Source organism: Streptomyces sp. NPDC048255, from assembly GCF_040652415.1.
Lineage (GTDB): Bacteria > Actinomycetota > Actinomycetes > Streptomycetales > Streptomycetaceae > Streptomyces.
In genome coordinates, this window is the sequence record NZ_JBEZMA010000023.1 from 1 (window position 1) to 53,725 (window position 53,725).

General features: G+C 68.8%; 56 protein-coding genes and 9 pseudogenes (1 of these 65 cut by a window edge). 38 read left to right on the forward strand and 27 right to left on the reverse strand.

The genetic code is table 11. The features are described from left to right. Positions 1 to 162: 162 nt before the first annotated feature. The 3 genes from AB0D94_RS19395 to AB0D94_RS19405 all read right to left on the reverse strand — a co-directional run bounded on the left by AB0D94_RS19395 (position 163) and on the right by AB0D94_RS19405 (position 3,215). On the reverse strand, positions 163 to 873 hold the full coding sequence (locus AB0D94_RS19395; RefSeq protein ID WP_362053053.1) for an MOSC N-terminal beta barrel domain-containing protein: 711 nt from the start codon (positions 871 to 873) through the stop codon (positions 163 to 165). Positions 874 to 1,344: 471 nt separating this feature from the next. Beyond that, entirely contained in the window at positions 1,345 to 2,085 is a 741-nt protein-coding gene (locus AB0D94_RS19400) for a response regulator transcription factor (RefSeq protein WP_362053056.1), read from the reverse strand. Then, a complete protein-coding gene (locus AB0D94_RS19405; protein ID WP_362053059.1) occupies positions 2,082 to 3,215 on the reverse strand; it encodes a histidine kinase in 1,134 nt (377 codons plus the stop codon). Before AB0D94_RS19405 ends, AB0D94_RS19400 begins: the two co-directional genes overlap by 4 nt. 285 nt (positions 3,216 to 3,500) lie before the next feature. Between AB0D94_RS19405 and AB0D94_RS19410 the strand changes: the two genes are divergently transcribed. From AB0D94_RS19410 to AB0D94_RS19420, 3 genes are all read left to right on the forward strand, one after another. Next, positions 3,501 to 3,917 (forward strand): DUF4190 domain-containing protein, encoded by a 417-nt coding sequence (locus AB0D94_RS19410; RefSeq protein ID WP_362053062.1) that lies wholly within the window; start codon positions 3,501 to 3,503, stop codon positions 3,915 to 3,917. A 67-nt stretch (positions 3,918 to 3,984) separates the two neighbouring features. Beyond that, on the forward strand, positions 3,985 to 5,502 hold the full coding sequence (locus tag AB0D94_RS19415) for an alpha/beta hydrolase (RefSeq protein ID WP_362053065.1): 1,518 nt from the start codon (positions 3,985 to 3,987) through the stop codon (positions 5,500 to 5,502). A gap of 115 nt (positions 5,503 to 5,617) precedes the next feature. Continuing rightward, positions 5,618 to 5,839: a hypothetical protein gene (locus AB0D94_RS19420; protein WP_362053068.1), complete on the forward strand. Its 222-nt coding sequence runs from the start codon at positions 5,618 to 5,620 to the stop codon at positions 5,837 to 5,839. 36 nt (positions 5,840 to 5,875) lie between these two features. On the opposite strand, the gene AB0D94_RS19425 is transcribed toward AB0D94_RS19420, so the two are convergent. Beyond that, positions 5,876 to 6,823, reverse strand: coding sequence for an AraC family transcriptional regulator (locus AB0D94_RS19425; RefSeq protein WP_362053071.1), 948 nt, complete (start codon positions 6,821 to 6,823; stop codon positions 5,876 to 5,878). A gap of 96 nt (positions 6,824 to 6,919) precedes the next feature. Between AB0D94_RS19425 and AB0D94_RS19430 the strand changes: the two genes are divergently transcribed. Continuing rightward, entirely contained in the window at positions 6,920 to 7,642 is a 723-nt protein-coding gene (locus tag AB0D94_RS19430) for an SDR family oxidoreductase (protein ID WP_362053074.1), read from the forward strand. Between the two features lie 428 nt (positions 7,643 to 8,070). On the opposite strand, the gene AB0D94_RS19435 is transcribed toward AB0D94_RS19430, so the two are convergent. Together AB0D94_RS19435 and AB0D94_RS19440 are read right to left on the reverse strand one after the other, a co-directional pair. After that, entirely contained in the window at positions 8,071 to 8,202 is a 132-nt protein-coding gene (locus AB0D94_RS19435) for a hypothetical protein (RefSeq protein WP_362053077.1), read from the reverse strand. 451 nt (positions 8,203 to 8,653) lie between these two features. Beyond that, positions 8,654 to 9,298: a dihydrofolate reductase family protein gene (locus tag AB0D94_RS19440; protein ID WP_362053080.1), complete on the reverse strand. Its 645-nt coding sequence runs from the start codon at positions 9,296 to 9,298 to the stop codon at positions 8,654 to 8,656. Positions 9,299 to 10,233: 935 nt separating this feature from the next. Here AB0D94_RS19440 and AB0D94_RS19445 point away from each other — a divergent pair. Further along, positions 10,234 to 10,614 carry a hypothetical protein gene (locus AB0D94_RS19445; protein ID WP_362053083.1) on the forward strand — a complete coding sequence of 127 codons (381 nt, stop codon included), beginning with the start codon at positions 10,234 to 10,236 and terminating at the stop codon, positions 10,612 to 10,614. A gap of 248 nt (positions 10,615 to 10,862) precedes the next feature. On the opposite strand, the gene AB0D94_RS19450 is transcribed toward AB0D94_RS19445, so the two are convergent. Next, complete coding sequence (locus AB0D94_RS19450; RefSeq protein ID WP_362053086.1) at positions 10,863 to 11,036, reverse strand: hypothetical protein; 174 nt, start codon at positions 11,034 to 11,036, stop codon at positions 10,863 to 10,865. 27 nt (positions 11,037 to 11,063) lie between these two features. After that, entirely contained in the window at positions 11,064 to 11,495 is a 432-nt protein-coding gene (locus AB0D94_RS19455; protein WP_362053089.1) for a hypothetical protein, read from the reverse strand. Between the two features lie 610 nt (positions 11,496 to 12,105). Between AB0D94_RS19455 and AB0D94_RS19460 the strand changes: the two genes are divergently transcribed. Beyond that, positions 12,106 to 13,545 carry a hypothetical protein gene (locus AB0D94_RS19460; RefSeq protein WP_362053092.1) on the forward strand — a complete coding sequence of 480 codons (1,440 nt, stop codon included), beginning with the start codon at positions 12,106 to 12,108 and terminating at the stop codon, positions 13,543 to 13,545. 136 nt (positions 13,546 to 13,681) lie between these two features. On the opposite strand, the gene AB0D94_RS19465 is transcribed toward AB0D94_RS19460, so the two are convergent. After that, on the reverse strand, positions 13,682 to 14,191 hold the full coding sequence (locus AB0D94_RS19465) for a hypothetical protein (RefSeq protein WP_362053095.1): 510 nt from the start codon (positions 14,189 to 14,191) through the stop codon (positions 13,682 to 13,684). 119 nt (positions 14,192 to 14,310) lie between these two features. On the opposite strand from AB0D94_RS19465, the pseudogene AB0D94_RS19470 reads away from it, so the two are divergent. After that, positions 14,311 to 14,586, forward strand: a pseudogene (locus tag AB0D94_RS19470) (TipAS antibiotic-recognition domain-containing protein); the annotation flags it as partial. A gap of 229 nt (positions 14,587 to 14,815) precedes the next feature. Here AB0D94_RS19470 and AB0D94_RS19475 read toward each other — a convergent pair. Then, positions 14,816 to 15,223: a hypothetical protein gene (locus AB0D94_RS19475; RefSeq protein ID WP_362053098.1), complete on the reverse strand. Its 408-nt coding sequence runs from the start codon at positions 15,221 to 15,223 to the stop codon at positions 14,816 to 14,818. 175 nt (positions 15,224 to 15,398) lie between these two features. Here AB0D94_RS19475 and AB0D94_RS19480 point away from each other — a divergent pair, with 175 nt between their 5' ends. The 3 genes from AB0D94_RS19480 (at position 15,399) to AB0D94_RS19490 (ending at position 16,808) form a co-directional block, all read left to right on the forward strand. Further along, on the forward strand, positions 15,399 to 15,599 hold the full coding sequence (locus AB0D94_RS19480; RefSeq protein WP_362053101.1) for a hypothetical protein: 201 nt from the start codon (positions 15,399 to 15,401) through the stop codon (positions 15,597 to 15,599). A gap of 503 nt (positions 15,600 to 16,102) precedes the next feature. After that, a complete protein-coding gene (locus AB0D94_RS19485) occupies positions 16,103 to 16,621 on the forward strand; it encodes a hypothetical protein (protein WP_362053104.1) in 519 nt (172 codons plus the stop codon). 34 nt (positions 16,622 to 16,655) lie between these two features. Further along, entirely contained in the window at positions 16,656 to 16,808 is a 153-nt protein-coding gene (locus AB0D94_RS19490; protein WP_362053107.1) for a hypothetical protein, read from the forward strand. 56 nt (positions 16,809 to 16,864) lie between these two features. On the opposite strand, the gene AB0D94_RS19495 is transcribed toward AB0D94_RS19490, so the two are convergent. After that, positions 16,865 to 17,356, reverse strand: coding sequence for an SRPBCC family protein (locus AB0D94_RS19495; RefSeq protein WP_362053110.1), 492 nt, complete (start codon positions 17,354 to 17,356; stop codon positions 16,865 to 16,867). A gap of 376 nt (positions 17,357 to 17,732) precedes the next feature. Here AB0D94_RS19495 and AB0D94_RS19500 point away from each other — a divergent pair, with 376 nt between their 5' ends. After that, entirely contained in the window at positions 17,733 to 19,064 is a 1,332-nt protein-coding gene (locus AB0D94_RS19500) for an FG-GAP-like repeat-containing protein (protein ID WP_362053113.1), read from the forward strand. A gap of 875 nt (positions 19,065 to 19,939) precedes the next feature. Here AB0D94_RS19500 and AB0D94_RS19505 read toward each other — a convergent pair. Further along, entirely contained in the window at positions 19,940 to 20,377 is a 438-nt protein-coding gene (locus tag AB0D94_RS19505; RefSeq protein ID WP_362053116.1) for a DUF5959 family protein, read from the reverse strand. A gap of 624 nt (positions 20,378 to 21,001) precedes the next feature. Between AB0D94_RS19505 and AB0D94_RS19510 the strand changes: the two genes are divergently transcribed. Next, positions 21,002 to 21,574: a snapalysin family zinc-dependent metalloprotease gene (locus tag AB0D94_RS19510; RefSeq protein ID WP_362053119.1), complete on the forward strand. Its 573-nt coding sequence runs from the start codon at positions 21,002 to 21,004 to the stop codon at positions 21,572 to 21,574. Positions 21,575 to 21,802: 228 nt separating this feature from the next. Here AB0D94_RS19510 and AB0D94_RS19515 read toward each other — a convergent pair whose 3' ends face one another. Both AB0D94_RS19515 and AB0D94_RS19520 read right to left on the reverse strand, forming a co-directional pair. Next, positions 21,803 to 22,237 (reverse strand): hypothetical protein, encoded by a 435-nt coding sequence (locus tag AB0D94_RS19515; RefSeq protein ID WP_362053122.1) that lies wholly within the window; start codon positions 22,235 to 22,237, stop codon positions 21,803 to 21,805. A 306-nt stretch (positions 22,238 to 22,543) separates the two neighbouring features. Then, positions 22,544 to 22,681: pseudogene (locus AB0D94_RS19520) on the reverse strand (IS5/IS1182 family transposase); the annotation flags it as partial. Positions 22,682 to 23,514: 833 nt separating this feature from the next. Between AB0D94_RS19520 and AB0D94_RS19525 the strand changes: the two are divergent. Further along, on the forward strand, positions 23,515 to 24,063 hold the full coding sequence (locus AB0D94_RS19525; protein WP_362053125.1) for a DUF1062 domain-containing protein: 549 nt from the start codon (positions 23,515 to 23,517) through the stop codon (positions 24,061 to 24,063). 621 nt (positions 24,064 to 24,684) lie between these two features. Then, positions 24,685 to 25,233, forward strand: a complete 549-nt coding sequence (locus AB0D94_RS19530; protein ID WP_362053128.1) for a GNAT family N-acetyltransferase — start codon at positions 24,685 to 24,687, stop codon at positions 25,231 to 25,233. Between the two features lie 201 nt (positions 25,234 to 25,434). Here AB0D94_RS19530 and AB0D94_RS19535 read toward each other — a convergent pair whose 3' ends face one another. Beyond that, a complete protein-coding gene (locus tag AB0D94_RS19535) occupies positions 25,435 to 25,806 on the reverse strand; it encodes a hypothetical protein (protein ID WP_362053131.1) in 372 nt (123 codons plus the stop codon). A 215-nt stretch (positions 25,807 to 26,021) separates the two neighbouring features. Between AB0D94_RS19535 and AB0D94_RS19540 the strand changes: the two are divergent. The 3 genes and pseudogenes from AB0D94_RS19540 to AB0D94_RS19550 form a co-directional block, all read left to right on the forward strand. After that, positions 26,022 to 26,144: pseudogene (locus AB0D94_RS19540) on the forward strand (MarR family transcriptional regulator); the annotation flags it as partial. A 181-nt stretch (positions 26,145 to 26,325) separates the two neighbouring features. Further along, complete coding sequence (locus AB0D94_RS19545; RefSeq protein WP_362053134.1) at positions 26,326 to 27,108, forward strand: hypothetical protein; 783 nt, start codon at positions 26,326 to 26,328, stop codon at positions 27,106 to 27,108. A 112-nt stretch (positions 27,109 to 27,220) separates the two neighbouring features. Beyond that, entirely contained in the window at positions 27,221 to 27,550 is a 330-nt protein-coding gene (locus AB0D94_RS19550; protein WP_362053137.1) for a hypothetical protein, read from the forward strand. Here the strand turns inward: AB0D94_RS19550 and AB0D94_RS19555 are convergent. Beyond that, a pseudogene (locus AB0D94_RS19555) lies at positions 27,514 to 27,744 on the reverse strand (hypothetical protein); the annotation flags it as partial. The gene AB0D94_RS19550 and the pseudogene AB0D94_RS19555 sit on opposite strands and share 37 nt — an antisense overlap. 165 nt (positions 27,745 to 27,909) lie before the next feature. Here AB0D94_RS19555 and AB0D94_RS19560 point away from each other — a divergent pair. Further along, positions 27,910 to 29,142 (forward strand): DUF4241 domain-containing protein, encoded by a 1,233-nt coding sequence (locus tag AB0D94_RS19560; RefSeq protein ID WP_362053140.1) that lies wholly within the window; start codon positions 27,910 to 27,912, stop codon positions 29,140 to 29,142. A 136-nt stretch (positions 29,143 to 29,278) separates the two neighbouring features. Here AB0D94_RS19560 and AB0D94_RS19565 read toward each other — a convergent pair whose 3' ends face one another. Further along, positions 29,279 to 29,821 carry a hypothetical protein gene (locus AB0D94_RS19565; protein WP_362053142.1) on the reverse strand — a complete coding sequence of 181 codons (543 nt, stop codon included), beginning with the start codon at positions 29,819 to 29,821 and terminating at the stop codon, positions 29,279 to 29,281. A 424-nt stretch (positions 29,822 to 30,245) separates the two neighbouring features. On the opposite strand from AB0D94_RS19565, the gene AB0D94_RS19570 reads away from it, so the two are divergent. The 10 genes and pseudogenes from AB0D94_RS19570 to AB0D94_RS19615 all read left to right on the forward strand — a co-directional run bounded on the left by AB0D94_RS19570 (position 30,246) and on the right by AB0D94_RS19615 (position 38,027). Further along, positions 30,246 to 30,899 (forward strand): hypothetical protein, encoded by a 654-nt coding sequence (locus AB0D94_RS19570; RefSeq protein ID WP_362053144.1) that lies wholly within the window; start codon positions 30,246 to 30,248, stop codon positions 30,897 to 30,899. A 401-nt stretch (positions 30,900 to 31,300) separates the two neighbouring features. After that, positions 31,301 to 31,518, forward strand: a pseudogene (locus AB0D94_RS19575) (hypothetical protein); the annotation flags it as partial. Positions 31,519 to 31,550: 32 nt separating this feature from the next. Then, positions 31,551 to 32,036, forward strand: coding sequence for a DUF2975 domain-containing protein (locus AB0D94_RS19580; RefSeq protein WP_362053147.1), 486 nt, complete (start codon positions 31,551 to 31,553; stop codon positions 32,034 to 32,036). Beyond that, entirely contained in the window at positions 32,036 to 32,257 is a 222-nt protein-coding gene (locus AB0D94_RS19585; protein ID WP_362053150.1) for a helix-turn-helix transcriptional regulator, read from the forward strand. Before AB0D94_RS19580 ends, AB0D94_RS19585 begins: the two co-directional genes overlap by 1 nt. Positions 32,258 to 32,837: 580 nt before the next feature. Further along, positions 32,838 to 34,334 carry an AMP-binding protein gene (locus AB0D94_RS19590; protein WP_362053153.1) on the forward strand — a complete coding sequence of 499 codons (1,497 nt, stop codon included), beginning with the start codon at positions 32,838 to 32,840 and terminating at the stop codon, positions 34,332 to 34,334. A gap of 336 nt (positions 34,335 to 34,670) precedes the next feature. Further along, positions 34,671 to 34,862, forward strand: coding sequence for a DUF3117 domain-containing protein (locus AB0D94_RS19595; protein ID WP_362053358.1), 192 nt, complete (start codon positions 34,671 to 34,673; stop codon positions 34,860 to 34,862). Positions 34,863 to 34,918: 56 nt separating this feature from the next. Beyond that, positions 34,919 to 35,638: a hypothetical protein gene (locus tag AB0D94_RS19600; protein WP_362053156.1), complete on the forward strand. Its 720-nt coding sequence runs from the start codon at positions 34,919 to 34,921 to the stop codon at positions 35,636 to 35,638. Between the two features lie 196 nt (positions 35,639 to 35,834). After that, positions 35,835 to 35,951: pseudogene (locus AB0D94_RS19605) on the forward strand (transposase); the annotation flags it as partial. Between the two features lie 206 nt (positions 35,952 to 36,157). Beyond that, positions 36,158 to 37,387 carry a cell filamentation protein Fic gene (locus AB0D94_RS19610; RefSeq protein ID WP_362053159.1) on the forward strand — a complete coding sequence of 410 codons (1,230 nt, stop codon included), beginning with the start codon at positions 36,158 to 36,160 and terminating at the stop codon, positions 37,385 to 37,387. Positions 37,388 to 37,700: 313 nt separating this feature from the next. Continuing rightward, the gene (locus AB0D94_RS19615) at positions 37,701 to 38,027 is read left to right on the forward strand and encodes a GYD domain-containing protein (RefSeq protein WP_362053162.1); all 327 of its coding nucleotides are present in this window, start codon (positions 37,701 to 37,703) and stop codon (positions 38,025 to 38,027) included. Between the two features lie 230 nt (positions 38,028 to 38,257). Here AB0D94_RS19615 and AB0D94_RS19620 read toward each other — a convergent pair whose 3' ends face one another. Further along, positions 38,258 to 38,881, reverse strand: coding sequence for an alpha/beta hydrolase (locus AB0D94_RS19620; RefSeq protein WP_362053165.1), 624 nt, complete (start codon positions 38,879 to 38,881; stop codon positions 38,258 to 38,260). Positions 38,882 to 39,320: 439 nt separating this feature from the next. Here AB0D94_RS19620 and AB0D94_RS19625 point away from each other — a divergent pair. Together AB0D94_RS19625 and AB0D94_RS19630 are read left to right on the forward strand one after the other, a co-directional pair. Then, positions 39,321 to 39,518, forward strand: a pseudogene (locus tag AB0D94_RS19625) (transposase); the annotation flags it as partial. A gap of 801 nt (positions 39,519 to 40,319) precedes the next feature. Then, positions 40,320 to 40,769, forward strand: coding sequence for an SRPBCC family protein (locus tag AB0D94_RS19630; protein WP_362053168.1), 450 nt, complete (start codon positions 40,320 to 40,322; stop codon positions 40,767 to 40,769). Between the two features lie 381 nt (positions 40,770 to 41,150). Here AB0D94_RS19630 and AB0D94_RS19635 read toward each other — a convergent pair. Further along, positions 41,151 to 41,802: pseudogene (locus AB0D94_RS19635) on the reverse strand (HSP18 transcriptional regulator). Between AB0D94_RS19635 and AB0D94_RS19640 the strand changes: the two are divergent. Continuing rightward, entirely contained in the window at positions 41,765 to 42,427 is a 663-nt protein-coding gene (locus tag AB0D94_RS19640) for a zinc-binding dehydrogenase (protein ID WP_362053171.1), read from the forward strand. The pseudogene AB0D94_RS19635 and the gene AB0D94_RS19640 overlap by 38 nt on opposite strands. A 51-nt stretch (positions 42,428 to 42,478) precedes the next feature. Here the strand turns inward: AB0D94_RS19640 and AB0D94_RS19645 are convergent, their stop codons facing one another. Together AB0D94_RS19645 and AB0D94_RS19650 are read right to left on the reverse strand one after the other, a co-directional pair. Then, positions 42,479 to 42,907, reverse strand: a complete 429-nt coding sequence (locus tag AB0D94_RS19645; protein WP_362053174.1) for a nucleoside deaminase — start codon at positions 42,905 to 42,907, stop codon at positions 42,479 to 42,481. Next, on the reverse strand, positions 42,904 to 43,767 hold the full coding sequence (locus tag AB0D94_RS19650; protein WP_362053177.1) for an LLM class flavin-dependent oxidoreductase: 864 nt from the start codon (positions 43,765 to 43,767) through the stop codon (positions 42,904 to 42,906). Before AB0D94_RS19650 ends, AB0D94_RS19645 begins: the two co-directional genes overlap by 4 nt. 94 nt (positions 43,768 to 43,861) lie before the next feature. Between AB0D94_RS19650 and AB0D94_RS19655 the strand changes: the two genes are divergently transcribed. Beyond that, positions 43,862 to 44,332 carry an Lrp/AsnC family transcriptional regulator gene (locus AB0D94_RS19655; RefSeq protein WP_362053180.1) on the forward strand — a complete coding sequence of 157 codons (471 nt, stop codon included), beginning with the start codon at positions 43,862 to 43,864 and terminating at the stop codon, positions 44,330 to 44,332. A 731-nt stretch (positions 44,333 to 45,063) separates the two neighbouring features. Continuing rightward, positions 45,064 to 45,534: a DIP1984 family protein gene (locus AB0D94_RS19660; protein WP_362053361.1), complete on the forward strand. Its 471-nt coding sequence runs from the start codon at positions 45,064 to 45,066 to the stop codon at positions 45,532 to 45,534. 428 nt (positions 45,535 to 45,962) lie between these two features. Here the strand turns inward: AB0D94_RS19660 and AB0D94_RS19665 are convergent, their stop codons facing one another. Continuing rightward, a complete protein-coding gene (locus tag AB0D94_RS19665) occupies positions 45,963 to 46,751 on the reverse strand; it encodes a hypothetical protein (protein WP_362053183.1) in 789 nt (262 codons plus the stop codon). A 289-nt stretch (positions 46,752 to 47,040) separates the two neighbouring features. Further along, on the reverse strand, positions 47,041 to 47,445 hold the full coding sequence (locus AB0D94_RS19670) for a type II toxin-antitoxin system PemK/MazF family toxin (protein ID WP_351408166.1): 405 nt from the start codon (positions 47,443 to 47,445) through the stop codon (positions 47,041 to 47,043). A 168-nt stretch (positions 47,446 to 47,613) separates the two neighbouring features. Between AB0D94_RS19670 and AB0D94_RS19675 the strand changes: the two are divergent. Continuing rightward, a pseudogene (locus AB0D94_RS19675) lies at positions 47,614 to 48,273 on the forward strand (IS701 family transposase); the annotation flags it as partial. Positions 48,274 to 48,991: 718 nt separating this feature from the next. Here AB0D94_RS19675 and AB0D94_RS19680 read toward each other — a convergent pair. Then, positions 48,992 to 49,186, reverse strand: a complete 195-nt coding sequence (locus tag AB0D94_RS19680) for a hypothetical protein (protein ID WP_362053186.1) — start codon at positions 49,184 to 49,186, stop codon at positions 48,992 to 48,994. Positions 49,187 to 49,294: 108 nt separating this feature from the next. Here AB0D94_RS19680 and AB0D94_RS19685 point away from each other — a divergent pair, with 108 nt between their 5' ends. Continuing rightward, on the forward strand, positions 49,295 to 49,603 hold the full coding sequence (locus tag AB0D94_RS19685) for a hypothetical protein (protein ID WP_362053189.1): 309 nt from the start codon (positions 49,295 to 49,297) through the stop codon (positions 49,601 to 49,603). A 210-nt stretch (positions 49,604 to 49,813) separates the two neighbouring features. Beyond that, entirely contained in the window at positions 49,814 to 50,020 is a 207-nt protein-coding gene (locus AB0D94_RS19690; protein WP_362053192.1) for a hypothetical protein, read from the forward strand. 493 nt (positions 50,021 to 50,513) lie between these two features. Here AB0D94_RS19690 and AB0D94_RS19695 read toward each other — a convergent pair whose 3' ends face one another. Beyond that, positions 50,514 to 51,323 (reverse strand): hypothetical protein, encoded by an 810-nt coding sequence (locus AB0D94_RS19695; RefSeq protein WP_362053195.1) that lies wholly within the window; start codon positions 51,321 to 51,323, stop codon positions 50,514 to 50,516. Between the two features lie 358 nt (positions 51,324 to 51,681). Continuing rightward, on the reverse strand, positions 51,682 to 52,254 hold the full coding sequence (locus AB0D94_RS19700; RefSeq protein WP_362053198.1) for a dihydrofolate reductase family protein: 573 nt from the start codon (positions 52,252 to 52,254) through the stop codon (positions 51,682 to 51,684). A gap of 144 nt (positions 52,255 to 52,398) precedes the next feature. Between AB0D94_RS19700 and AB0D94_RS19705 the strand changes: the two genes are divergently transcribed. Both AB0D94_RS19705 and AB0D94_RS19710 read left to right on the forward strand, forming a co-directional pair. Beyond that, entirely contained in the window at positions 52,399 to 52,674 is a 276-nt protein-coding gene (locus AB0D94_RS19705) for a helix-turn-helix domain-containing protein (protein ID WP_362053201.1), read from the forward strand. Continuing rightward, on the forward strand, positions 52,613 to 53,038 hold the full coding sequence (locus AB0D94_RS19710) for a TetR-like C-terminal domain-containing protein (protein WP_362053204.1): 426 nt from the start codon (positions 52,613 to 52,615) through the stop codon (positions 53,036 to 53,038). The genes AB0D94_RS19705 and AB0D94_RS19710 overlap by 62 nt, the downstream gene beginning before the upstream one ends. Positions 53,039 to 53,436: 398 nt before the next feature. Here the strand turns inward: AB0D94_RS19710 and AB0D94_RS19715 are convergent, their stop codons facing one another. Next, positions 53,437 to 53,725, reverse strand: partial view of an NAD-dependent epimerase/dehydratase family protein gene (locus tag AB0D94_RS19715; protein ID WP_362053207.1) — the 3' portion only. The gene runs 35 nt beyond the window's last position; 289 of the gene's 324 nt are visible here — the last part of the coding sequence; its start codon lies off the right edge, out of view; it ends in the stop codon at positions 53,437 to 53,439.

Below are 53,725 nucleotides of genomic sequence, written 5' to 3' on the forward strand. Positions count from 1 at the left end.
GCTCGTACTCGGCCGTACTCGCGCGGTCCGACAACGCGGCGAGGCGCCGTGCCAGGCGGCGCGGGCCCGCGAAGATCGCCCGGACAGGGCCTAGGGCTCCGCGAGGTCGTTGAGCCAGCGCCAAGCCCGGCTCGGCGTTCCGCGCCTCGGCCCCAGCCCTCGTCATATGAGGGCGACAGCGTCCCCGGAACTCACCGGGCCGGGTGTCACCACTGTGGCCAGGGCGTCCAGCCGGGCGTGATGGGCCTTTGCGATGGCTCGCAGTACCAGCGGGGAATGAGGCAGATCCTGCTGGGCCTCGTTGGTCATGACACACCGCTCGCTGGAGCGCACGAACTCCACGCACAGGGCAGCCCCGATCCACGCCTTGCATCCGAACCACTCGTCTTCGACGAATGGACGGGTACCCGGTGGGGTCCGTACCAGGAGGTTCGGCCGGAAGCGCCTCTCGTCGACCGGAACACTGGGAACGGCTGCGCGCACCCAGTCGAGGGTGGCTGTGGTCAGGATGCTGAGAGGGAGTTGGTCGAAGTGGGAGATCGCTTGCTCGCGGGCCAGTTCGACGTCGTGTCGGCCAAGGTATCGGCGAAGGTAGGTAGTCGGATCCGCAACGGTCGCGCCGTGCGCATCCAGCAGTTCGGGCTGCTCCGTCCCGTCCGGGTAGCGGGAGCGCAACTGCAGGAGGCCGGGCATCCGGCGGAATCTTCGGGTGTTCTTCCCCGAGCCGAACTTGCCCTCGCTGTCGCGCACCGCGAACAGGCGGTCTCCGACGAGACCGCGGGGGTCCACGTCTGCTTGCTCCAGTTGTTCGCCTCCCGTCGACTTGATCGGATACCGCCATATGCGCTCGACCGTTCCTATGATGTACGCCATTCTGTAGAGGCTACAAGAGCATTCCTGCCCGATTTCGGGCAGGAAGTGGGAAGTTGGCAAGTCAGGCGTAGGGTCGCCACTCATGATCACTGCATCCGCCCTAGCGCGCCATGGCGACCGTCCCCAGCTCTGACCACCGTCGACCAGACCGGCCACCGCCGCACTCCAGCCGTGCTCCTCGTCGAAGCGGGCCGGGGCACCGCGCGCACGGTGCTGACCCTCCTGTTCTTGGTGGGCCTAGGGCTGGTCGGCGTCCTCGTCATGGCGCTGGGCCTGCTCTGAAGAATCTTGCTTCCGGCAAGCGCGTCGACCCGCACGAGCCGACCGTCCAAGCGATCGACCGCTGGCGGCCACACAGTTGGTGATGTGGTTGGCGGCCCCCGTTTCCCTGCGGCTCGGAATGCCGGTCTCCCAGAGTGGCCAGGAAGGCAGCAGACCCGGGCAGGCCGGGTCAGACCACCTGGTGTTGCGTCAGCCCGTGACCCCGGGCACGACCAGGCCGGTTTCGTACGCGATCACCACCGCGTGGGTCCGGTTCTGCGCGCCGAGTTTGGTCAGCACGTTCCCGACGTGCGTCTTCACCGTCTCCAGGCTCACCCTGCACGACTCCGCGATGTCCGGGTTGGACCGGCCGGTGGCCATCAGGCGCAGCACCTCCTCCTCCCGGCTCGTCAGCGCCGCCCGCGGCAGCGCTTCGGCGGATCTCAGCGGGCGGGCGGTGACCATCTGGCGCAGGGCCGCCGGGAAGAGGATCGCCTCGCCCGCCGCGACCACCCGCACCGCCTCCGCGATCTTGGGGACGGGGAGCCGCTTGAGCACGAAGCCGCTGGCCCCGGCGCTGAGTGCGGCGGTGACGTAGTCGTCGTTCTCGAAGGTGGTGATCACCACGACCTTCGGCGGGTCGGCTGGCTCGGCGAGGAGCTGCCGGGTGGCCTCTATGCCGTTGCGGCGCGGCATCCGTACGTCCATCAGGACCACGTCCGGCCGCAACTGCCGCACCCGCTCGACTGCTTCGATGCCGTCGACGGCCTCCCCGACGACGACGATCCCGGGCTGCATTCCGAGCAGCGTGCGCAGACCGCTGCGGGTCACCTCGTCGTCGTCCGCGATCAGGAGGGTGGTGCAGCTGGAGGCGGCGGCGGTGTCAGCTGTGACGGCTGCGCTCGCGTCGGGGCCGGTCGCGACCGCTGCGCTCGCTTGTGAGCCGATCATGCGGGCAAGCGTACCGGTAGCCGGACCGCGAGCCGCCAGTGATCCGGTCCGTCCGGACCTGCCTCGATTTCGCCGTGCAGTAGCCGCACGCGCTCCAAGAGGCCGGGCAGGCCGTGGCCGGACGTCGGGAAGGCACCCGGGCTCATTCCGCTCCCGGCTCCGGTCCGGTTGACCACGCCGAGTTCCAACGAGTCCGGCGCGGTCGCCACCTTGACCCGGATCGGACCGCCCGCTCCGTGCCGCAGCGCGTTCGTCAGCCCTTCCTGCAGGATCCGGTACGCCGCCCGGGAGAGCGTCCCCTGCACCTTCGCATGGTCGCCCGACAGCTCCGGCTCCACCACCGCGCCCGCGTGCCGCAGCCGGTCGAGCAGCTCGGGCAGGTCGGCCAGGGTCCGGGCCGGCGCCGTCCCCGCCTTCTCCTCGCGCAGCATGCCCAGCACATAGTCCAGGTCCTCAAGTGCGGCCCGGGTCGACTCCTCGATGCTGCGCAGGGCGGCCCGCGCCGCCATCGGGTCGGCACAGAGCATCTCGCCCGCCACCGCTGCCTGGATCGTGGCGGCCGTCAGGGTGTGCCCGATCGAGTCGTGCAACTCGTGGGCCAGCCGGTTGCGTTCGGCCAGAGCCCGCTCCCGCTCGGCCGCCAGCGCGAGCCGCTCGGCCGGCGACGGACCCAGCAGCCGGGGCGCCAGCCACCGCAAGGCGTACGTCACCGCCAGGCACAGAGCCGCCGCCAGCAGCAGGCAGCAGAGCGCCGCTGCCCAGCTCTGCCAGCCGCTCTCCGCCCGCAGCGACCAGCCGTTCACACTCACCCCGGCCTCGGCGCCGGCCCAACCGCCGGGAAGGAGCAGGCCCGCGACGAACAGCAGGATGCTCAGCTGCGCCCCCGCCCACCCCAGCACCACATGCGACAGCAGCCAGAGCGGGGTCCGCAGGCGATCGGCGCCCGATGCCGTGGAAGGAGCCGCCCCGTCACCGGGCGGACGCGCACGCCGACGCTCGCCCACGGGATCCGGCAACGGAACCGCAAGCATCCGCCGGGCGCAAGCGATCAGCACCCGCCGCGTCGTACGGGCCAGCCCGATCACGCCGATCAGTACGGACCAGACCAGCACGGTCAGAACGAACTGCACTCCCAAGGAAGCGGATGGCCACGCCACCGCCGGTAGTGCGGCGAAAGGCAGCAGGGGCAGGCTCGCCAACGCGCCGCAATAGGCGAATAGCGCACCCGAATACGTGGAGCCGCGCAGCAGCGGCCGGATTCCTCTGAACATGGCCAGGTAAGTATGACCGGACGGCTCACCGGCGGCCTCCCCCGATCGGGGGAGCGAACTCTCCCGCCTTCCCGTGATGTGTCCGTGGGCCCCCCGAAACCAGAATCGGGGTCTCACCAGTTGACGGGACGGAAGGACGGGCTGATGAACCCTCAGGGGAACAAGACGCCGCTGAACCACACGGTGTCCGCTCAGGAGCAGGCCGAAGGGAGTCAGACGGCACCGAACGGAAGGGCACCGGGCCTGACAGCACCGAAGAACAGCCTGGCCACGGCCGCCATGACACTGGGCATCATCGGCCTGTGCACCTCGGTCGTCTTCATTGGCGGCCCGCTCGCCGTGATGGGCCTGATCCTGGGCATCGCCGCGCTGATGACGGCCAAGCGGACCGGTGTGGGCCAGGGCAAGGCCGTCACCGCCGTGGTGACGTCGTCCCTCGCGATCGTGGTGTCCGGGATGGTCGCCGTCTTCATGGTCTGGTACGCGAACAAGACGCAGGAGTGCTACCAGCCCGACAGCTTCCACCAGTACACGCAATGCGTCCGCGAGCACCTGAACTGAACGGCTTTCCCGTTCCCCTCACCGGTGAACCGGCTGCCCACTCTCCTCGACAAGGACGAGCATCATCGTGCGAAGCAGAAACACCCGCAAGGCCCCCCTACTCGCCGCCGGCCTCGCGGCGGCCGCCCTTTCGGCGCTGACGCCCGCAACGGCCTTCGCCGCGTCCACGGCATCCGACGCCTCCACTGCCAAGGACCCCCTGCGGCAGTACACGCAGCAGAAGCTCCAGTGGAAACGCTGCGACGCGAAGGGCCCCGCCACCTTCCAGTGCGCGACGCTCAAGGTGCCGCTGGACTACAGCGACCCCGGCGGCAAGACGATCGGCCTCGCGATATCCCGGCTGAAGGCGGGCAGCGCGAAGGCACGTCACGGCGTTCTGCTGCTCAACCCGGGCGGCCCCGGCGCACCGGGACTGCAGCTGCCTGCCGACCCGCTCATGAAGTTCCCCGCGGAAGTGAAGCGGCAGTACGACCTCGTCGGCTTCGACCTGAGGGGCGCCGGGCAGAGCTCTCCTGTCAGCTGCGGGCTGACCGCCGAGGAACAGGCCGACCAGCCCTACAAGGCGGAGACCTTCGCCAAGGACGCGGAGCGGGTCCGTACCGTCGCGGGGAAGTGCCGGGCCAGGGCCGGTGACATGCTGCCGCACCTCACCACCCGCAACAGCGCCCGTGACATGGACGTCATCCGCGCCGCGCTGGGTGAGAAGACGATCTCCTATCTGGGGATCTCCTACGGCACCTACCTCGGCGCTGTCTACATGCAACTGTTCCCCCAGCGGGCCGACCGGATCGTACTGGACAGCGCAACCGACCCGACCCGGATCTACCGGGAGATGTTCCAGGACATGGCGAAGGCGGCCGAGCAGGCTTTCACGCGCTGGACCTCATGGACCGCCAATCGGCACACGACCTACGGACTGGGCGACACTCCGGCCGAGGTCCGCAAGACCTACTGGGACCTGATCGAGCGGGCGAACCACAAGCCCATCTCCTTCGAGGGACAGACCCTCACCGGCGACGGCATCCGTGCCGACAACCGCACGTTCTTCCACGTCCAGAAGGCCGCCGAACGGATCGCCGGGCTGAAGAAGGCGGCCAAGGGCAAGAACCCGGCTCCTTCCGGCACACCCGGTCAGGTCCAGGAGCCCGACGACAACTACGTCTCCATCGCCTGGTCCTTCATGTGCGCCGACACCCGCACCTGGTCGCACGACCCTGAGGAGTACCGCCGCGAGGCGATCCGCGACACAGCCCGGTATCCGCTGTACGGCGACTTCGCGGCCACCATCACACCCTGTGCCTTCTGGCAGCAGGGCAGCGAGCCGCAGACCAGGATCGACAACACGGTCGGTGCGCTGATCACGCAGAACGAGTGGGACTCCCAGACGCCCCTCTTCGCCGGCCGGGCCATGCACCGGGCCCTGCGCGGCTCCCGGATGCTCACCGTCGCCGGCGGCGAAGGACACGGCGTCCTCTACGCGCCCGACGGCAATCCCTGCGCGGACAAGGCCGCAACGTTCTACCTGACCACGGGCAGGCTCCCCGCCAAGGACCTGACCTGCCAGGCCACGACCGGGCAGAGGTAGCAACCCCGCACGTTTCCCGTCCCAACACCTCCGAGCTGCCCGGGAACGCACTACCGTCTCTGACCCTGGGCGGTCCCGGGCGCGGCTGCGTCCACGGACGTGGTGTACGGGTTCGTTGACGAGACCGCTGGTGGTGGTCGCTCGCTCGGCTCAGTGGGCAAGGGCGGGTGACGGGCCGGGTCGGGGTGCTCGGGCCGCCGCCCGCGCCCCGGTCGAACACGCCTTTGCGAACCTGGAAGCCTGGCGGACCCTCACCAAGCTCCGCACCGAATCCGCCCGCGCCAACGCCCGCCTGCGCGCCCTGCTCGTCCTGACCGACCTCGAAGTCAACCGCTGACGAACGATCAAGAACCCAGACTCCCGCACAAGAGAATCAAACGGGCACCGACAGCGAAGCCGACGCCGTCCGCCGCTCCCGCCGATATGCCCCGGGCGGGACGCTGAAGTGCCGCTTGAAGGCCTTCGCGAACGCGAATTCCGAGGTGTAGCCAGTGTTCTCGGCCACGGCGCTCAGCGAGTCGACCGTCTCGCGCAGCATCCGCGCCGCGATGGCCATCCGCCACGTCGTCAGGTAGCTGAGCGGCGGCTCGCCGACCACCGTGGTGAATCGCCGCGCGAACGTGGCGCGCGACAGCCCGGCCCGGCTCCCCAGCGATTCGACGGTCCACGGATGCGCCGGGTCGTCGTGGATCGCTTTCAGCGCCGGCGCGATCAACGGGTCGTTCAGTGCCGAGGCCCAGCCCTGCGTCTGCTCCCTGGGCAACTCGGCGTACCAGGACCGCAGAATATAGAGAAGCAGCAGATCGACGAGCGTCGTGACCACTGAGTCCGAGCCCGGCTGAGGCTGGTGGACCTCGGCGCAGAGCTGGTCGACCGCCGAGCGCAGCGCCGGATGGCGACCGGGGCTGGCCGGGAGGTGGATGACCTCCGGGAGGTCGCCGAGCAGCGGATGCGGCCGGTCGATGTCGAGGTGGTAGGCCCCGCATACGAGCACGCTGCGAGCGCCGTCGCCCTCGACGGTGAAACTCCCGATCGGCGAGGAGGTGTCCACGCGGTCGGGTTCGAAGGCGACCAGCTCGCTGGTGACCGCGTCACAGATGGCGTGATCGGTGCCGCGCCGCAGGAACACGACGTCGCCGGGGCCCAGAGCTATCGGGTCGCCGCCGACCGGCAGGAGAAAGCAGTGTCCTTCGACGACGACGTGAAATCCGGCTCCCGCGATGGGCTGGAAGCGCACACCCCACGGCGCCTGCGCGTCGGTACGGACAACAGACGGACGCCCGGTGCGCAGGGCCGCAAGCGTGTCACTGAGTATGTCCATACGCTCACCCTAGCGTGCTGAGATCGAGACGATCAGACAAAGAATCGAGACTTCAGGCCATTCGTTGTCTCGGTCGTGACACGTAGCTTCCTCGCTATGAACAACACAGCAGACACCCAGCGTGTCGTCGTCATAGGTGGCACCTCCGGCATCGGATTCGCCGTTGCGCAGGCCGCAGCGAATCAGGGCTCGAACGTGGTCGTCGCCTCCAGCAGCCAGGACCGGGTCGACCTGGCGGTGAAGAAGCTCGGTGGCCCGGCCGAAGGCATCTTGCTGGACGTCGCCGACGAAGCCGCGCTCGCCGCCTTCTTCGACCGGATCCGCGAGTTCGACCACCTCGTCTACACGGCGGGCGAGTCCCTGCTGCTGAAGCCGCTCGCCGACCTCACGGCCGAGGAGTCCCGAGCGTTCTTCGAGCGCCGCTTCTGGGGTGCCCTGCTCGCCGCGAAGTACGCGACGCCGAAGCTCCGTCCCGGCGGCTCGATCACCTTCACCTCCGGCGCCTTCGCCACCCGGCCCGCCCCCGGAGCCTCGCTCGGCGCAAGCATCACAGCAGCCGTCGAGGGTCTGACACGAGCCCTGGCCCTGGAACTCGCCCCACTGCGGGTCAACGCGGTCCGCCTCGGCGCGATCCGCACCGAGCTTTGGGACAGCAGCGTGCCCGAGCCGGAGGCCTTCCTCCAAGCGCAAGGCAGCGGCCTTCCCGTGCAGCGCGTCGGCAGCCCCGAGGAGGCTGCGGCTGCCTACCTCTACCTCCTGAGCAACGGCTACGCGACCGGCACGGTGCTCACCCTCGACGGCGGAGCCGCACTGGCCTGACATCGGCTGCTGTCGGACCGACAAGCCCGGTCCGACAGCCTCGGGCGCCACCCCGGCATGTTCTGCCAGACCGGAGCCACACGGACAGGGACACAGCGGAATCACCGACACCGCTCTCCGCTCGCACCTACGCAGCCAGTGATCGTCACGAAATATGGGCCACAGCCCTTCAAGGCTGTGGCCCATATTTCGTGACGGCTTCGCAGGGGGTACGGTCAGGCGGGCTCACAAGGGGGATGCATAGATTCCGATCGACACCTGTACCGGCTCCGGCGCGATGTGACGCGGTCGGAGGACCACCCACTCTTCTCGACGTGACCGGGGTGGACGTTCTCACTCAGGCCGGCGGCATAGCCTGCTTCTGGATCCGCAAGAACGTCGCCGACCGTGTCGAGGTGCTTCATGGGAACCGCCTGGTCCTCTCCATTTCACGGTCCGACGTCCAGGTACTCGATGATCCGCACGGCCAGGACACCTACCGGGTCCGAACAGTCGACCGCCAGGACGCGCCGGTCGGTTGTGCTGCCCACCTGGTAGACGCTCTGCTGGTCGCTGAGCAAGCACTGGTCTCCACCAGTACATGGGGACCGGTGGGAGATCCGTAGGGGCCATTCCCTCGTCGCACTTTTGACCCGAGCGGACCTGGACCACATTTCCATGCGCCCTTCCTCAGGGCACGTCCGTACGCAGGCACAGAACGCCGGAGCCGGTGCCGGACCGGCCGCTGCTCTGTGACTGTCACGAAATGCACGCCACAGCCGACTTCAAAGAGCGCCATCAAAGCTGTAGAGGTAGCCCAGTACGGGGGATAGGCATCGGCTGCGCCGCGGCAGAGCCGAGACTTCTGCCGTCGGCGGACGGCCCGGTTCCGGAGCTCCCTGCCGAGGCGGGGGTGATCCGACCCGGCGTCCCCATGCCGCCCGGTTGGGTAGTTTCCGGGCCACCCTGACGAGATCAGTGGTGAGCGGTCGGTGGGGCACCTCGAAGCCGGCGGCGGCTGCGTGGTGCCGGTCATTTTCGCCAGAACAGGTGGTGCGTCACACCGCTCGGGCTGGGCACGACATCGAGGTGGAACCGGTCGAGCAGCTCATCGGGGGACTCCCAGAGCCGTACTCCGGACCCGAGCTTCACCGGTGAGACCGCCACGTGCATGGTGTCGACGAGGTCGGCGTCAAGGAACTCCCGGATGGTGGTGGCCCCGCCGCCGAGCCGGACGTCCTTGCCCTGCGCCGCCTCCCGTGCCAGTTCGAGGACGGCAGCCGGGTCGCCGTCGACGAAGTGGAACGTGGTGTCGGAGAGCGTGAACGAAGGACGCTTGTGGTGGGTCAGGACGAATACCGGGGTGTGGAACGGGGGCTCGTCACCCCACCAGCCCTGCCACTCATGGTTGAGCCAGGGCCCGCGCTGGGGCCCGAACTTGTTGCGGCCCATGATCTCGGCGCCGATGTTGCGGGCGTAGTCCCGCGTGAGGTAGTCGTCGAGGCCCCGGCTCCCCCCGGGGTCGGTGCGCATGGGCCAGCTCGCGGTTGCGCCGGCCCAGGAGAACAGCCTCTCGGGGTCGACATGACCGAATGGCCTCTCGAGGGTCTGGTCCTCACCGGCACCGATCCCGTCACTCGAGACGTTGAAGTTCTGGACTCTCAGCAGCTGGGCCATGTGCTCCTCCTGCGTTGTCGACAACGATGGTGAGACCGGCCGGGCCGGGAAAACTCATCGCTGCGTTCGTGACTGGTCAGAAACTGGGCTACCCAGAGTACCGATCTACGAGGTTTGCGCTATTTGGGCAGTCTCCCGTCGTGAGGGGGCGTCCCGGATCGATCAGGTTCGCCACCGCCCGCATGCCCCGGCTGCGAGCGCCTCTACGAGCTGATCGTGGGTCATGGCGGACCGGCCTGGGGAGGTGCGCGGCCGCGTCTTCTTTGTACAGCTCGGCCTTCGTCGGCGACTGAAGCGACTTGCCCTTCGAGGTGACGCGCCTTCGCGGGCTCAGCCCTCTTCTGCTGCGGACTCGGTGCGGCGGCAGCCTTCTCGTCAGAGGACTTGGGACCGTGCGCCCGCTCGATGCCGCCCGCCTGATGGCGAGCGACCCCAGCGGATCAGGCCAAGCCCGTTCTAGTCGCGTTGCTCAGCGTCACTGACGCCGGTCGCATTGTCAGAGGTGCCACTGGTACCTGGCCGACGACGGGCCAGCGTTGGCGGCCTCGTTGCCCAGCCAGTGAGAGGTCCCGCCTGATGCTGCCGGCGCTTCCGCGGCCATGGCGGCGCGACGGCGCGGACACTCGATGCCTGGGGGACATCGCGGACCGGCTGGCTCGGGAGGCGGTCACTTCGGGGCGAGGCTTGTACTGCTGGTGTTTCGCGCCCTGAGCACGGTGAAGAGACCTTCGCCTCAACGGGCGGCCGAGGTGCCTGGTGGAGTGGGGGAGGAGTTTTCCCGGGGTGCGGCGCTTTCTGGTCCGGGTGCGAGGATGCAGGTCATGGAGCGTGGTGGCGTATGGGATGCGGGGCCGGTGGGCAGGGCGGACACGGGGCGTGGGGAGCTGTTGGAGTTGGTGGAGCGGGCTGCGCGAGGGTTGCCGGGCGGGCGGGTCGTGAGAACTTCCATCGAGTGCGGGTTGTGTGGCTCGGAGGGGTTCGAGTGGGCGGAGTTCCAGGTGTGGGCGGGGGAGTGCTACTGCGTGGGCTGTCTCATCCCGATCGGGGTGCTGGACGGGGATGTCCATGACCGCATGTTCCCGGGGGCCGGTGCGTCCTGGTGGAGGCTCACATTTCCCGACAGCAGGTTCCCGCCCGACGGGCCGGCTGAGTTCTCCAGGTGCCCCGCGGGCCACATGGTGTTTCAGGCGGCCGTGGCGTTGACACTCTCCGAGGACGGCCTGGTGCGGGGTCTCTCGGCGGGTTTGAGGTGCCCGGAGGATGGGGGACTGCACCTGTTCATCGACAACGCGCAGGTCACACTGCTAGGAATTTGACTCACAGTCACCACATCGCTCCCGCACCCACAATCGGAGGCCGCAGGAGCACTCGGCGTGCAGCGCGTCCGTCTTCGGCGCGGTGGTGCAGGGGCCGGCGCCGTCGTAGACGCTCCAGTGGCAGACCTCGCAGCCGCCCCCGCCGGAGTTCGAGTCCAAGTACACCGGCTTCGGAACCGAACCGTCGGCGAGGAGTACGCCGGCGCGGCCTTCGGTCGGCACGAGGACGGCCGACGGGTGGCGCTTAGTCAGCCAGCCCCGTGACGGCCTGAGTTGCGGTAGTAGACGGCTTGCTGCGAGGTCTCCGTACGCGGGTGGCGCAGCACCAGGTACGGGCGGTAGTCGATCTCCCATCCCGCGTGAGGCGGCCTCCACGCGAAGTCCGTCTCCTCGTGGGTGTAGAAGAGCTTCGCCGGATACACCCTGACCTCTGCACACCCGACTGAGCGCTACTTCTTAGCGGGCCCCGCGCCGCCGACCACGCGGAAGCCCAGGGCGCTCAACGCAGCCTTGGAGACGGCGCGCAGGGTCGGCAGGTCCTCAGCCGGCATCGAGAATCCGTGGCTGCCGGCATGCTCGACGAATTCCGCCGGAAGTTCGAGGTTGTACCGCTCGACGTAAGCGGCGAGGTCCACTCGCCAGACGAAACGGCCGTCGGACAGCAGCGACGATCCGCCGGGCACGCGGAAAGCGCCCCCGATGACATCGATCGTCAACTCCATGATGTCGAAGACCGGATGTCCGGAGTCGAGGTACCGCTTCACCTCCGCCTTCGGATAGGGCGCATGGTCCCGCACCTTGTCCCCGATGAGCTCGCGGAACACGGCATCGTTCTCCGGGTCCATCTCCCGGTAGAAACCGATCATTTCCACGCGGGTCATCCTCCTTCCAGCATGGGGAGGAATACCCCCTCCAGTAGCCGCCCTTGTCGGTCTGTGGCGTTTGTCCTGGCCCCCAGTCTTTCGACGCCGACGCGGGCCGTCGGCGCGCGCACAGCGGTGCCGAGCTCGTTGGCGACGCGCTGGGCGATCCACTTTCCCAGGGCCGGGTAAACGGCGAGCGTACCCCCGCTGACCCCGCACAGCACTGAGGCCATGCGATACGAGGAGACAGTGAAGCTCACCGCCGCGAGAGCCCTGGTCCCGGTTGCCATCGTTCTTGCCTCACCGGTGCTGCTGATAGCCGGAGCGCCGGTCCGCCGCCGATAAGCCACCCGCGCGGACGGCGTGGCCCGGCCGGGCATTGACGACGGTCGGGTGCCGGCCGGCGCGGCGCGGCATTGGAGGCCGACTCCGGCGCCGAGGCGGTCGCGGGCCGCACGACGGCGGAGCCGGGCGCGCGGTGCACCGCCGGGCCCGGGCTGGGTCGGGCGACACCACAGTCAGCGAGGTCACGTTCTACGCGGAGCACTGGGAGATATAGGGGCGTAAGCCCTCGGCGGGTGGAGTATCCCCGGGTGCGGGCGGAGGGCGGGGCCGTGAGCCTGGGGCCATGAGCACGCGAAGGGTGGTGGTCCAGGCGCCGGACGAGCGCGGCCTGCGCGCGGTGGACATCGACGGCGTGCCCGCGGGCGCCGCCTGGTCGCGGCGCGATCTGCGCAGGCTGCTCCGCCGCGCGGGGCTGCCGCGCGACGTGGACCTGGAGGACCGGGCCTCCATAACCTGGCGCGGGGCGGACTCCGCCACCTGGCCCGACCGCGCGGCCCGCCGGCGCGGCACGATCGCACTGCTGGCTGCCGGGCTGGTCGCGTCCATGCTGCTCCTGGCCCGCGTCGGCACGGTCGACGCGTTGGGGGCGCTGACATTCTCGGGGCGTCTGACCGGCGTGCTGCTGGTGCTCTCGGGCGCAGTGCAGGGGGTCGCGGCGGTTGCGGTGCTCGACTACTGGGGGAAGCGGACGCTGACGTATGCGGGCCCGCTGGTGCTGGTGGGGGTCCTCATCGCGGTGGGGACGGAGGCCCTGCTGCTGATCGTGTGGTTCCAGGAGCGAGAGTGGACGCCGTACCTGCCCGTGTTCCTCGCCCTCTCGCTCTGGTCCCTGTGGGCGGGGTGGGTGGTCTGGCGGGAGCGGGCCTGGAAGGGGATTCCCCATCCCAAGAGCTTCACCGCGGGCGTGGTGGCCACCGCCCTGCTGGCGTCGGCGAACTTTGCATACTCGGCCTTGTACCAGCCCCAGGCCGCGCTCTTCCACTTCGTCGTGGAGGTGAAGTTCGGCACGCCGAGAACGGACCCGAAGCGGCCGCTCGTCTACCTGCCGGTGAAGTTCCGCGTGGCGAACGACGGGGCCGTTCCGGCCCACATCGTCAACAGCATCTACTGGATCAAGGGGAGGGAGTCCGTGTTCGACGCCGGGAAGACCGAGCTGGACACGGCGCAACAGCGGGTCGACGCCGAGTCCAGGACCAACACGGAGCCGCGTGTGCGGCCCACCGCGTACCGGACGATCGACACCGGCACGGTCGTCCAGCCGGGCGCCTGGATCGGGCCCGGGGCCGACTTCAACATGGAGCGGGTCGTCGCGATCCCCACGGACGCGCCGTTCGACCTCGTCATACCCCGCATGGCGGTCACCTTCCTGCGGGGGGACCGCGGAAAGATCGGCTACGAGTACGGGATCCCGATCTACTCGTGGAAACAGGAGCGGGACAGGTTCTTCGACTGCTCCGCCACCCCGTGCACTGACTACGTCATGTACCACGCGAGGGTGCGTCACAACAACAACATCATCAACGTGACCCGCAGACCCCGGTACCTCAGCTCCTACCTCCCCCTCGGTCCGGCGGGACTCCCCGTCTCGCAGATCTCCCCGCTCGATGCCCAGGGCCGCCTCTCGGCCGATACCGAGAGCTCGGGCCGGTACGGCGTCGACGAGTACTGGTCACCACGCACCGAGATCCCCTTCGCCACCCTGCTGGAACCCGCCCGTTCCTAGGCCGTCTCTGTCGGATCTTGACGGGCCCGCAAGATCCGAAAGGCATGGAAACCGTGCAGGGGCGGGGCGAGGGCGGCTCAAGGGCACGGGGGTCCGGTCGGCAGGGCCGAGCGGTCTGAGAGAGGGGGAGGAGGGCTCAGAGAGGGAGGAGACCGGGGAAGGCGCCGTGGCTGGCGTGCGGGGAGGTGAGGGCGAGCCAGCCGTGGCCCCGGGTCTCGGTGCCTGAGCCGACCAGGTCCGGTTCGACCGAGAGGTGGCCGCAGGCGGTGCGCGCGCCGGCGGTTCCCGCGTTGGGCGGGGCATCGTCGTACGCCGGGTCGAAGTAGGGGTCGTCGACCGCGAGGGTCTCCCAGGGGAGCGGGTCGCCCTCCCATTCGGGGTCGCTCTCGGCGGCGTACGGTCGGATCACGCAGCCCGCCTCGGCGACGAACCACACGTCGGAGCCGCCCGCGTCGTCGACGAAGAAGAGCTGCGCCTGGGCGCAGTGCCGGCTGACGCGCTCGACGGTCTCGACCATGTCCTCCCAGCCCTCCCCGAGGAGGAGGTCGTACGGGCCGAAGACGAGGCGACGCCAGCCGTCCAGCTCCGGGGTGACAAAGACGCGGCCCACGGTCTGGACGGCGCCGTCACCGCCGGGGACGGGCACCTGGATGTCCCGGCCCGCCGCCTCGACGCCCGTGGCGCACGTGATGGGTCGCCGGTGGTGCAGGTCCAGGGCGTCGAAGAGCCCTTCGTACGAGGCTCCCGGTTTCCGAGGACACGGAGCGCTGGCAGCGTGAGGTGACGGCGCAGATGATCCGTACGGCGGAGTTCATGGTGGCCGGCACGCCGGTATCCCACCCTGTGGTACAGGTCGAGGTGGACGCCGACTACCAGGGCATCTGCCGGTTCTGGACCCCGACCGCGGCCGCCTACAAGGGAGTGGGCCAGACCCATGTCGACGACCCGCAGATGCGGGCCAACTTCGACATGATCGCCGACGGTCTCGCCGTCTACCAGCGCGATGCGATGACCGTCTACGCCGATACCCGGCTGAGCTGACCGCACGCGCCCAAGGGCTGTTCGGCGGGTCATGAGCGCAGCCAGAGGCGAATGGCTGCTCCCGTCCCCGAATCCGGGACCTGGGGTCCGGTCCGCCCGCAAGGAGATGTGCCTGCTGGGCGGTGCTCGCAGTCGGTTGGGATACTGCGATCAGTGAAGTCCCGGGTACGCGGGTGACGAAGAGCCGTCGGGCCGCACCAGTTCATGGGCTTGGTCGCGGGGCGCGGTGTCACACGCTCCACGGCTCCAGGACACTCCACGTGCCCTCGACCGCCTCGAAGACCAACTCCGAGCCTTCGAAGACTTCCTGCCCACTCCCCGGTCGAAGGCTGCCGAAACGCTCAGCGCACAGGTCGACCTGCATCAGCCCGTCGAACCGGGTGAATTGCGGGGGATCGTAGAGCACCCCTCCAGGAGAGCCCTGGCTCTCGTCGATCCGAAATCGCTTCACGTCGACCAGGTCCAGGCACACCGGCTCCCACCGCAGGGCCTCGTCCACCACCCGAACGTCGATCACAAGTCTGACGGCCCGCCCCCGCGGTTTCCGTCCGAACTCCTGGTCAAGGATCACCCGGCGAACACAGGAATCACCGAACTCGTAGCGTGCCAGCAGTGCCGCGATCCCGTCATCGGTCAACGCGTACGGCCCAAGCCTTCGAGACGGTACCGGTGCTCTGAGATTCACTCTGCTCCCTTGTCGAGGTGCCCATAGTAGGAGGAACACCCAACCGAGACGGCGCGGCAGGCCGCGAACACTCAGCGCATCGCCACAGCAGAACCCGACGTAGGTCCGGGATGAGGTCGTTTCCCGCATGGCCGACACAGACGAAGCAGAATCCGACGTTGAGCACGCCGTCATCGCTCGGTATCGACTGGCCGATGGCGGCCTCGGCGAGCCAAGCCAACGGGACGTCGTCCACCAAGCCCGGCCCCTCCTGACCGAGGCGATCGCGCAAGCCGGCGTTGGCGAGTTCGACGGCAACGAGTACGGAGGAGGCGAGGTGGTCCTCTAGGCCTACGGACCGGATGCCGATGCACTCTTCGCTGTCATGGCACCCCATCCTGAACGGCATGCCGTTCAGGCCAGCACACGTTTGCGCTACGTCTCTGTCGATGACCCATCGGCTGCCGAGCACCGCGTCGAGCTCTGATCAGACGAGTCGCCAGCCCCCAGCCAGGCGGGCACCTGGGGAGTTGCGTGAACTTACCCCTGGGGAATTACGCGAACGTCCACACACTGAGGCGCCTTGTGCGACGGCCGAGGTGTGGCAGGAGCGCGTGGCAGACGGATCTCTTGGGTGACTGCGGTGTGGTGGGCTTCGGCGTACCCTGCCCCGGCACCGCGGCGGGGTCGGGGCCGCCAGCGGCCGACAGCTCGCCAGGGCACGCCTCCGGGCGGCCACCCGGCTCGGTGGAGGGCGCGGACGCCCCCGGTTGCTCGCCCCCGCTGGCCGGTGGCTCGGTCACGGGTGAGCATCGAACGGTCGGAGCCGAGGAGCCCACCGGAAGGACGCCCATGAAGAGCGGTTCGCTCACCGAGATCGATGCCCTGGTCCGCGACGGAAGGATCGTGATGTCGGGGGACGACAGCGCGGTCGTGGCGGCTGTGCAGGACGCGTTGAAGGCCGGCAGATCGGTGACGTTCTACCTCTCCCCCGGACAGGCCGAGGCGTTCAAGGCGTGGTACTGGAGCCCCAGGCGGATCAAGGACCGGGGCATGGAACCCGTATCGCGCGAGGAGAGGGAGAGGATCACCTCGGAGCTGGGGGTCAAGGACATCGGTCCCGCCCACTCCAACCGCATCGACTGCGAGTGCGGGGCCCAGTACGGCGCCTTCGAGTTCATCGGACAGGGCATCAAGGAGCACGGCAAGGAGTCTGTGGACGCCGTCCTGGCCTTGGAGTACGCCTACGTCCTGCGGGTGAATCCGGTGACGCCCGCGGTCTGCGCCGCCTGCGGCGCACGCATCCTGGTCGGCCACGAGTACGACATGACCAACAGGTACGGATGCTGCCGTTCCGAGAATCCGGTGTGAACAGCCGTGGTGCCTGCTCGCGGTCGGCCGGACTGTGCCCCTGCGGCCGGAGCAGGCCCGGGAGGTGGGCGAGTACCTGCGCGCGGCCGGCCCCGGTCATCCGTGGGAGGGCGTGCGGATTGCCTCGGCGTGGGGGAGCCGCGACGTCCTGGGCGCCGTGCTGATCCGTCCGGAGCTGGTGGCGTAGGTCAGCGCCGACCGGGCGGTGGACCGGGGCGGAGTCTTCCGGCCTCCCCGACCCGCTCAGTCCGTCGCTTCGCGGACGTCCTTTCCCTGCTCGGCGAACGCCTTGAAGTCCTGCATGTGCTGTTGCGACTGCTTGCGGAAGGCGCCGGGCATCAGAAGTCCCACCAGCTTCATCAGAAAGCCGCTGAACCGGTATTCGTTCTCGCTCTCCCAGAGCGTCGTTTCCGGGCTGGCTTCGGTCAGCCGGTCGCGCACGGCGCTCCACATGCCCTCGCCGACGATCTCGCGGTCGAAGTGAACGACGCTCGTTTTCGGGATCTCGCGCAGGTCTGCCGGTTCCCGGCGTGTGATGGTCTCGGTGCACTCGAGCTTCCGCTGGCCCATCTGCATCACGACCCGTGACATGGTGCCGAGCTGCCCGTGCTCCCCGCTCAGCGGCTCGTGCAGCACCAGGCCCCGCAGCCATTTCGGCAGGTGTGCCGGGTCGGCGAGCAGCTGGGCCACCCTCTCCCGCGGCAGGGCGATCTCGATGGAGACGGTGTATTTCATGGGGCGCATCATTCTTTCCTCCTAGGTGCGGGACAATGTGCATCAACTTCTACGAGTCCCAGGACAACCCCAAGACTGCCTCCATAGAGGTTTGATCACCTTGGGTGTGGCCGCTTCCCCCGTTGCTGCTGTGGCGTGGTGGACCGGTCTGCCCTTTACTTGTAGACATACAGAGAGTGGCCAGCGCTAGACCTGGGCACTGGTCAGTGTCCATCCACCTGGCCAGAGGGCGCATCCGATAGGCCAACCTGAGCGCCCACTCTGGTGTTCCGATCCAGCACTTCATCTATCAGATGCGTCAGCTCCGCGAGCACGTCGGCCCTTCCGGCTACTGCCGGATGGCCCAGATCGCGCATTTACCGCGGAAGGTGAGCTTATGCTGAAGCTTCGAACATGGGGCACGGCCGTGCTCGTGCTATTGGCAGCCGCCATAGCCCCCGTTTCAGACCGCACGCTGGCCGCCACTTCAGACGCTAACCTGTCCACTGCGGTCTACCTGTCTGATGGCTCTCGGTTCCCGGGGTGGTCGCAGTGGAGCGATCGGGATGGTGGCTGGATTGACGGAACTCCGTGGGTTGCCGGGGACTTCAATGGTGACAGGAGGGCCGATCTTGCCACTGTCTGGAACAACGGTGGTTCAAACACGATAACGGTGAGTCTGTCGACCGGTTCGGGCTTCAGGCGTAGTCACTGGGCCACGAACGCGGGTGGCTGGATGGATACGACCAAGTGGGCTGCCGGGGATTTCAACGGCGATGGGAAGAGCGACATTGCCGCATCTTGGAACAACGGTGGCAACCTGTCCACTGCGGTCTACCTGTCTGATGGCTCTCGGTTCCCGGGGTGGTCGCAGTGGAGCGATCGGGATGGTGGCTGGATTGACGGAACTCCGTGGGTTGCCGGGGACTTCAATGGTGACAGGAAGGCTGATCTTGCCACTGTCTGGAACAACGGTGGTTCGAACACGATAACGGTGAGTCTGTCGACCGGTTCGGGCTTCAGGCGTAGTCACTGGGCCACGAACGCGGGTGGCTGGATGGATACGACCAAGTGGGCTGCCGGGGATTTCAACGGCGACGGGAAGAACGACATCGCCGCATCCTGGGCTAACGGCGACACGTCTGGGCCTGGAGATTGCCAGAAGGCGGAAGAGCGGTACGCCGGCTATGTCGACAAGGTTCCCCGGACCGACGCCGAGGTCGTCAACGCCGAGCACGCGCTGCTCCACCTCGTGAACGTGGAGCGCTCGCAGCGTGGTCTGGCGCCGCTCTGCTTCAACGACCACCTCGCCCCCGCGGCACGGGCGCACTCCGAGAACTGGGCGACCGCCCCGGATCGAAGCTGCCCGTCCAATCGGAACTGGTCTGGATGCGGTCACTGGGACTCCCGAGCGGGATACGCCTGGCCAGAAGACCGCATCGCCAAGTCGGGCTACGGCGCGTATAGCGCGATGAGCGAGAACACCCAGAACGGCGGAGGGCGGAGCGACGGCACGAATGTCGTGCCTGCAGGATGGACCTGGGGCACCCCCATGGCCGCCGTCTATTGGTGGATGAATCACGACCCCCAGAACAACTACGCCAACAACGGGCATCGCAAAGCCATCCTCGACCCTCGATTCAAAGACGCAGGTCCCGGCGTCGGCCGCTACGCTGATCGCTTTGGCAACCGCGCTGCGACCTTCACCTTGATGTTCGGTGTCCGCTGATCCCAGCGCGCTCAACGCCAGATTGGCCATGGCGACCTCCGTAGGTCGTCATGGCCAACTTTCGCCATTCGAACCCGAGCACACGGTTTCATAGAACATGTGGGGACGGGAGTTTCTGATTGCAGTGGGGTCGGGTTCAGCCCGCGCCGATATGGCGGGCGCGGGTGAGGCCTGGTGCCCGGCTTTTCAGGGGCAGTACCGCCGGACCGCCCCGCGCAGACTGCCGGCCCCCGGCCGGTGACGGCAGGTCAGCGCGCGGTCGTGTCCGTTCCCGTGCCGAGCTCGCGCCGGCGGCGTGCGACGGCCGATCTTTCGCCAATTTTCCCCAAGTTGGGCAAGAGCTCGGGAACGCCGCAGGGGCCGCCGTGGTGGCGGCCCCTGCGGGTTGGGCAGGTGCGGGCGGTGGCCCGTTCAACTCGATCCCGGACTCGGAGAGTGCTTGCTCGAACGCGTCGCGGACATCGCGGGCATCCGCATTGCGAGGCCAACCAGCGAGCTCACACAGGGTCGGGGTGTCCAGCCCAGCCGCGAGTGCCTCAGCAGCGATCATCGGCAGGTCCTCTGGACGGATCTCATCCGCCTGATAACGGCACGCCACCTCACCCAGAGTCGTGAGACCGCTCTGCGTTGGGGTTTCCGGTTCCGTTGTCGTTCCTGCTGTTCCCATGACTCCTAGCTTGTCGTCCATCGTCCGGCTTCGGCGGATGGGCGGGCAGTGAAGGGCCTCCGCCGGGGTCTCGTCCCCTCTTGTGGTGTGCGGGTCGGGTGTAGGACTCGCCGGTGGCGAGGCTCCGCCCCACTTCGTAGCGGGTGGACGCTTGCGGGGCAAGGGGCAAGGGGCAAGGGGCAGGGGGCACGGGGCGAAGGAGGCGTCCTCAGTTGCGTCGCATGGGCCACGCCTGCCGGACTCTGTCCAGGCGGGCGCGATGGTCTTCGAGCCAACCGTCAGCCAACTCAATGGTGACCTGGACGGTCGCCAGGGACATCGAGCGGTCGGCGACCGAAACCGTGGCGCGTTCGAGGCCCTCTTCGAGGGCAACGTGCAGTTCGGTTGCTCTCTTGTTCTCCCTCCAGGAGGCGCTTTCCCCACCGGCCAGAGTGCTGAGGGCCGCCTCCCAGTCCGTGAGGTCCTGAGGGAAGATCCAGGTCTTGAGGCTTCCCTTGACGAAGCTGGTTCCGACGCTGATCTCGCCGACCAGGATGTCGGGGTCGTGCTGAGATGCGCGGACTTCTTGGCCCGATACGCGAACAACAACGCTGTTGCCCTCGATCCCCGCCAAGTGGATCAAGTCAATCGGGCCTTGCGCTTCCATGCCAACTCCCACCCCTCAGGTTCGCGACCCTGGAAAGCTACTTCACTGTCCGCCCGATCCCGACGGCCCGTCCGAGTTCAATTGCCAGACACGGCCCAGTGGTGTCTCCTCGACGCCGCCGCCCGACGCCGTCTGCGCCCGCGTGCCGGGTCGGGGTCTCTCCGGCGGCGGCCCGCTCCCGCTCCACCACCACGCCCGCCGCCGCGGCCCCCGGACAGCCGGCCCCGGCTGGAGCCGCGGTCCCGCTCACCGGGTAGCAGGCCACGCCTGCCCGCGGTGCGGGGGTGGTTCTACGGGCTGAGTCCTGTGCCGGCGGGCGTCTGGTGCTGGCAGGCAGTCCGGAAGCCGCATGGCTGCGCCGCCGCGGCCGTCCGCGGCCGGATCTCCGAACGCGGCCGCGCGAGCCCCCTGGATGGTGCCGCCCGCTGACCGGGCATCGGCTGGAGTGCCTGCCGGAATTGGCTGGCAGGTGCATGACGGTTTGGTGGGGTGCGGGGCTACCTTCTTAGGGCTCCGGAGGGGCGGCCGCCCGAACGTGCGGGCCACAGGCGGGCGGTGGCGGCGTCTCCAGTGCCCCGGCTCCGCCGAGGGGCCGGGTCCCCCCACGCATGAAGGAAGACGACCATGTCTCTGGGCACCTGGCTGAAAGTCGGCACCTCCGCCGCCGCGCTGGTCCTCGCGGCGGCAACCGCGGCGACCGCGGCACCCGCGCCCATACCGGACGCCACCGCAGCGGTAGTGACGCTCCGCTACGACGACAGTCGGGCCGGCGGCTGGGAAGCGGCCATCGCAGCCGGGGTCGCTTCCTGGAACGCGAACGTCAGTAACGTTCGGCTGGTGGAGGCCGCGCCCGGGGTCCGGGCCGAGATCGTCATCGTGGCCACGACCGGCTGGCCGCAGGCCACCCTCGGTCCGGTCCGTCCTGGGCGACAGGTACGAGTCGAACTCGGCGCGCAGGCTGTGAGCCAGGGGTACGACAAGACGCGCATCGCTGCGCACGAGCTGGGCCACAGCCTGGGCCTCCCGGACACCAAGCCGGGGCCGTGCTCCCAGCTGATGTCCGGGTCCAGCGCCGGGACGGCCTGCACCAACGCCGTGCCCAATGCGACCGAGCGGTCCCGCGTGCAGAACGCGTACGCGAACGGGCTCGCGGCAACCGTGCCGACCGATGGCCGGGTACTCATCGACGCCCCCTGACCGGCGGGTCGGCGGATGGGCCGGTGCGGGGGCCTGGCCTGGCCGGGACTCCCGGAGGGCGGCCGTGCTGGTCCACTGCCGCCGACCGTTGCAGTACCGGTGACCTGGTGAGATGGGGCGTTGGAGATCGTGTGAACACGCCTTTTGCGCGTGGTGGTTGTCGCTGCCATGGGGCGGTACATCACCACGGTCTCCACTGCCACGGAAGCGGTGCTTCTTGGACGAGTGTCAGAAGTACAGGACTTCCGCGCCCGCGGCGCAGGTGCCCACGTAGACGTTGCCGTCGCCTCCCCGGTACAACAGGCATTCTTTGAGCTCGATACGACGCACGTTCCCCGCGAAGGTGTACTCGCCGATCCCCACGACCGCCTGGTTGCCGCGGGTGTTCCAGACCTGTTCGTCGCGGGTGCCGCCGTCCGAGTACACCGCGTGGATCTTGAGCGCCGCGCCCTTGCCGTCGCCTGCCGTGTCCTTGAGCTCGCCGCTCAGGTGGACCCGGCCGTCGGCCGCCTTCCCGTAGTATCCGTGCGCCCAGGCGCCGCCGATGTCACCGCCGGTGCCGGTGACATCAAAACCGGAGCCGGCAGAGGCCGGTCCCGCGAGCAGCAAGAGCGCGGCCGGGACCGCGGCAAGGGTCAGGGCGGCCTTCGTCGTGAGCTTCATCGTTCCTCCGTCGTATGGTCCACGTTGCACGGGACGGCGGGAAATGTAGCGCGGGCGGCGGAGCCTTCTCGGCCCACCACGGGTTGATCTTCGGGCCCACCGCAGGGGGTAGCCGGCCTACCCCCTGCGGTGTACCCGGCCCAGCCCATGGGGTGACCAGTTCTCCTTCCAGGTCCACCTCGACGGGCAGATGCTTGTGATCGCCTCCCACGCCGCGTTGCGGCGGGACACCGGCCGCTGGCCGAACACGTCGTGCGCACGCCGCGCCGCCTCGTCCGACCGGAGCCGCTTCGACTGTGAGCCACCGGTCCAGATGAGGACGGCGGCGAGGTGTAGTGGGGCCTGGCAGGCGATCGCGAGTTTGTCGCATCTCATGGCCAGGCCACGCCACTGCTTGAGGCGCTTGATGCATCGCTCCACGCTGTTCCGCTGCTTGTAGGTCTCGCGCCAAATGAACCTTCGTGCTCAAACCACCGCGGGATCGTCCGATGGCGTGAGGCGACGAAGGGCGGGGGAGCCTTCCGTGTGCTCAATGTCCTTGGTTACGCTGTGAGTTGTTCGTACCTCGAAGTGGGGGGCAAGGATCCCGTCCTGTCAGCAGGGCGGGGGCCCCGGTTGAAAGGGGTACGGGCATGAGTGATGACCAGCGGTCATCTCGTCGGGATCAGGCTGCCGAGATCGCGAAGCGGATTGCAGTGGCACTGAGCGCACGCGCTCTGTGGGCAGTGATCGTGGAGCTGATGCGAGGCGAACGCTGATCCTGGGGGAGGGGCGGGGTGCGAGCCCCCCTACGCAGCCCGCCCATTCTCCGCCGCGGTCTCCGAAGCCGCATCTGGCCCCAGGGCCTGAACGGCGCATCATGCGACTGGTTCGAGCAGAGGCCGTTGCGCCCGCCACGGTACGGGGAGATCTGACGAACGACGAGTAGGCCCGGCTGAAGCCGCATTCGCCCAAGTCGGGCCAGCAGGGCGGGCGTTGGAAGGGTGCGCTGTCGTTCGTGATCGCACCGGGGCAGCGGGGCGACGCATGCCAGCTCATTCCAGCTGGCTCTGGCTTCGTCCGTGATCCGCCGGACAGAGTCTCGCGGTGCGACGCTCGAAAACCAGTGGAGCAGCGTCGCTGTGCGCCATTACCGTGCTGCCGAACCAAGTCGTCTAGACAAGGACGTCCCGTTGTACACCCTGTGAGTTCTCCCGAGCGCTGATTCGTCGCGCGTCGCGCCATGTGCGCCGCGCTGCTTTTTGCTGCGGACTTCTCACTGAAACCGGTGTACTCCTGTGCTCGAAAACTGGGTGGTCGTGCCCACCTGCCTGCCGCTCGTTCTCCGCCGTTGCCATGCGTGCGCGTCCGATCGCTTCAGGTCAAGCGGTAAATTTCGCGTCAACGCAAACCACAAGCTCATCGACGCCTGGCTCCTCGCGCTCTGTACCGCTTGCGGGGAAACGGCAAAGCTCACGGTCTTGGAGCGGATGAATGTGCGTTCCGTACGACCTGAGCTGCTGGACCGGCTGCATGACAACGACCCTGGCCTGGCAGCTGAGCTGCTCCAGGATCCGGTCGTGCTGCGCCGTAGTCGCATCGCCCTCGACTGGGAAGGTGCCTGGCGCCTCGACACGGGCGGATCGGATCACCTGGACCGCGAGGTGATCGACATCTCGGTGCGCTTCGCGGCACGGATCCCTGTCCGGCCGGAGCGACTGATCGCTGAAGGTTGCGGTCTTTCGCGGGCGGAGGTCGAGAGACTGATCACGGAGGGGAAACTCGTTTCGGCAGTCCGGCTGAGCGGCAAGCTCTCCGGCGACTTCACCTTCACGCTCAAGCGCTGAGCCCTCCCTGAGACCAGGGGGCCTGTCCGGCAAGATCCGCCGGACAGGCCCAAGGTGGCGAAGCCGAGCCCGCAGAGCGCGGCGAGGCGATGGGACGGGGGCCGGGCCGGCAGGCTTGCGAGAGTCTCTTTCCCCTGGCGCCGGTTGGACCGTAACCACCCCCGCGCAGACCGGGAGCGACCGGGAGCGGATGCGCCCCTGGGTGTCAGGGTGGGTTGCCGGGTCATTACGGTGGAGGCCGATATCGCCCCCTGCCGCCGCCCGACAAGGATCGTCATGGACTCGACGGAGTACGACTGCCAGCGGATAACGTGCGGATTCGCGCCGGCCAACTACGAGCACGACCCTGACTGCATGTACCGGGAAGGCCCCTACTGCCTTCCACCCGGAGAAGAGAGCTCGCCGGACCAGCCGCCCCACTGCTGCTAGCCGTGTCCGCAAAGTCGCTGGTGTCGTCGAACGCTGCTTCAACCGGCTCAAGCAGAACCAGGCCCTCGCCACCCGCTACGAAGGACGAGCCCGCCACTACAAAGCCCTGGCATCCCTCGGCTGCCTGCGGCTATGGCTCCCCAACTGCTCTCTCTCGGATCGCCCTCACGGGCGTGCGATAGCTTGCCGACCATGACTGGACTTGAACACATCGCCTGGCCACCCGCCCCGATAGGGACCGAACGGCTCGTCCTCCGCGAGTCCGAGGCCCGAGACCGGGCGGCGTTCATCGAGCTGTTCGCATCGCCGGAGGTGGGCACCTACATCGGTGGCGCTCGACAGCGTGATGACCTCGAACGCGCAGTGCCTGAGGTGCCCGGGCGGCGCCCTGGCCTTTTCGTGATCGATCTCGACGGAGCGATGATCGGCATGATCACACTCGATAGGCGCGCTGCAGAGCGTCCCGGTCACCTCCGTCCGGATGCCGGGGAGACCGAGCTCGGTTACATGTTCTTGCCGGATGCGTGGGGATGCGGGTACGCCGCCGAGGCGTGTGCAGCGGCACTCGACTGGTTCGCCGACGCGCTTCCCGGCGAGCCGGTGGTGCTCTGCACCCAGAACGCCAACGGCCGCGCGATGCGCCTCGCGGCGAAACTGGGGTTCACCGAGGTGGAGCGGTTCGAGGAGTACGGCGCCGAGCAGTGGTTCGGTGTGTGGTCCTCGGTCACGCCGTCCGGTTGAGCCAGGTCGTTCCTTCGGATCCCGTCTGCTTGGGCCCCAAGCGAGCGACTCCGGCAGCAGGCCTGCCTCGTGCGCTGTATGCCCCAGATGAAGCAGTGGCGAGGCCTTGCCACTCGCTACGACGAGAACGCCACCGTCTACCTGGCGGAGCCACCTCGTCAGCACCTTCACCTGGTCAGCGAGGTGATCCGAAGAACTGCCCTAGACCCATCCCTCGTCGAGGTAGACCGTCCAGGTGTCTCCCACTGCTCTGTTCAGTTCAACCAGGGCTGCGACGCCCGCAATGGCTGCCGGCGCGTCGGACAGCCTCAACGGAGAGTCCGGGACACCGCGCCGGGTGTAGGTCGGGGACTCGCCGTTGGAGCCGAAGACGTGCAGCGACAGGGAGTCACGGTCGAACCATGACGGGCGGTGTTCCTCCGCCCAGGCGGCCGCCGCGTCGACGCGGTCCACATGCGCCAGCAAGTGCTCCGGGGCGGGACCGCAGCTGAACTGCACGAGGAAGCCCTCGGCGTCGACAGCCCACCAGTCCCATATGAATCCAGGTCGAGGGTGCCGCAGGATCGTCGCCATCCCGCCACCGTATCCAGGCCGGCACAAGGCTGGTGAAGATGCTCCGCAGGTAACGGCCTAAGCCGTGCGAGCGGCTTGCAATGACTGTCGGCGACGTGCTGATGCGCTCGCACGATCGCGGAGTCGACCGCGACCGCCCAGTAGAGATCGCCCAGGGGATGTCTCTTCGGTCGGGATGGCGCTGTGGCGCTGCTGGGGATTGCGGGGAGGTGGGGCGCGGGCTGGTCACGGAGCTGCGCGCGGAGGTCCACAAAGGCATCAGTGACGAGGAATACGTGGCCGCGCTCAAGGTGCTGCGCACGATGATCGCCAACGTCGAGGGAGACGGGGACTCCTAGCTGTTCGTTGCCGCCTGCTCAGCGGCGGGTCCAGGTGAGGATGGCCGCGAGGTGGAGCGCGGCTGCAACGTTCGATCCAGCTGACCCCTCGCCCTGTTGACAGGGAGGCCCGCCAGGCCAGGCAGCCAAGGCGGCGCGGAGAACTAGAGGTCACCAGTGCGCTTGTGGCTAGGCTGCGTGGATGACGGAGCACCGGGGTTTCGGCGTGATGCTGGCGTGGTTGCTGAACCACAGGGAGCTCGGTGCGCCGGAGCTGGCAGACCGGGCCGGGTTGACCACAGACGAGGTACGAGCGGTGCTGGCGGGGGAGACCCCCGGTGAGAGGCTGCTCCGACGGCTCGCGACTGCGCTGGGTTTCCGCGCCGTAGATCTGTTCATCCTCGCGGGGCTGGCGGTCCCGGACGACATGGCGCCGTTGGACGTCACGGCCGAGCGATGGGTGCCGTACGCCGTGATGGATGCGGTGCACCTGCCGGCGGCGGGACGGCGTGAACTCCTGCAGCTCATCCGCGCGCTGCCGCAGGAGGAACGGCGTTCGCGCTTCGCCCCGAAGCGGCTCGCACCCCTCACCGAAGTTCCGGGTGATTGGGTCATCCGCATGTTCCGGTACCGCAATCTGGACTGGTCGGGCATGGCGAAGACGCCGGCGGTCGTTACGCCCACATACCTGTCGGCTTCCACTTACGGTGTGATCGGTGCTGGTCGCAAGGAACTGACGCCCCGCTTGGTGACGGACTTCGCCGCCCTGCTGGGAATCGGCGCCCGCGAACTGGCCGCACTGACGGGCGTCTTTCTGCGTGAGGTGCCACCGCCTCCGGCCCCAGAGGCTGTGGACGCCGCGGCGCTGCTGTGGGAGCCGCGACGGTTGTCCGGCACCCAGGCACGGCACGTTTCCGAGCTGGCGCGCTCCATGCGTGGGAACTGCCGCGGCGGCGGGTACTTCATCGACCTGCCTGGATCGTGACGTCCGTTGGCACTGTCGTTTTCCGGTGAAGGTTGGTTGTCGTCCGTGTAAGAACTCCTAACGGAATGGCCGCATAGCTCCTGTGGGTGAGCGCGGTTGGTACTGTCCGACCGTGACTTTGACTGACCTAAGGGACGGCTTTCGCGATGATGGCCAGCGGCAGTGCGTCCAAGCAGTGGTTCACAGCCGCCTCGCGGATGACCGGGAGCCGCAGGAGTGTCGCTACCTGATGCGCTTCTGGTGGCAGCTGCGCATGTCCTACCAGGAAGTTTCGCTTGAGGAACTGCGCCTGAACGTCGGCAGGCAGAAGCTGGACGCCCTCATGGAACTGATCAGCGCCATCCGGTCGTCCCACGACGAGATCGATGCGTGGCTTGCTGCTGCAGAGAAGACGTTCCCGGTGGTTCAGGACCGCGGCTTCAGCTTGGACAGGGACGGTTGAGGCATGAGCTTCGTCAGGCGCCGCCAGCAGATGATGCAGCAGGCGAGCTTGAGGAAGGCTTCGTGGATGTCGTCGCGGACCTCCCACCGGATCCGCAGGCGGCGGAACCAGTGCAGGTGGGCGAACGTGCGCTCCACGACCCGGCGGCGAGCGCCGAGCCCGGAACCGTGCTCGGTCCCGCGACGGGCGATCACGACCGACCTCGCCGCCGACTGGGGAGACGGACCGGCTGATCGGCAAGACGGTCTGGGCCGAGTTGGCCCATCGGACGAGTGCGCGGACGTAGACGCCGACACCCCCTGTCGGTGGCAGCCGTTATCTTGCGCTCGGCAGGATCGGGCGCGAGCGGGCGGTGGCACATGGAGCGGGGATCGGGGACGGTCGTCGAGGTGGAGTACGCGGAGGGCTGGAATCCGGCGTCCCGTACCCCCGGGCGGGCGCTGTCCGCCGGGGAGGCGCGGGCGCGGGACGCCGAGGGGCTGCCGTACGCGGTGATGCACTGCGTGCCCGGGAGCGAGGTGCCGGCCGAGGTGCGGCTGGTGTCGTGGGGCGCGGGCTTCGTCGAGGTGTGGGCGTACGACGAACAGGGCCGCCGGACACTCGAATCGGAACTGAGGGTGCTGGTCGACGAGGAGCGGCTGCTGAACCGGCGCGCGATCAGCTGGCGCTACCCGGATCCGGTGACGGCGGAATTCGCCCAGGACTGCCCTCGTACCGTGGTGGAGGTCTTCCCCGACGGTAGGGGACGGATCTCGCACCAGCCCGAGGGCATACGAGGCTCCTCGCTGGAGGCCGTCCTCACGGTGCCGGAAGAGCGGCTGTGGTCGGCCCGGCCAGGGTTCGGGGAGTGGCGGCCGCTTCCGGGCGGCGAGCACCTGCCGGACTGGGTGCGGGTGCACTTGGACACCGCCGGGACGCCCGAGGCTTCCGTGCCGTGGCGTCGGGAGTCATCCCGCATGTTCTCGTCCGTCGACTTCGATGCGCTCTTCCGTCCCGGTACGCGCATGTCCGGTCCCTACGGCGACGAGATGACCGCCGTGGAGCCGAGGCGGACCGGCACCCTGCGAGTGCCGAGCGGCCTGCTGGCCGTCGACTGCCCCCTCGACCATAACGGGCCGCACTTCAGCATTGCCGTCCCGCCGGGGGAGCACGTGCTCGACGAGGCGCGGGCCGCCTTCCTCGACGGCTGCGAGTCGTCCACGGCGGTCCGGCTGCGCGTCGGGGAAGCCCCGGCCGTGTCCTGGGAGATGGCCCTCAGGCCGTGCGACGACACCAGGCTGCTCGGGGAGGGCGTGGCGTACGGGTTCGGTACGGATGGCGCGATGGGCGCCTTCGCCGATGCCGGGGCGTGGGGCCCGCTCCAGCGGCTCTCCCGGCAGGTGATGGAGGACAACGACCTGGAGGCGTGGAAGTACAGCGCCGACTCCGCCTACTTCCTCCGCACCCGCGAGCCCGGCTCCGGCGCCGAGCTGGTGGCGTTCGCGGTGGGCTCGGACGGGGTCCATCCCGTTTGGGTGGGGCGGTCGGCAGACGGGGACGTGGTCGGTGTGGTGGTGCTGGTCGAAGGAATGCCCGACCTCGTGGCGCCCTGAGCCCCCGGTCCTGCTGGGACCCGGGATGCGTCTATGGAGGTTAAGCGGGCCGGTCCGATCCCGCGATCGGACGGGCCGCTCGCCATTGCCTCGGAGACCTGCATCGCGACCTCGACCCGCGAGGCCCGCCCGGCGGTCAGGGGCGCCAGCGGGGCGCCTCGTCGTTCGGGGTGTCGGGGCTGGCGAAGTGGAACGGCACGCCGAGGTGGGCGGCCAGGTCGGCGCCCGCGCGGGTGGCGGCGGCCGCCGAGGGGTGGAGCGGGCCCGCATCGGCACAGTCCAGGGCGCGTTGGGCAGTGCTCCAGTAGATCGTGGCCAGGCACTTCTCCCCGGCGGGGTCGTCCGTGACGGCCAGCAGGTTGACGAACCAGCCGTGGACGGTGTCCCCGTCCCAGACGGCCTCGATCGCCACCACGCGGGCCCGGATGCCGCGGGCGACGGCGGCGAGCGAGTCCAGGTCGAGGGGGGAGTCGGGCGTACGGGCGACGCGGTCGCCGAAGTGCTCGTAGCGCAGGTGGACGATCTTCTGCGCGTGGTTCAGGTCGACGCCCTGGGCGCGGCCGGCCTCCCACACGAGCCGGACCGCCTGCAAGCTGTTGTCCTGCAGGACGTATCCGTCGGCCTGGGCACGGATACCGGCCGGGAGTCCCTCCCACCGGCTGTCGATGTCCTGGTCCACGGTGTCCGCCCCTCGGTTCGTCCTGGTGTCGTTGCGTCATGATCGGCGCGGCGGGGCCCCGCCGTCGACGGGATTTCGGTGGACCTACCGCCGGGCCCGCCATGGCGGGCCGTGCATGTGGAGGCTTCTCGTGGAGGTCCGGGGTCGTGAGGGCGGACAGATCGCCGGCGACCTGGCCGACCCCACCTTGCTGTCTGGCAGCGGCCCGGCCCTGTTTCGGCAGGCGGGCGTGGCTTCGTGCGGGGGCCGGTCTGTTGGGCTGGTCGGTCGTGATGGGTTTGGCGATCGGGTGATGGTGTTGTCGGTTCCGTGTCCGTGGGGTGTGGGTGTCGTTGCGGGGGCAGGCGGTGGTCGGCGGGCGCCGGGTTTCGTTCCTGGCCGTGTGCTGGTGGGCCGCGTACCTTCACAGGAGAGGAGCCCTTACATGAAGACGCGAGCGTTGTGGCAGCGGATGGCCGGCCTCGCCACGGTCATGGGCCTGGGCGTGGTGGTGCCGTTCGCGGTAGGCGTGACACCTGCTCATGCCCAGGCGCAACTGAGGATCACGAAGACGCACGAGGGCGACTTCCCCCGAGGTGGGCAGGGCGTCTATCGCATCACCGTCAGCAACCCGGGCTCGGAATCCACCCGCCGCATCTTTGTCACCGACGAGCTTCCGCTGGGACTCAGAGCTGACAGCGTGCAGGCCGGGGCCCCGTTCGATTGCAGCATCGTGGGCAACATGACCGTGCTGACGTGCAGCACCGACGGCTTGGGTGCTGGTCAGACTGCGACGATCCTCCTGACGGTCAACGTTGCCGAGGACGCTCCCTGCAGCGTCACCAACAGGGTCCAGGTGGGCGAGGACGGTACTCTGCCGAACCCCCTCCCTATTGAAACGGACAGCGACGTCACCACGGTCACCGGCGGCGAATGCGGCAACGGCAACGGCGGGAACGGGGGTGGTTCGGGGTCGATCCTGCCGATCAACCTCAACGGTCTCATCCCGATGTTCAACAACATCGGCATCAACAACAACATCAAGAGCCCCAACGCCAGCAATCACACCCGCCAGGACTTCGCTCTGAACAACCCCTGACCGCAGTCCGGCCAGGGTTCCGCATGACCGTCCGACGGCGGACCGACGACGGCCGGCATGCCGCTACCGAGCCCGGGCGCGTCCTGCTGGGAGCGTTGCCCGGGCCGTCCCTTCACAGGTGACGGCCCGTGTCGCATAAGCCGCGTGATCGAGTGACCCTCAACATGCCGTCAGCGCCCAAAGGCCGCCTGTGAGACCGGCGCCGGCGAGGGCGACAGAGAGCGGGTCGACAACGTCCGTCCAACCGGCGGGCGAGGTGCCTCCAGCACGAACACCTCGCCGGGCCAGTGCCCCACCCGCACGCTGCGGTCCCCGTACAGGCCCGCCGACATGAAGCAGGTGAGCGGCCCGGCCCGGCCTGACGCAGGACAACACAGACGGCTGGGGACCACCCCCACCGCGAGGCATACAAGCGGCGCAACATCGTCGAGCGGTGCATCAACAAGCTCGAGCAGTGGCGCGGACTGGCCACTCGATACGACAAGACGCATCTACCTCGCCGGGACTCCATCTCGCCGCCGTCTTCGTCTGGCCGGTCAGACGATCCGAAGGAAACGGCTTAGAGCGCACAGTCACTGTCTCCGTTCCCGCCCTTGTCTTGCCTATCGAATCTCGATAGATTTCCATCGGGATTCGATGGAAGGTTGGGTCATGGGAAAGCTGACGGTGGGTGCGTTGCGCGCCGTGCTCGTGGTGGTGCTCGTCGGCACCGTGTTCGTGCAGGCATTGATGGTGTGGGCGTTGGCCACCGACCCGGAGGACGGGTCGCTCCCGCTGGGCCCGCTGCGCGTGATCACGATCCTGGGTATGGTGGCGGCCCAGGTCGCCCTGGTCTGCGTATGGCGGCTGGTGACGATGGTGCGACGCGGAACCGTGTTCTCCCATGCGGCCTTCCGGTACGTGGACGGCGTGATCGGCGCGATCGTGGCGGCCGCCCTCCTGTGGTTCGCGGTCACGGCCATCAACGCGCCGGGCCAGCGCGACGACCCGGGCGTCACCGTCATCATGGGCGGGGTCGGCGTGGCCATCCTGGGGGTCGCGCTCATCGTGCTCGTGCTGCGGATGCTGCTCGCCCAGGCCGTCGCGCGCGACGCAGAAGCGGCGCAGATGCAGGCTGAATTGGACGAGGTGATCTGATGCCGATCGCCGTCGACATCGACGTAATGCTGGCCAGGCGGAAGATGTCCGTGGGCGAGCTCGCGGACCGCGTAGGTATCACGCCCGCCAATCTGGCCGTACTCAAGAACGGCCGCGCCAAAGCCGTACGCTTCGCAACACTCGCCGCGCTCTGCGAGGTGCTCAAGTGCCAGCCGGGCGACCTGCTGCGCTGGGAGGCCGAGGACACCGTGGGCGAGTGAACCGCGCCTGCGATACGTCATTGCCGATTCCGCCCGCCGTTGACCAACTCCGGGAGCACCGCGCGAGCCTTGCTCCAGGCGGCCCTGGGCCTGCTGGAGCGATGGCGGAGATGCCCGACCCTCGCAATCCGCGCGGCGTACGGAACCCTCTGGTCGTCCTGCTCGCCCTGCACCCCGATCGCCTCCGGGGTGCAGGGCGAGCCGCGTCCCTCCGGCGCGGTGGTCGTGCCCGGGCCCCGGCGGCCGTGCGTGCACGATCCGGGTGGACGACCCCGTGCTGCTCCTGGCGGACGACGCGACGGGGATGGACCGCCCCTCTGGCTGGGCCGAAGAGGCCGACGCCGATGCGCGGGCTGAGCTGGAGGACGGGCCGGTCGGGACGAGGGTGAGTGGTTGACCGTGTCGGGAGCGGCGCCGCTAAAAGTTTTCGGTGTAATTGGATTGGTCTGTCGGGTCAGATTCGGTTGTCGGTGAGGCGGCCGTCGAAGGCGATGGCCTGCAGGACCCCCTTCCATCGGTTGGTCCAGCGTTTACGGCTCGGTGCCGGAGGGGTCGTCCGGCGCGGAGAGGCGGGTTGCAGATGGTGGCCGCACGCTATGTCACTGAGCTGATCGGTGCGTTCGAGCAGTATGCGGGACGGCCCGCGATCGGGGCCGGCCCTGCCGTCATGAGGTTCTCCGAGGTGCTGGAGGCCGTGTACCGGCTGACCAGGGTATTCGCGGAGGACGGGGTCGGGCGGGGCTCGGGGCTCGCTTGTGTGACGGGCGGGAACCGGGCCGAGGTGCTGCTGGTGCGGCTCGCCGCGCATGTGCTGGGTGCCCGGCTGACGCTGGTCGTTGTCGGGCCGGCCACGTACGGGCTGGACTTCATCTTGCGGGACTGCCGCCCGGAGCTGGTAGTGCACGACGTTCCGGTTCCCTGCACCGGGTCGCCCCTGCTCGACTTGGACGAGGCGGGCCGACGGGCTGCCGGTCGGGACACCACCCCAGTGGCCGTGCGGGCCCGGGAGGACGACGTGGCGCGGGTGACCTATACCGGCGGGACCACCGGGCTCCCCAAGGGGGTCGCCTCCACCTTCGGCGCGATGGCCGCGCGCAACGAGGTACGCCCCCGCAGGTGGGCGGAGCTGGCCTACCTGTCGGTCACCTCGCTGGCACAGCGGTCCGGAGGGCGCTGCCTGGAGCAGTTGCGGTCCGGAGGCCGTGTAGAGATCCTCGACCCATTCGGGCCACCGGAGTTCGCGGCCGCCTGCCTGCGGCTGGGGCAGGTTTCGACGTACCTGACGCCGTCGATGCTGTACCGGCTGCTGGGCGACCCCGCGACCGCCGGGGGAGTGCCCGGGCTGCACGTGATCTCGTACGGCAATTCACCTGTCCACCCCGAACGGCTGCGCCAGGCCGTGACCCGCTGGGGCGGGCGCTGGCAACAGGGCTACGGCATGAACGAGACCGGGGTGATCTGCCGCCTCTCCCCGACCGACCACGATGCGGCGGTGGCCGGCCGGCCGGAACTTCTGTCCTCCGTCGGCCGGCCGGTCGCGGGAGTGGAGGTGCAGGTGCGGGACGAGCACGGCGTAGCGGTGCACGCAGGGGCCACCGGCGAGGTGTGGGCGCGATCCAAGGCGATGATGGCCAGATACTGGAACCAGCCAGCGCTGACGGCCCAGGCGATGCGGGCGGGCTGGCTGCGGACCGGAGACCTCGGGCACCTCGGCAAGGACGGGTACCTCTACCTCGACGGCCGCAGCAAAGACGTCGTGGTGGTCGACGGCGTCAACATCTATTGCGTACCGGTCGAGGCGGCGCTCACCCGCCACCCGGCCGTGGCCGAGGCCGTGGTCGTCGGCCGGGACAGCGGCCTCACCGGTGAGGAGGTCTGCGCCTTCCTCGTGCCCGTTACGGGGTATGCGCCCGACGACGCGGTGGCTGGCGAGGCCTGCGCCCTGGTAGAGGAGGCGCTGGCCCCGGCGCACCGGCCCACCGCGGTGTTCTGGGTTCTGGAGATCCCGCTGACCGCCCTCGGGAAGCCGGACAAGCGGCGCCTGCGGGAACAGGCGGTGACAGACAGACGAGCCTGAAGTCTCCGAGCGCGGCGACACGGTTGAAGAGCGTGCTCGGCCCGGTGATCGTGAACCTCAGCTGGTAGTCAATTGATCAGCCCGCACTTCGAACTCGACTTGTCCTTCGAGTGATTCGGCTCCCCAAAGGGTGACGGAGATCTTGACCGTGTCCGTGCTGCCCGGACTGCTGACGCTGTCCAGGATGTCGCAGAGGATTCCCACCTCGACGGGATAGCTGGAGTCGGGGTGAAGGTCCTCGCCGCCGAAGCGGGGCCGGGGACGTGCGTAGTCCAGGCCGAGGGCAACGGGATGCGGGCACTGTCCCTCAATGACGTTGCGTCCCCTGAGGACAGGATTGGGCCGCGGACGGGCGACGGTCCGCTCGAGGCCAGCAAGGAGGGGCAGGTCAACGTCATGCGCATCCCGCTCGAAGGCGGCGGTCGGCTCGTAGGCGAACTGTCCCCGGATGAGGCTGCTGCGCTGGCTGACGCGCTCAACACACCGGCGGAAGAAACCACACCGGCGGAAGAAACCGAGCAGCCGTAACAACGACCACCCCAGCCTCAGACTGCCGGTGCCGGCCCGCCGACGACCTATCGGAAGTGGCGACGCACGAGTTCTTCGGTCTGAGCGGCGTATTGATCGAGGAGGCGTTCGCCGACTCGGACGAGGGAGCCCGCTGCGGGGACCCCATGGATTGGCTGATACCTGACGGCCCGCTGTCGGTGGGCATCAGACCGCACCGGGTCGACATGGCCGAGCCTTGGTGCGGCTGCCACCCGCCCCTGCTCTACCTGAAGCTGCGGCGCGAGGACGACACGGTGGTGTGGACCTGGAAGGCCGGGGACGAGGACGGCCCCGAACTGCCGGAGTACCGCTTCGACGCCGCGCAGTACGACACCGAGTTACAGCGCGCCGGGCAGGATCCCAGCTGGGAGTGGCCGGCTCAGACGGTCGCCCGGCTGCTGCGCGGCACACTGCGGGCTGAGAAGGCGTGGCTGGACCACTGGTCGTGCGAGCTCGGCAATGTGTGGACCGATCCCGACAGCCCGGGCCAGGTGCTCGTCTGCTTCCTCCGCGATGAGTATTCCGGCAAGAACAGCGTGCGACGGGTAGAGGAGTTCGGTGCGAGGCTGACCGTGACCGACGAGGACCCCGCCCGGCAGGCCGAGCGGCTCGCCCGGGCCTTCCTGCAGGGTGACCCCCGGGCAGCAGACGGCGTACAGGTGACCTACCCGCCGGCCGAAGCCCTCTCCGACTGGCTGGACGGATATGGGCACTACCACGACGAAGGCCCACTGCCGTGGAAGCAGTTCGAGTAACTGCAGCTGCCCTGAGCATCCTGCTGCCCGTGAGGCAAGCAGGACTTCCAACACAGAGGGGACCCACGGCATCTGGGGAGGCGTCAGCCTGCACCCCAAAGAGATCGTCTCAACTGGCCTGATCACTAGGCTGGCTGTTGTGATGACGTGGGTGGAGCGCCTGGTTCCGGATGGGTTGTGGGGGTTGTTTTAGCAGGTGGTCCTGGCTGCTCCGGTGCGTCCGCAAGGCGGTGGCCGACGGCGGCACGGTGATCGCGAGGTGCTGGCGGCGATCATGGTCGTGGCCACGACGGGCTGTACCTGGCGGCAGCTAGCACGGGAAATCTACTTTGGGGCGCCGGTTGAGCGTGGCAGGCTTGCGCGGTGATCATCGAGTTGGCTCCTCGCTTCCTGACGTGGGACGACGTGGACCCCGCCCGTCATGGGTTCGACGACGCGTCCGTAGCGCGGACGGTGCGCTCGCTCGGCCCGGCCCGGTGTGTGCCCATTCGTCCGGACGTCCCTTTCGGGGACCCCGCGATGAGCACCTGGAGTCGTGGCGAGGCCGAGTCCTGGGCCGATGCCATGTCGTACGCCCTTGTCCAGCAGTACGGGCGTTGGACGGTCGGTTGGCGCTGGTCGCACGACGAGGGGGATTTCGACGGCGGGCCGATAGGAAACTGGTGCTGTCCGCGGGACTCGATCACGACGCCGGAAGAGACGCTGGCCCGTGTCGGGTCGGCCCTGCGTGAGTGGCGCGAGTGGCTGGAGTACCTCGCCGGCTGGTTCGAGGCGTACCCCCTGGACCTGACCGACATCGAGGACCAGCGGATCCTGTGGGAGCGCGCGGCGAGGAATCTGATCCTGCAGGTCGTCGACCGTACCGGGTGCGGCAGCGGCTGGCACGGCCACTGCCGCCAAGTGCTCACCTGGTTCCTCGATCGCTGGGGAGTCGCGCCCGACGTGGCTCGGGGCCTGGTCGACGAGGCGGTCGGTGGACGGTTCCACAGCTGGACCGGTCCTGACACGGTGGTGGTCGACGACGTCGCGGAGCAGCTTGCGCTCTCTCTGCAGCCGGCCGACGGCCGTACCCGCGCAGACGCGCCGACTCAAGACCACTTGCAGCGCTGGCTCGCAGTACGCGAATCGGTGCCGTGGCACGAGATCCCGGACAGCGGTACGGACGGACCGGTGGTGCCCCTTCGCGACGGCGCGGCGGAGGACATCCGGGCCTTCGACGGCGCCATCGACCCTACCCGAGCCGGAGGCCTTCTCAGCGCCCTAGAACTGCTCCGAGCCGACGCGGCACGCGGAGCGCGGCTCGATTTCGCACTGCTCAGCAGCTGGCAGCAGCGCCTCCTGGGCACCCCGCAGCCGCCACTGTTCCGCAACTCGCCCGCCTTCGCCAAGGGAAGCCGGGAGCGCTACGGCATCGGACCGGACACACGTGCCCGCTTCGAAACGTGCCTGGCGGAGAGCGCATCCGACATCGGCCGACCTCTCGGCCTGACCGCCCGCGCCGCCCGCGCCTATCTCGACATCTGCTTCTTCCACCCCTTCGACGTCGGCAACGCCCGCTCCGCCTTCCTCACCCTCGTCTTCGTCCTCGCCCTCGAGGGCGTCGCACTCGACGGAGTCAGCCTCCTGCGCCGCGTCACCTTCCAGGCCGACGATCCCCAGGACCCACTGATCCTCGTCCGCTACATCAACATCCATCTTGTGGAGACCAGGCGCCGCACCGCCGACTCCGTCGGCTCAGCATCGAAGTGAGCGGCTCAGTTGGCGAAAGCCGCCAACTCTGGGGTTCTGGCCGCCCTTCCGTGACGACTACGCCTGGAGTCGGTGGCGGCACAGGCGACACCGTTGGGCGGACGATCAACAGACTCAAGTACTCCCGTGTGGCCACCACTGCAGTACGACAGATGCGAGCGAACGAAGCCTTCGTACCGGTTGGGGCGGCCTGCTCACGCCTTGGCTCTGGTCCGTGGCGGCATCATCCCCGGCTGTTTGGGGGAACCGCGAACCACTCCGGCCCTTTTCCACCCGGCGCGGGCATCCATCGGTGAAACGAAAGGGAGACACGATGCCGCTCTATCTATCGAGGTTCAGCTACACGCCGGAGACCTGGGCGAGGCTGATCGGCCACCCCGAGGACCGCGCAAAGGCCGCTCAGGCGTACATCGAATCCGTCGGTGGAAGGCTCCACGGCTTCTGGTACGCCTTCGGCAGGCACGACGGCTACAACCTCTGGGAAGCCCCGGACAACGTGTCCATGGCCGCGGTTGCGCTGGCGATCAGCGGGGGTGGCGCGCTCAGCTCCTTTGAGACGACCGTTCTCCTGAGCGTCCATGAAACGCTGGATGCGCTGCGCAAGGCGGAGCACGTCCAGTATCGGGCTCCTGGCGAGTAGCGGCTGGCAAGCGGGCCTGCTGCCTCATGTTGCCCGCAACGCGGCCGATCTGACCCGACGGACCAAGCGCCTCATGTGCTCCTCCAACCTCCAGCTTGTCCGCTCATAGGGCCACGATGGAGGACACGCCGGCTGTGGCTGCCTGGACTGGGGCGCAGACCGCCTTTGACGTAGTCGTCACGGAAGAGCGGTCAGAACCAACTCTGGTTCTGACCGTTCTTCCGGGACCTCTACGCCTGGTGAGGGACCTCGGTCCGGACGAGCCCGAAGCCGTTGCCAGCACCGTCGATTGCCCTGGTCGCGGGCAAGCCGGCAACGAAGTCTTGCGCGGCGTGGAGGACCGTGGAGAGGGCCTGCAGCGAGCCGTGGACGTCTTGGGGTATCTCCAGGGCGTGGTCCGCGCCGGAAAGTTCCAGTACTGCGTGTCCGCCGGCGCGGGCTGCATCTATGTCCCAGTGCGGGTCACGGGTGCCTCCCACTATCAGGGACGGAGTCGTCGAGGTCTTCACTGCGTCGGCCACTGAGGGGACGTCCAGCATCGGCGTGAGCCAGATACCGGGAAGCCCCAGGACTGCGGCGGTGGGCAGGAATAGAGTTCCCAGGCACTTGGCGAGCACCACGACCTGTTCCGCGTGTTCCTCCTCCAGTGCCGCCATGGCTCGTTCAGTGATATATGCCTGCTGCTGTTCGGCATCGGCCGGCGGCTCCCACCACAGTTCCTGCACCGTCCAGCCGCGCGCGTGCAGTGCTCGGACGAGAAAGTGCAGCAATGGCCTGGCGGGGGTGTAGGTAAGCCCGGGAAGGACAAGGGCCACCCGCTCCGGATCGCCGGTGTAACGCGTGTCGAGGACCATGGCCAGGTCCTACCCCGGCCTGATGAGTGCCACGACTTCGGCATGCAAGCTCACATGCGGGTCCTCATAAAGGCGTAGTCATCACGGAAGCGCGGTCAGAACACTTTAGTTGGCCAGTCAGCGGTCTGGTTGGCCGGTGTGCGCGTTGAAGTCGGGCGCAGAGTAGTTGCCATCGCGCGCTCAGTGGCGAACCTTGCGAGTGCGACGTAACGTCCCCGGCAGACCTGTGTGCTGGCACCCTGGGTACCGCCTTCGCTCTGCCCACTCCTGTTGTGGGACCGGTGAGTCGGCCGCCTCAGCGCTCACGCCGCACTGCTCACCCGCCAGGGAACGCCGCGATCGGCGAGAGCCTCCGCCTTCGGCGTGAAGCCGCAAGACCGCCCGCGGCGGTATCTGTGAGCACGGTGTGACCCGAGTGGTTCAAGAGGAGTGGGAACGGTTGCGGCCGTTCCTGCCAGTCAGGAATGGCGTTGCGGCAGGTGGCGGAATCATCGGCAGGTGATCGACGGGATTCTGCACCCGGTGAGGACAGGAATACAGTGGCGTGACCTGCCCGAACGGTTCGGACGAGATCGACTGGGGCATCTCGGTCGACTCCACCATCGTCCGCGCGCATCAGCACGCGGCCGGCGCCCGCACCGCCGCCCGCCCCTGATTCAAAGGGGGCCGGAACCGCCAGAACACCAGGACGAGACCTCGTCGCCCGCCTGCTGGAGGCGGCCGCGTCCTCGGGGTGCAGTCGGTCCATCCGCAGTCGTCATGGGACATCAACCTGTTCAGCGTGGGCCGTGCCGGGGTGAGGGTCACTCTCGTCCAGTGGGGGCGGATGGGGCGCTGGGCAGACGCCCTGGTGCCCGCCTTCAAGAAGGCGCCGGCGACGGCCCTGGCCAGGCTCGGCCGCTGCCGAGATCACCGGTAGGTGTGGTGGCACAGGGAGGCCCTGGCCGTACGACTGGCCGCGGGGCCGGGTGAGGGCGCCTGGTCGGGCTGCAGGCCCAGCGCGGTCAGGACGTCTACGGATTGACCTGCAGAGTCCCGGGCCTGGGCGGCCAGGTTCCGGAGAGGGACTTCTGCTGGGCCTGTTGAAGCGCGGTACGGCCGGGGAGACAGCGCGGTCTCTATGGGGGACGACGTATGGCGAGTCGTAGGAGCATGACTCGTCGCCGTGGCCTTGGACGACGGTGACCGCAATACGTGTGTGCCATTGCGGGGTCGCGTTACGCCTGTTTGGTCCCTGTGCCAGCCCTTCAGGATTTCGCCCAGGCCGCGACTGGTGGGGCTGCCTGGCTCGGGAAGTGGGCTCGTTCGGGGAATGGCTATCTGGTTGCCGGGGCAGGCGCGTGCTGAGTGGGCACGGATGCGGGTGCCCCCGCGGAAGTCGGACAGGCCCGAGACCGCCCGGCTCCCGCCTCACCACTCCAGATCAAAGGAGACAGTCATGTCGCAGGTCAAGGAGTCCATCGAGGTCGACGTCCCGGTCCGTACGGCGTATGACCAGTGGACGCAGTTCGAGTCGTTCCCGGAATTCATGGACGGGGTGGAGCGGATCGAGCAGCGCACGGACACGCTCACGCACTGGGTGACGAAGATCGCTGGTGTCGAGCGGGAGTTCGATGCGGAGATCACGGAGCAGATCCCGGATACCAAGGTGGCGTGGGTGACCGTAGGGGGCGAGAGCGAGCAGTCCGGCCTGGTCACCTTCCAGCCCATCGATCCCACCCATACGCAGGTCACGTTGATGATGGACTTCGACCCGGAGGGGATGGCGGAGAATATCGGCGACAAGCTCGGCTTCGTCGACCGCCAGGTCAAGGGCGACCTGAAGCGCTTCAAGCACTTCATCGAAGACCGCGGCACCGCCACCGGGCAGTGGCGAGGCCAGGTCTGACAGCGCTCGCCCACCCGCCTGCAGGGCAGGCAGCCCCGTCCGAGGCAAAAGCCATGCGGCCGCCGCGCAGAACACGCGCGGCGGCCGCCGGTGCGCCGGGCTGCGTCCCGGGAGCCGTCCTAGGCCGGCCGGGGGCAACGAGCCCTCGGTACGCGGGCTGGTCGGCTCGCCGGGCGGCAGGCCGGTGGTCAGGTGTGGGGGCGGCCGTTGGCGCCGTCGTACCGTCCGCTCTCTTTTCGTGCACCAGTCGTCGCCTGCGGCGAGGTACCGGGAGGGATGCTCGCCGCCTGCGGACCGCCGGGCGACCGGGCGCTTGCCGTCGCTGCGGGGGTGAGGTGTGGATGCCAGGCTGCCGACGTTGACGTCTCCGACGGGGTGCGGTCACACGCTGCGTTGGTCGTGGGTGTCCTGGCGTAGCTGGTCGGTGTGCCGGGTCATGGCGTCGATGAGCCCGGCGAGGTCGGCGTCCTCGGGGCGCAGATGAGGCCGGGTGCCGGTCAGCGGCTGGACGAGGGCGGGCAGCGTCGTTGTCTGCGAGGGCCGCGCTCACCTCGTCGACAGCCGTCTGGGCACCGGCAGGCAGCCCGGTGAGAGAGGTGACCTGACCGGCCAGGCGACGCAGATCGGCTGCGTTGTGACGGGCCCAGGCGGTGACGGTGCGGTCGGCGGCACGCGAGTCTCGGGTGGCCTGAACACGCTGCTCCCCGGTACTGCCGGCCGTTCCGGGGCGCAGTCGCAGGTAGCGGCGTTCGGCGGCCTGACGGCTGGCGACCCCGAGGGGGCCTGCGAGGTCGGCCCAGCTCGCGCCCCGGTCGCGGGCGGTTTCGATCAGGACACTCTCCCAGCCGGCGAGCTGCTCGCGGACCTCGCGAAGCATCAGCAGTGCGGCCAGGGCCGGGTGCGGGCCTGACTCAGGCGTCGGCCCCACCTCGGCCGGGGAGTCTGCAGGCTGCTGTGCGTCCCTGAGGGCCTGGTCGATTGCGCTGTACCCGGCTGTGTACGTCTCCTCCTGCTCACTGGCGTCCAGTGGCATCCAGAAGATCAGCAGCTGCGCGTTCCTTCGCGCGCCCTCAGGGCTGGCGAAGGACAGCTCATGGAGGCCAGGTAACCACCGGGCACCCACATCGCAACCTTCGACCAGCGCCGTTGGAGTCGGCCGGTTCGCCGTCCAACTGGTGGCTCGGGCCGGTGCCCACGTGATCGCGTCCGTGGGTTCGGTGGCCCGTGGGCAGGGGTTGGCCGATGCCGGCGCCGACGAGGTGTTGATCGGGCTCGAAGGTCTCGACCAGCCGGTCGACGTGGTGATCGACAGCGTCGGCGGCTCGCAGCTGGTCGCAGTATGGAACCTGCTCGCCCCCGGTGGCAGTGTGCAGAGCGTCGGTTGGACCTCCGGCGAACCGGCTGTCTTCCCGCCGTACGCGACGGTGGGCCCGGCCAAGTCGCTGACCTCCTTCGTCATCGAGGGGCACGCCGGTGCGGACCTGGCCACCCTGGCCGAGCTGGCCGCGGAGGAAGCCCTGACTGTCGACATCGGCTGGCAAGGCTCGTGGGAACGCTTCGTCGAGGCCGCCGAGGCACTTCACGGGCGTCGGGTCTCCGGAAAGGCAGTTCTGGAGGTCAGCGGGCGGCACACGCCGGGGCTTCCGCCGCAGAACTAGGGACTGTCCGGGCAGTCAAGGTGTCGGCGGCTGACACAGCGTGTGGCGCGGTCAGCGGTAGTAAGGCTCGACCACGACCCGCACCTCGTCGAACAGCGCGGGACCATCCTGCGGCACGGGCGGCCTGCCGCTGCCCGGCCTGATGTCCAGGAGCTGTTCGTTGGAGAGCGCGAACACCACCCGTCGTAGTCCCGCCTGTTGGATGACCGCCTCGCACATCCCGCACGGCTGGCAGCTGGTGTACATCGTGGTTCTCGCCGCCGTGGACGTGTCCAGCTCCCTCGCTGCCCACCTCGCCAGCTTCAGTTCCGGGTGAGCGGTGATGTCCTTGTCGGTGAGGGTCGTGTTGTGCTCCTCTGCCAGAACCGTCCCGTCCGGTCCCGCCAACAGCGAGCCGAATGGCGGGTTGCCGGCCGCGCGAGCCTTGGCAGCGAGTGCGATGGCGCGCCTGAGGAGGGCGCGGTCGTCGGGTGTGGTCATGGTTGTTCCGTTCTGGTGCGGGGTGGGAAGAGGTGCGCGGCCACCGCGGCGAGTGCTTGCCAAGCTGCCTGCGGGTGGCATGTCTCGTAGGGGTCGCCGTTGTACGGGTCGAGGACGACGGCCTCGGCGCCCAGCAGGCGCAGTTGGTCGAGGTCGTCGACGATCTGGTCGATCGTGCCCTCACCGGCGAGTCGCTGCGGTCCGTCGACCGGTGCCGCAGTGAGTTTGAGGGCGATTCGGGGGGCCAGGGCAGGGACGGGGAGGTGGTTGTCGTCCGCGTAGGCCGTCAGCCTGACGGCGGCTTCGCGCAGCCACGGCAGGGTGGGGCGCAGCGGGTGCCATGCGTCCCCGAGCCGCACGGCCCGCCGCAGTCCCGCGTCGCTGTTGCCGCCGACCCATACCGGGATCTTCCGGTTGCCGTAGGAGGCGGTGTCCGCCCAGGCCGCCCGCACGTCCTGTAGATGGTCGTCGGTCAGTCGTCCGCGGTGTTCGAACGGGATCCCGAGGGCGGCGAACTCCTGCCGTGCCCAGCCCACCCCCACGCCGAGGACCAGCCGGCCGCCGCTCAGCTCGTTCAGGTTGGCCGCCATCCGGGCGGTGAGCAGCGGATGCCGGTACGGAGCGATGAGGACCGTCGTACCGAGCCGGACTCGGGTGGTGAGGCCGGCCAGCCAGGACAAGGTGGTGAAGGGTTCGTAGAAGGGTGCTGGATAGCGCTCGGCCACGTCGGGCGTGATGGCCACGTGGTCCGAGACCATCAGCAGGTCGAAGCCCAGCCCTTCGACGGTCTGGGCCCAGCTTCGAAGGACTCCCGGGTCGATACCAGGGCCGAAATTGAGGACGTTGACTCCGATCTTCACAGGGTCGAGCCTAGCCAGGCCGCCCGGGCCGTCAGAAGCGATTCCCGCCTGTTCAGAAGGGGTTCGCCCGTGGATTCGCCGGTATTCTGGGCGGATGACCGAGAGTCTCGACGCGACAGACTGGGCGATCCTGACGGAAGTCCAACGAGAAGGCCGGATCGCGTTCACGGAGCTGGCACGGCGGGTGAACCTGAGCGCGTCGGCGACGAAGGAGCGGGTGCGGCGGCTGGAGGCGGCCGAGGTGATCACGGGGTACCGGGCGGAGGTGGACCTGGAGAGGACCGGGCACGCAGTGCTTGCGGTGATTCGGCTGAAATACCCGGGGCCGGGAACCCGGCACGAACCGCTGCGCCGGCTGCTCGACGAGCGTTCGGAGATCCTCGAGTGCCTGCGCACCACCGGTGACGACTGCTACGTCATGAAGGTGGCGACCACGTCGATGGCCCAGCTGGAGGAAATTGTCGATGAGCTGGCCCAGTTCGGGAGCACGACCACCAACCTCGTCCTCAGCCGGACGCTGCCCTTTCGCGGCCCGCGAGTCCCTCGGGCCGATACCGTCAGATAGGCGTTGATGTGGCGCGGACGCCACAGCGGGGTGTCGGCCAAGCAACCCCGCCGGAGAGACCGGTCCGGCCAGCGGCTCCGCAGCATCGAAGGCGGCGAACAGCGCGGTGCTACATTGCCGGGCCTCCGGCTGGGGCCCAGCAACGGCGAACGCCCAAGTGCCCTGGACCACGCTACCTGCTGCGCCACGGCCGCCGCCATGCGGGACGGCGCTCGGGTCTCCGGAAAGAGCGCGCACGCGCTCAAACGGCGGGGACTCCTGAGTTCACCGACGCATGGTCCCAGCAGGGCGCCCGTCACAGCCACTCGTCAAGGACTGCAACCAGCAAGGTCGCCTCGTACCGATGGGTCGCGGTACGGCACCGCGTGAGCGAGGTCCTCGAAATGGCCAGTGCGGGTGCCGTTGTCTTCTTCGCAGCGAAGGCGGCCCTCGATGTGCTCGAGGTGTTGTCGTGGTGGCCGGCAGGACGAGGAGAAGCCTCACGCCTGGCCGACGTGCTGGCCGACGCCCGCAGCACACACGGGCCGAGGCTGCCGCGTCATCGCGCGCGGAGGCCGCCCTCGAGGCCCCGCACCAGCCGGACGTGCTGCTCTTCGTTCACCTCGCCGTACCCACCCAGGCCGATCGAGCCGGCTGAGCTGGGCCGGCCCGTGGTGTGACGTAAGGTGATCGGCGCAGCGGTACCGCAGTACCGCACGACGAAATGGCACCACGGGACGGGACCCACGACGATGAAGCTCGGCGAAGCACTGGCGGAGCGCGCGGAAGCGGCTCGCCGCGTCGAACAGCTTCGGGCCCGCATCGTGGCCAACGCCCGCCACCAAGAGGGTGAGACACCCGCCGAGGACCCGGCAGGGCTGCTCGCCGAGGTCACCGAGACCCTCGATGCCCTGGAGTCCCTGATCCGGCGCATCAACCGGACCAACGCCGCCGTCGACATGGGCGCCGACGGCACTCTCACCGACGCCCTCGCGCGCCGCGACACCCTGCGCCTGCGCCACTCCGTGCTCACCTCGGCTGCCGACGCCGCCGCTGGCAGCGGGGAACGCGGCTACGGCCGCCAGTTGCGCTCCGAGCTGATGGTGCTCCCTGCGCTGCCCGTCGCCGAGCTGCGCGCTCGCGCTGACGACGCCGCCCGCGAGATCCGCGAGATCGACGTACGCATCCAGCGCACCAACTGGGAGGCCGACCTCCTGGACTGAGACTTGCGATGTGGAGCAGGTAGTCGCTCCGGAGGCGTGCACAACCGAGGGCCGGCGGTTACCGGCCCGGCTGGTGCGCGGAGAGCAGCGCATCGGGTTCGACTCCCGAGACGACAGTGCAGCTCAGCAGCGTGACGAGTCACAGTGCATCGCGCACATTTCATCACCACGTGCAGATCCGGTCGTGACGAGGGCGGGTTCGGGGCATCCGCATCGCAGGACGGCGCCCGTACCGGGAGCTCACGCTCCCGGTACGGGCGCCGTGTCGTGCGTGGGCAGGCGGGGCCGTCCAGGCGGTTTCGCTCGGATGTTGCCGGTGAAGCCCGCGGTGTCCGGCACCGTCGAAAGCTCGCGCGGGCCGGCGCCACGGCCATAGAGATCATCCAGGCCGCGCACGGGCGTGTCGTTCCCAGGGCGCGCGGTCGGGATCAGGTGGCCCAGGGCAGTCGTAGGGCCTCGATTTCCGTGTCGTTGAGGAGGGCCTCGATGAGCGGGGCGGGGCCCGCCACCTTGGTGGCCCAGAGGTCGTAGTCCGTGCAGAGGACCCAGGACCGGTCCTGGGACCAGAGGTTGGACGGGGTCCAGCCGTCCTCCTCGGGGTGGTCGTACAGCGCATTGGCGTCCGCGAGCGCGCCGGCTCGGACGTGCAGGTTGTCGAAGTCCTCAGCCCTCTGCAACAACGGGTTGTAGTAGGCCAGGCAGCGGGTCTCCGCACCCTGCGGGCTGTGCTCGGTGAGGATCTCGACCAGGCGGTTCCAGTCGATCCGGTCCAGGCTGCCCTCGGACGGCCCCGCGATGCCGACCGGCCAGCCGCTGGGCTCCCGCAGCGAGGGGAAGGAGCGGAAACAGGGCAGCCGCCCCTCGGGCGCCACGGGATCACCGGTCCGCCGCGAGAGCTCCGCCCAGCGCAGCCGGCGCCAACGGGGGCCGCGGGGCTCGCCCGGCGTGCCCCCGAACACGTCCGCGGGGTCGAGGCCCGGGATGATCTCGGACCCGCCACCGTTCAGCACGGCCCGTTGATACGCGACGTAGGACATGCCGGTCGGCCCGAGTACGTGCTCGTACATGGAGTGGAGGACCCAGGCGGCGTCGGGCAGTGCTGGCGGCATGAAGCCGGTGAGCCCGTCATCGTCGGCCAGCTCCCGCAGCCAATCGGTCTCCCCGGCCGCGGTCAGCGGCCAGCGGGCGATCGCCCGAGCAGCGGATGTCTCGTTCATCCGTTCAGGATCTCACCCGCCTCCGGGGGCGAGCGCCGGGTGTAGTTCCCGGCCTACTCCACCCACGTTCCCGGCGCCATTGACAAACATGATGGGGAATCACTGTCATGTCATCCGGTGCCGGGCAACCACTGAGGCGCTGGATCTCGGTGCGTGACCGCGTAATCCGCCTAGTACTCCAGCCGTAGTTCGTGATCCCGATCGTGAGGGGCGCCGAGGAGGCAGCTGGCAGCGTCGATCATCTGGACGAGACCGACCACGCCGTCGCGGGCGTCCGTTCCTTCTCCGCCTACCCGAGTCCACCGAGACGGAGGGCGTTCCTTATCTCGCTGAGCTTCGCGGTCGTCGCCGGGGTCCACTCCTTCGCCTGCTCACCGAGACGGAGGGCGTTCTCAATCTCGCTGAGTTTCGCGGAGGACAGAACGCCCGCTCGCTCGATCAGGTCGTCCCGGGACACGGTGGTCAGCCACGTGCAAGGGGTAAACCCCGGACGCGGCAACGCGAACCGCAGCACGCCTTCAAAGGGCAGTCCTTCCACGGCGCCTACTGCCACTTCGACGCCCAGACCGGTGATGTCGACACCCGCCCGAGCGACGACCTGCATCACCCGGATCCCGGACGCGTCGTCTCCCGACAGCAGCACGACCGGCCGCCGCTCGTCGAACTCCACCCACCAGACTTCGCCACGTTGCACATGTCCTCCTGACACAGGAACGGCGGGCGGACGCTGCGCGACCCCGACGCGCTGTGGAGACGGGTGCGGCCACCCGTTGATCATCGGCGTGTGAAGACAAACGATCACACGGTGGCCGCAGGTCACAGCGTAGACCCTGCCCGCTGGCAGCAGGCGTTCGAGGGCCTGATGAGCCGGATAGCGGGACGGTTCACACGGGTCGAACCCCGGCTGTACGTCCCGCGTTCATGGACCTCCGACCCTGACCGCTGCCGGGATGCCGGACTCGACCAGGACACCGCCTTCGCCACCAAGCCGGAACTGGCCACTCGTATGGTTGCCCGGTCCCTGGACGCCGGCCACCAGGCCGCAGGGGTCGCCGGCGACGAGGTCTACGGCGGCAACCCCAAACTGCGAACCGCACTGGAGGAACGCGGCACCGGCTACGTCCTCGCGGTGGCCTGCTCGCACGAAGTCACTACCGGGGCGGGGAGGTTCCGTGCGGACACCCTGACCAAGAAGGTGCCCAAGCGGGCCTGGCAGAAGCTCTCCGCAGGGGCCGGGGCCAAGGGCCACCGTCTCTACGACTGGGCATTCATCGACCTCGCCGAACCCCGACCCGGGAGTCGTCAGCTGCTGATCCGCCGTAACCGCAGCACCGGCGAACTCGCCTACTACCGCTGCTACTCGCCCGCACCCGTGCCGCTGACCGTGCTGGTCAGAGTCGCTGGATCAAGATGGCGGGTGGAGGAGTTCTTCCAGTCGGGTAAGGGCCTGGCCGCACTCGACGAGCACCAGGTCCGCCGCTATGCCTCCTGCACCCGCTGGGTCACCCTCGCCATGCTCGCGGGCGGGGCCGACGACCCGTGGGGTGCGCCTCCCGCAGGACGGGTACCCGCACTCGCCTCCGCTCCGGGCACCGCCTCCACTCCGGGCACCGCCCCCGCTTCGGGCACCGCCCCCGCCTCTGTGGCCGCGCCGCCGGGGCGGGAAGCCGCCGATCCGTGGGCGCCGCGAGCACGGATGCGAAGCGTTCCTGGGGACCGTTGACCGAGGGCCTGACGGTCCCCCGGACCTCGACTTCGGCGACCGGGCCCGCCCCTGGAACAGCTCCTGGTGCACCCGGCCGTGTACTCCCAGATGGTGTCGATGGTCAGGGGACGTCCTGCCGGAGCGGGAGGCGGGCCTCCTGATCGGCTCCCGCCAGTGGCCGCTGTCGGCCGCCCGCATGCAGAGCATGGGCGAGAGCGGCGGTGCCAAGGCCGTCGGCGCACACCTGGCCAGTCTCGGCGACGACACCTCCTGGAAGGAGGCCCCGGGCTCCGCTCTGGTGGGGCGCCTCGTGGACGCGACCCTCCACTCCTTGACGGTGCCACCGTCCGTGCCTGCCGCGCCCGCGTCCCGGGTCCGGGTCTCCGCGGCGGCGGCCCGTTCCCGCCCACCACCACGCCCGCCGCCGTGGCCCCCGGTCAGCCGGTCCCGGCCGCAGCCGCGGTCCCTGCCCAGCGGCAGGAGGCCGCGCCTGCCAAGGTCACGGGGCGTGGACGGGTGACGGCGGCGGCTCCTCTCAGTCTCCCTCGATGACGCCGTGGACGGCCACACAGTAGTAAGTCCCGCCGATGTCCTGCTGGACCCCGTTCTTCGCGGCGCAGTCTGCGGCCGAGATGGGGCCGGGGTCCGCTACGGCTGGTGTCGTTCCGGTGATGACGAACGCCAGAGCGATGCAGGACGTGGCAATGAGGGAGGCGGTTCGGCAGCGCATGGTTGCCTCTTTCGTGGATGGACGGACAGGTGCTCCCACTCAAGCTCATGCCGAAGCCGGTCGGGCTACCCCGCGCAGGCGTGGCGAGGGTGAACGCTGATCACCGGGGTGGATGACTTTCCCGGGGCTGCGGCCGGAGTCGTGGTGCTGGCCAGTGCGTGGGGCTCAGGCGCCCTGCACCTTCCGCAGGCCGCTCCACCGGCGCCGGGCGCCGCGCCCCCTCAAGGGCGCTCGGCGCGGCAGAAGGCGGACCAGGAGCCGTCGATGCGGCTGCTGAAGGCGCTCGACGAGGTCGCTGACGACGGGACCGGGCTGCCGGGGGAGTTGTCGGAGTTCGAGCGGATCGTGCTCTACGGCGTCGCCGAACTCCCGGACCGGGAGTACCCGCCGCCAGGTCACGGCTGCCCGCGCCCATGAGCCGGACGTCGGTCTGGGGCGAGTTCTCAGCGGCTTCCGGAACGCGCGAGGAGTGCGCATTCACGCGCGCCCACTGCGCAATCCGGCGGGGAAGTTGACTCCCACGTCATGTCCGGGCCCAGTCCACGCCGAGGCCGGCGAGCGCGGCGAGCTGCTGGGCGTCGAGCCGGTCGCGGCGGGCCTCGGCGTTCCCGATCCAGATCCGGGTGTGTGCTCGGCTCCGTAGGCCAACACCTCGACGACCGCGCGCCCCGGCAGGCCGCCCTCCCGCTCGACGTACTGCGCGAGGGCCTCAAGGCCCTCCTGGAACGCCTTGCGGGCTCCTCGGCGAACCCCAAGCCGGATCGGGCGGACGACCGCGAGTCCTGGATGCCGGTCCAGCCCGAACCGCGGCCGGGATCCGACTGCGCAGATTGATTGAGTGATCTGGAACCAGGTGACCGGCGCCGCCGGCATGTCTGCCATGGCCTGAGCAACAGCCGCCGACGGCCTCTTCCTGCCCTCAGACGATCACGCCAATGGCCGACCCGCCGCCCACCGGCTGGCGCCAGCCCGACAACCCCGACGACGAGCAGATGTACCAGAAGGAGCTCGCCTGATCCCGCGCGGAGGCCATGGCCCACCGGGCCGCGGATCGGGAGAAGCCCCGGCCGGCGTGCGCCGGCTGCGGCACGAGATTCACCGACGAACGCTGGGCGCAGACCGAACGCGGCCGCGACTGGGGGACGTCGGCCGTCCGGTGCCGGGACCGCAAGACCGTGTTCGCAGTTCACGGCAAGCAGCGACTGCAGCGCGTCATGCACGGCGCCGGGTTGCCCGGCCCACGCACGCCCGTACGGACTGTGCCGTCCCGGCGACTCAAGAGGTGACGGACGGCCTGTGGCGACAACCCGAACGGTCTGACTGCCTGTCAGCCGAGGAAGACCCGCCCGGCAGACATCCAGCGCTGCTCTGCCGAGTACACGCTGGAGGAGTTGACGCTCCACCGGTAGCCGGCGAAGCCGCCCGTCGTGTTGTCCGAGTAGAAGATCATGTGGCCGTAGCCGACGCCTGAGCCGGCGACCCAGTCGGTCACGTTCCCGACGGCGTCCACGATCGGCTTGTAGCGGGAGTCGGGGAACGCCTCGTAGTTGGCAAGGTTGCCGTTCTTCGGATCACCGTGCGGAAGGTGCGTGCAGTCGATGACCTCGAAGATGCGCGGCGTCACATTGTCGCCGAGCTTGGCGTCTACGACGCTGTTCCGGAACGTCCCCTTGGCCTTGCGGATCATGACGATGTGGCCCGTGTAGGCGCTGTTGGGGTCGTTGTAGTCGATCGCGACCAGATCACCGGGCCTGAGATTGACCGGCTTTTTCACCTGCTGGATATTGAGGATCTCTGCGGCGCCCTTGAAGCCGGACTGGTACTCCTCCGCGCTCGGTGACCACTTGGGGTCGTCGATCGGGATGCTCGGGAAGAAGTTGTCGTGGAAGTACTGCTCCGTCGCCCACCCGGTGGAGGTGCCCTCACCGTACGCGCGCATGAGCGTCTTCGTCACGAACGTCGAGCACTGGGCCAGCGCCCGGTATTGCTCGGCCAGGCCAGGGTTCCCCCAGGTCAGCACGGTCGACCGGGTGTCCGAGGCCAGCTTGTACTGGTTGCGGTCCGTGTTCAACGGGTCCGACATCCGCAGATAGTCGACCATCTGCTCGGCCTCGATCTGATGCGGAAGCGTTGGCAAGTACGGATCGGCTGCCGGAGCTGGCGTGGACTCGGCGTGTGCCGGACTGGCGGCAGCAGTGGCGAGGACGCCACCGGCTGCGAGTGCGGCTCCGCCCGATATCAGTCCGCGTCGGCCCAGGAGGCGTGAGGTGTTCTGGGACAAGGCTGTGCTCCATTCGGGATTGCTTACCGGCGAAAGACGCCGCCCCAGGGGGCAGTGCCAAATCCCTGGTGCGGTGTTGCCAGCCGCTCGAAGGCCGCAGCCATCTGCCTGGCCGGGCGCTATGTCGCGGCTATCTTCATGTGGTCCGCGCGGTGAGCCGCCATGCTCCGGCCAGGACGAGTGCCGGGACGGCGGGGCGAGCGCGGGAGCCTTGTCAGCGGATGACGTCGAAGACGTTCTTCTGGAGGCCGTTGGCGTAGGCCTCGTGCTCGACGAGCTTCAGCTTCTGTGTGTCCTTGTCGGTGGCGCTGAAGAGCCGCTTGCCGGCGCCGAGGAGGAGGGGGAAGACGATCAGGTGGTATCGGTCGATCAGGCCAGCGTCCGAGAATGCCTGGTTCAGGGTGGCGCTGCCGTGGACGATGATCGGGCCGCCCTCGGTCTCCTTCAGCGCGGCGACCTCGTCGAGCGAGCGCAGGATGGTCGTCTCGCCCCAGTTCGACACCAGGTCGTCCTCGCCGAGGGTGGTGGAGACGACGTACTTCGGCATCGCCTTGTAATCGGCGAAGTCCTCCATGTCGGGCCACACCGGGCTGAAGGCCTCGTAGCTGGTCCGGCCCATCAGGATCGCGGTGGCTTCCTTCTGCTCCCGGCCCTTGATCTCGAAGGCCTCGGGGAGGAACTCGACGTCCTTGAAGGTCCATCCGGAGTTCCGGTAGCCGGGCTCGCCGCCGGGGGCCTCCACGACGCCGTCGAGGGAGATGAAGGCGGACACGATGAGCTTGCGCATGAGGTGACTCTCCCTTGGCTGCGGGCGGACGAGCGCCCTTGTGTGCGATGTCCACATACGGAAGGTGCGGTGATCCATGCCCCCCGGTTGATCTTGCATCAGCCTAGACGAGGCAAGTGAACGCTGTCTGCATTGGAGTTGGTGATGACCTCGGACGACAACAAGCCCCAGCGCACCACCTACCGCAACGGCGACCTCCACAACGCCCTGATCAAGGCCGGTGTCGAACTCGCCCGCCAGGGCGGCCCGGAGGCAGTGGTCCTGCGCGCCGCAACCCGTCACGTGGGCGTCGCGCCGAACGCTGCCTATCGCCACTTCGCCGACCGCAGTGCACTCCTGCACGCCGTCTCCCAGGGCTATGGCCGAGGTCGCCCGCACCATGGAGGCCGAACAGGCTGCAGTGCCGGACGGCCTGGATGAGAAAGCCGCAGCCCGGGCCCGTTTCCGCGCGGTCGGCACCGGCTACCTGCGCTTCGCCCAGGAGGAACCCGGCCTGTTTCGCATCGCCTTCCACGTTCCCGGCGACATGACCCACGCCTCAGACAGCGATGCTTCAGGGGCCGGCGGCAAATCCCCCTTCGAGCTCCTGGGCGGTGCCCTCGACGGCCTCGTGGAATCCGGCCAGCTGCCCGCAGACCGGCGCCCCGGCGCCGAGTTCCTTGCATGGTCCGCCGTCCACGGTCTCGCTGTCCTCGTCATCGACGGCCCCCTGCGCGGCCTTCACCCAACCCAGACCCACGACGCAGGCCAGCACCTCATCGACATGATCGAACGCGGTGTCTGACCCACCGGACAGGTGTGAATCTGCAGTTGAGGTCCGTCTTCAAATTGATCTAGCCCAGAGCAGGAGCGATGCGAGGGTGACCACAGCTTCGTAGGAGGAGGCGGTCTTCTCGTAGCGGGGTGTGATGCCTCGGTAGCCTTCGAGCCGGTTGAAGCAGCATGCGACTGTGGTTGCGGCGGCGGTAGATCTCGATATCGAAGCCTGCCGGTCGACCACCTTGCCGGCCTCGGTTCCGGCGATGCTTCTTCTGGTCGCTCTTCTCTGGAATGGTGTGTCCGATGCCGGGCCAGCGTCACGATGGCATCTGTGCACGCCCCCTGCTCGAACGCATCCGAGTGCCCCGCCCGGGCCGGCCCTCGCCGTTTCAGTCGTGGCTGCCGGGTAGCCGAGCGGGATCGTCAGGGGCGGTGCTGGTTGGTGGGCATGGTGGGGGCCCGGCGCGGAGGTCGGGGTTCTCCAGGGTTTTCAGGTCGCCGCCACGGCACCGACATCCTCGTCCGCACCGACAGCGCCGGATCCGCGAGGATGACGTCTGGGCGCACCTCGGTGATCACCGCGTCCAGACTTGAGGCGTCTCGCAGATCAAGGTGGTGCCACGCGGCTTGAGCGGTGTCGCCGGGCTTGCTCGCGTACGTCGCGGCTGTGGTGTGCCCGGCGGCCTTCGCCTGCCGGAGCAGCTCGGCTCCC

Excerpts from the sequence above, each read along its gene's own strand:
- AB0D94_RS19570 (WP_362053144.1), top strand. The coding sequence starts at position 30,246 with ATGAAGACGCGAGCGTTGTGGCAGCGGATGGCCGGCCTCGCCACGGTC.
- AB0D94_RS19680 (WP_362053186.1), bottom strand. The coding sequence starts at position 49,186 with ATGCGCTGCCGAACCGCCTCCCTCATTGCCACGTCCTGCATCGCTCTG.
- AB0D94_RS19620 (WP_362053165.1), bottom strand. The coding sequence starts at position 38,881 with ATGGTCCTCGACACGCGTTACACCGGCGATCCGGAGCGGGTGGCCCTT.
- AB0D94_RS19615 (WP_362053162.1), top strand. The coding sequence starts at position 37,701 with ATGCCGCTCTATCTATCGAGGTTCAGCTACACGCCGGAGACCTGGGCG.
- AB0D94_RS19580 (WP_362053147.1), top strand. The coding sequence starts at position 31,551 with ATGGGAAAGCTGACGGTGGGTGCGTTGCGCGCCGTGCTCGTGGTGGTG.
- AB0D94_RS19655 (WP_362053180.1), top strand. The coding sequence starts at position 43,862 with ATGACCGAGAGTCTCGACGCGACAGACTGGGCGATCCTGACGGAAGTC.
- AB0D94_RS19400 (WP_362053056.1), bottom strand. The coding sequence starts at position 2,085 with ATGATCGGCTCACAAGCGAGCGCAGCGGTCGCGACCGGCCCCGACGCG.
- AB0D94_RS19455 (WP_362053089.1), bottom strand. The coding sequence starts at position 11,495 with ATGACCCGCGTGGAAATGATCGGTTTCTACCGGGAGATGGACCCGGAG.
- AB0D94_RS19395 (WP_362053053.1), bottom strand. The coding sequence starts at position 873 with ATGGCGTACATCATAGGAACGGTCGAGCGCATATGGCGGTATCCGATC.
- AB0D94_RS19510 (WP_362053119.1), top strand. The coding sequence starts at position 21,002 with ATGTCTCTGGGCACCTGGCTGAAAGTCGGCACCTCCGCCGCCGCGCTG.
- AB0D94_RS19430 (WP_362053074.1), top strand. The coding sequence starts at position 6,920 with ATGAACAACACAGCAGACACCCAGCGTGTCGTCGTCATAGGTGGCACC.
- AB0D94_RS19535 (WP_362053131.1), bottom strand. The coding sequence starts at position 25,806 with ATGGCGACGATCCTGCGGCACCCTCGACCTGGATTCATATGGGACTGG.
- AB0D94_RS19500 (WP_362053113.1), top strand. The coding sequence starts at position 17,733 with ATGCTGAAGCTTCGAACATGGGGCACGGCCGTGCTCGTGCTATTGGCA.
- AB0D94_RS19410 (WP_362053062.1), top strand. The coding sequence starts at position 3,501 with ATGAACCCTCAGGGGAACAAGACGCCGCTGAACCACACGGTGTCCGCT.
- AB0D94_RS19480 (WP_362053101.1), top strand. The coding sequence starts at position 15,399 with ATGGCCGACACAGACGAAGCAGAATCCGACGTTGAGCACGCCGTCATC.
- AB0D94_RS19485 (WP_362053104.1), top strand. The coding sequence starts at position 16,103 with ATGAAGAGCGGTTCGCTCACCGAGATCGATGCCCTGGTCCGCGACGGA.
- AB0D94_RS19495 (WP_362053110.1), bottom strand. The coding sequence starts at position 17,356 with ATGAAATACACCGTCTCCATCGAGATCGCCCTGCCGCGGGAGAGGGTG.
- AB0D94_RS19440 (WP_362053080.1), bottom strand. The coding sequence starts at position 9,298 with ATGGCCCAGCTGCTGAGAGTCCAGAACTTCAACGTCTCGAGTGACGGG.
- AB0D94_RS19585 (WP_362053150.1), top strand. The coding sequence starts at position 32,036 with ATGCCGATCGCCGTCGACATCGACGTAATGCTGGCCAGGCGGAAGATG.
- AB0D94_RS19700 (WP_362053198.1), bottom strand. The coding sequence starts at position 52,254 with ATGCGCAAGCTCATCGTGTCCGCCTTCATCTCCCTCGACGGCGTCGTG.
- AB0D94_RS19710 (WP_362053204.1), top strand. The coding sequence starts at position 52,613 with ATGGCCGAGGTCGCCCGCACCATGGAGGCCGAACAGGCTGCAGTGCCG.
- AB0D94_RS19460 (WP_362053092.1), top strand. The coding sequence starts at position 12,106 with ATGAGCACGCGAAGGGTGGTGGTCCAGGCGCCGGACGAGCGCGGCCTG.
- AB0D94_RS19665 (WP_362053183.1), bottom strand. The coding sequence starts at position 46,751 with ATGAACGAGACATCCGCTGCTCGGGCGATCGCCCGCTGGCCGCTGACC.
- AB0D94_RS19560 (WP_362053140.1), top strand. The coding sequence starts at position 27,910 with ATGGAGCGGGGATCGGGGACGGTCGTCGAGGTGGAGTACGCGGAGGGC.
- AB0D94_RS19610 (WP_362053159.1), top strand. The coding sequence starts at position 36,158 with ATGAGCACCTGGAGTCGTGGCGAGGCCGAGTCCTGGGCCGATGCCATG.
- AB0D94_RS19545 (WP_362053134.1), top strand. The coding sequence starts at position 26,326 with ATGACGGAGCACCGGGGTTTCGGCGTGATGCTGGCGTGGTTGCTGAAC.
- AB0D94_RS19530 (WP_362053128.1), top strand. The coding sequence starts at position 24,685 with ATGACTGGACTTGAACACATCGCCTGGCCACCCGCCCCGATAGGGACC.
- AB0D94_RS19645 (WP_362053174.1), bottom strand. The coding sequence starts at position 42,907 with ATGACCACACCCGACGACCGCGCCCTCCTCAGGCGCGCCATCGCACTC.
- AB0D94_RS19515 (WP_362053122.1), bottom strand. The coding sequence starts at position 22,237 with ATGAAGCTCACGACGAAGGCCGCCCTGACCCTTGCCGCGGTCCCGGCC.
- AB0D94_RS19590 (WP_362053153.1), top strand. The coding sequence starts at position 32,838 with ATGGTGGCCGCACGCTATGTCACTGAGCTGATCGGTGCGTTCGAGCAG.
- AB0D94_RS19705 (WP_362053201.1), top strand. The coding sequence starts at position 52,399 with ATGACCTCGGACGACAACAAGCCCCAGCGCACCACCTACCGCAACGGC.
- AB0D94_RS19630 (WP_362053168.1), top strand. The coding sequence starts at position 40,320 with ATGTCGCAGGTCAAGGAGTCCATCGAGGTCGACGTCCCGGTCCGTACG.
- AB0D94_RS19425 (WP_362053071.1), bottom strand. The coding sequence starts at position 6,823 with ATGGACATACTCAGTGACACGCTTGCGGCCCTGCGCACCGGGCGTCCG.
- AB0D94_RS19505 (WP_362053116.1), bottom strand. The coding sequence starts at position 20,377 with ATGGAAGCGCAAGGCCCGATTGACTTGATCCACTTGGCGGGGATCGAG.
- AB0D94_RS19660 (WP_362053361.1), top strand. The coding sequence starts at position 45,064 with ATGAAGCTCGGCGAAGCACTGGCGGAGCGCGCGGAAGCGGCTCGCCGC.